The 56,027-nt window shown below is 64.0% G+C and carries 53 protein-coding genes, 1 tRNA gene and 3 pseudogenes (1 of these 57 only partly in view); 28 read left to right on the forward strand and 29 right to left on the reverse strand.

Annotation, left to right across the window (positions count from 1 at the left end):
- Positions 1–36: 36 nt before the first annotated feature.
- The 5 genes and pseudogenes from D6850_RS06340 to D6850_RS06360 all read right to left on the reverse strand — a co-directional run bounded on the left by D6850_RS06340 (position 37) and on the right by D6850_RS06360 (position 3,090).
- A complete protein-coding gene (locus D6850_RS06340; protein ID WP_121164828.1) occupies positions 37–435 on the reverse strand; it encodes a DUF2177 family protein in 399 nt (132 codons plus the stop codon).
- A 293-nt stretch (positions 436–728) separates the two neighbouring features.
- Positions 729–1,436 (reverse strand): annotated as a pseudogene (locus tag D6850_RS06345) (IS6 family transposase).
- Positions 1,433–1,600, reverse strand: coding sequence for a hypothetical protein (locus D6850_RS19920; protein ID WP_425452360.1), 168 nt, complete (start codon positions 1,598–1,600; stop codon positions 1,433–1,435). Before D6850_RS19920 ends, D6850_RS06345 begins: the two are co-directional and overlap by 4 nt.
- Before the next feature lie 146 nt (positions 1,601–1,746).
- Entirely contained in the window at positions 1,747–2,481 is a 735-nt protein-coding gene (locus D6850_RS06355; RefSeq protein ID WP_121164830.1) for an acetoacetate decarboxylase family protein, read from the reverse strand.
- A gap of 45 nt (positions 2,482–2,526) precedes the next feature.
- Positions 2,527–3,090 carry a MarR family winged helix-turn-helix transcriptional regulator gene (locus D6850_RS06360; RefSeq protein ID WP_121164832.1) on the reverse strand — a complete coding sequence of 188 codons (564 nt, stop codon included), beginning with the start codon at positions 3,088–3,090 and terminating at the stop codon, positions 2,527–2,529.
- 134 nt (positions 3,091–3,224) lie between these two features.
- On the opposite strand from D6850_RS06360, the gene D6850_RS06365 reads away from it, so the two are divergent.
- Positions 3,225–3,977, forward strand: a complete 753-nt coding sequence (locus tag D6850_RS06365) for an SDR family NAD(P)-dependent oxidoreductase (protein WP_121164834.1) — start codon at positions 3,225–3,227, stop codon at positions 3,975–3,977.
- 2 nt (positions 3,978–3,979) lie between these two features.
- Here the strand turns inward: D6850_RS06365 and D6850_RS06370 are convergent, their stop codons facing one another.
- From D6850_RS06370 to D6850_RS06385, 4 genes are all read right to left on the reverse strand, one after another.
- Complete coding sequence (locus tag D6850_RS06370) at positions 3,980–4,720, reverse strand: amino acid ABC transporter ATP-binding protein (protein WP_121164836.1); 741 nt, start codon at positions 4,718–4,720, stop codon at positions 3,980–3,982.
- Between the two features lie 14 nt (positions 4,721–4,734).
- Complete coding sequence (locus D6850_RS06375) at positions 4,735–5,823, reverse strand: amino acid ABC transporter permease (RefSeq protein WP_206019206.1); 1,089 nt, start codon at positions 5,821–5,823, stop codon at positions 4,735–4,737.
- Positions 5,824–5,827: 4 nt separating this feature from the next.
- Positions 5,828–6,994, reverse strand: coding sequence for an ABC transporter permease subunit (locus D6850_RS06380; protein ID WP_121164838.1), 1,167 nt, complete (start codon positions 6,992–6,994; stop codon positions 5,828–5,830).
- A 93-nt stretch (positions 6,995–7,087) separates the two neighbouring features.
- Positions 7,088–8,125 carry a transporter substrate-binding domain-containing protein gene (locus D6850_RS06385; RefSeq protein ID WP_121164840.1) on the reverse strand — a complete coding sequence of 346 codons (1,038 nt, stop codon included), beginning with the start codon at positions 8,123–8,125 and terminating at the stop codon, positions 7,088–7,090.
- A 454-nt stretch (positions 8,126–8,579) separates the two neighbouring features.
- Between D6850_RS06385 and D6850_RS06390 the strand changes: the two genes are divergently transcribed.
- On the forward strand, positions 8,580–9,266 hold the full coding sequence (locus D6850_RS06390; RefSeq protein WP_166434006.1) for an acetoacetate decarboxylase family protein: 687 nt from the start codon (positions 8,580–8,582) through the stop codon (positions 9,264–9,266).
- A gap of 41 nt (positions 9,267–9,307) precedes the next feature.
- Entirely contained in the window at positions 9,308–10,069 is a 762-nt protein-coding gene (locus D6850_RS06395) for an SDR family NAD(P)-dependent oxidoreductase (RefSeq protein ID WP_121164844.1), read from the forward strand.
- Positions 10,070–10,090: 21 nt separating this feature from the next.
- On the opposite strand, the gene D6850_RS06400 is transcribed toward D6850_RS06395, so the two are convergent.
- Both D6850_RS06400 and D6850_RS06405 read right to left on the reverse strand, forming a co-directional pair.
- Entirely contained in the window at positions 10,091–10,669 is a 579-nt protein-coding gene (locus D6850_RS06400) for a helix-turn-helix domain-containing protein (RefSeq protein ID WP_121164846.1), read from the reverse strand.
- A gap of 669 nt (positions 10,670–11,338) precedes the next feature.
- A pseudogene (locus tag D6850_RS06405) lies at positions 11,339–12,038 on the reverse strand (IS6 family transposase).
- 452 nt (positions 12,039–12,490) lie between these two features.
- Between D6850_RS06405 and D6850_RS19925 the strand changes: the two are divergent.
- Positions 12,491–12,667, forward strand: a pseudogene (locus D6850_RS19925) (tyrosine-type recombinase/integrase); the annotation flags it as partial.
- Positions 12,668–12,760: 93 nt separating this feature from the next.
- On the opposite strand, the gene D6850_RS06420 reads toward D6850_RS19925, so the two are convergent.
- From D6850_RS06420 to D6850_RS06430, 3 genes are all read right to left on the reverse strand, one after another.
- Positions 12,761–12,850 (reverse strand) — tRNA-Ser (locus D6850_RS06420).
- A 518-nt stretch (positions 12,851–13,368) separates the two neighbouring features.
- Complete coding sequence (locus D6850_RS06425) at positions 13,369–14,583, reverse strand: M24 family metallopeptidase (RefSeq protein WP_121164851.1); 1,215 nt, start codon at positions 14,581–14,583, stop codon at positions 13,369–13,371.
- A gap of 111 nt (positions 14,584–14,694) precedes the next feature.
- Positions 14,695–15,588 carry a LysR substrate-binding domain-containing protein gene (locus tag D6850_RS06430; protein WP_121165172.1) on the reverse strand — a complete coding sequence of 298 codons (894 nt, stop codon included), beginning with the start codon at positions 15,586–15,588 and terminating at the stop codon, positions 14,695–14,697.
- A 93-nt stretch (positions 15,589–15,681) separates the two neighbouring features.
- On the opposite strand from D6850_RS06430, the gene D6850_RS06435 reads away from it, so the two are divergent.
- The 10 genes from D6850_RS06435 to hflX all read left to right on the forward strand — a co-directional run bounded on the left by D6850_RS06435 (position 15,682) and on the right by hflX (position 26,521).
- On the forward strand, positions 15,682–16,485 hold the full coding sequence (locus tag D6850_RS06435; protein ID WP_121164853.1) for a creatininase: 804 nt from the start codon (positions 15,682–15,684) through the stop codon (positions 16,483–16,485).
- A 52-nt stretch (positions 16,486–16,537) separates the two neighbouring features.
- Positions 16,538–17,656: an ABC transporter substrate-binding protein gene (locus D6850_RS06440; protein WP_121164855.1), complete on the forward strand. Its 1,119-nt coding sequence runs from the start codon at positions 16,538–16,540 to the stop codon at positions 17,654–17,656.
- Between the two features lie 64 nt (positions 17,657–17,720).
- Positions 17,721–18,566: an ABC transporter permease gene (locus D6850_RS06445; RefSeq protein ID WP_121164857.1), complete on the forward strand. Its 846-nt coding sequence runs from the start codon at positions 17,721–17,723 to the stop codon at positions 18,564–18,566.
- Entirely contained in the window at positions 18,566–19,363 is a 798-nt protein-coding gene (locus tag D6850_RS06450; protein ID WP_121164859.1) for an ABC transporter permease, read from the forward strand. The genes D6850_RS06445 and D6850_RS06450 overlap by 1 nt, the downstream gene beginning before the upstream one ends.
- A gap of 14 nt (positions 19,364–19,377) precedes the next feature.
- Complete coding sequence (locus D6850_RS06455) at positions 19,378–20,466, forward strand: ABC transporter ATP-binding protein (RefSeq protein WP_121165174.1); 1,089 nt, start codon at positions 19,378–19,380, stop codon at positions 20,464–20,466.
- A gap of 442 nt (positions 20,467–20,908) precedes the next feature.
- On the forward strand, positions 20,909–21,850 hold the full coding sequence (locus D6850_RS06460; protein ID WP_121164861.1) for a ring-cleaving dioxygenase: 942 nt from the start codon (positions 20,909–20,911) through the stop codon (positions 21,848–21,850).
- A gap of 92 nt (positions 21,851–21,942) precedes the next feature.
- Positions 21,943–23,319, forward strand: coding sequence for a Trk system potassium transporter TrkA (trkA, locus tag D6850_RS06465; protein WP_121164863.1), 1,377 nt, complete (start codon positions 21,943–21,945; stop codon positions 23,317–23,319).
- Between the two features lie 61 nt (positions 23,320–23,380).
- The gene (locus tag D6850_RS06470; protein WP_206019224.1) at positions 23,381–24,844 is read left to right on the forward strand and encodes a TrkH family potassium uptake protein; all 1,464 of its coding nucleotides are present in this window, start codon (positions 23,381–23,383) and stop codon (positions 24,842–24,844) included.
- Positions 24,845–25,004: 160 nt separating this feature from the next.
- Positions 25,005–25,244 carry an RNA chaperone Hfq gene (gene hfq, locus D6850_RS06475; RefSeq protein WP_121164865.1) on the forward strand — a complete coding sequence of 80 codons (240 nt, stop codon included), beginning with the start codon at positions 25,005–25,007 and terminating at the stop codon, positions 25,242–25,244.
- Positions 25,244–26,521: a GTPase HflX gene (gene hflX, locus D6850_RS06480; RefSeq protein WP_121164867.1), complete on the forward strand. Its 1,278-nt coding sequence runs from the start codon at positions 25,244–25,246 to the stop codon at positions 26,519–26,521. The genes hfq and hflX overlap by 1 nt, the downstream gene beginning before the upstream one ends.
- An 18-nt stretch (positions 26,522–26,539) precedes the next feature.
- Here hflX and D6850_RS06485 read toward each other — a convergent pair whose 3' ends face one another.
- Entirely contained in the window at positions 26,540–29,011 is a 2,472-nt protein-coding gene (locus tag D6850_RS06485) for a penicillin acylase family protein (RefSeq protein WP_121165178.1), read from the reverse strand.
- Between the two features lie 94 nt (positions 29,012–29,105).
- On the opposite strand from D6850_RS06485, the gene D6850_RS06490 reads away from it, so the two are divergent.
- The gene (locus tag D6850_RS06490; protein ID WP_121164869.1) at positions 29,106–29,978 is read left to right on the forward strand and encodes an NAD(P)-dependent oxidoreductase; all 873 of its coding nucleotides are present in this window, start codon (positions 29,106–29,108) and stop codon (positions 29,976–29,978) included.
- A gap of 120 nt (positions 29,979–30,098) precedes the next feature.
- Here the strand turns inward: D6850_RS06490 and D6850_RS06495 are convergent, their stop codons facing one another.
- The 6 genes from D6850_RS06495 to D6850_RS06520 form a co-directional block, all read right to left on the reverse strand.
- Positions 30,099–30,950 (reverse strand): mechanosensitive ion channel family protein, encoded by an 852-nt coding sequence (locus D6850_RS06495; RefSeq protein ID WP_121165180.1) that lies wholly within the window; start codon positions 30,948–30,950, stop codon positions 30,099–30,101.
- 183 nt (positions 30,951–31,133) lie between these two features.
- On the reverse strand, positions 31,134–32,348 hold the full coding sequence (locus tag D6850_RS06500) for an NADP-dependent isocitrate dehydrogenase (protein ID WP_121164871.1): 1,215 nt from the start codon (positions 32,346–32,348) through the stop codon (positions 31,134–31,136).
- Positions 32,349–32,449: 101 nt separating this feature from the next.
- Positions 32,450–33,094 (reverse strand): DsbA family oxidoreductase, encoded by a 645-nt coding sequence (locus tag D6850_RS06505; RefSeq protein WP_121164873.1) that lies wholly within the window; start codon positions 33,092–33,094, stop codon positions 32,450–32,452.
- On the reverse strand, positions 33,081–34,607 hold the full coding sequence (locus tag D6850_RS06510) for a class I adenylate-forming enzyme family protein (protein WP_121164875.1): 1,527 nt from the start codon (positions 34,605–34,607) through the stop codon (positions 33,081–33,083). Before D6850_RS06510 ends, D6850_RS06505 begins: the two co-directional genes overlap by 14 nt.
- Positions 34,608–34,716: 109 nt before the next feature.
- Complete coding sequence (locus D6850_RS06515) at positions 34,717–34,830, reverse strand: entericidin EcnA/B family protein (RefSeq protein ID WP_121164877.1); 114 nt, start codon at positions 34,828–34,830, stop codon at positions 34,717–34,719.
- A gap of 51 nt (positions 34,831–34,881) precedes the next feature.
- Positions 34,882–36,714 carry an extracellular solute-binding protein gene (locus D6850_RS06520; protein WP_425452362.1) on the reverse strand — a complete coding sequence of 611 codons (1,833 nt, stop codon included), beginning with the start codon at positions 36,712–36,714 and terminating at the stop codon, positions 34,882–34,884.
- Positions 36,715–37,019: 305 nt separating this feature from the next.
- Between D6850_RS06520 and D6850_RS06525 the strand changes: the two genes are divergently transcribed.
- A complete protein-coding gene (locus tag D6850_RS06525) occupies positions 37,020–37,793 on the forward strand; it encodes a 3-hydroxybutyrate dehydrogenase (RefSeq protein ID WP_121164881.1) in 774 nt (257 codons plus the stop codon).
- Between the two features lie 84 nt (positions 37,794–37,877).
- On the forward strand, positions 37,878–38,891 hold the full coding sequence (locus D6850_RS06530) for a patatin-like phospholipase family protein (protein WP_121164883.1): 1,014 nt from the start codon (positions 37,878–37,880) through the stop codon (positions 38,889–38,891).
- A 16-nt stretch (positions 38,892–38,907) separates the two neighbouring features.
- On the opposite strand, the gene D6850_RS06535 is transcribed toward D6850_RS06530, so the two are convergent.
- Positions 38,908–39,597 (reverse strand): DUF502 domain-containing protein, encoded by a 690-nt coding sequence (locus D6850_RS06535; RefSeq protein ID WP_121164885.1) that lies wholly within the window; start codon positions 39,595–39,597, stop codon positions 38,908–38,910.
- Between the two features lie 232 nt (positions 39,598–39,829).
- On the opposite strand from D6850_RS06535, the gene rpsB reads away from it, so the two are divergent.
- Positions 39,830–40,738 carry a 30S ribosomal protein S2 gene (gene rpsB / locus D6850_RS06540; protein WP_121164887.1) on the forward strand — a complete coding sequence of 303 codons (909 nt, stop codon included), beginning with the start codon at positions 39,830–39,832 and terminating at the stop codon, positions 40,736–40,738.
- A gap of 77 nt (positions 40,739–40,815) precedes the next feature.
- Positions 40,816–41,688 carry a translation elongation factor Ts gene (gene tsf, locus D6850_RS06545; protein ID WP_121164890.1) on the forward strand — a complete coding sequence of 291 codons (873 nt, stop codon included), beginning with the start codon at positions 40,816–40,818 and terminating at the stop codon, positions 41,686–41,688.
- Positions 41,689–42,056: 368 nt separating this feature from the next.
- On the opposite strand, the gene D6850_RS06550 is transcribed toward tsf, so the two are convergent.
- Both D6850_RS06550 and aroQ read right to left on the reverse strand, forming a co-directional pair.
- On the reverse strand, positions 42,057–42,806 hold the full coding sequence (locus tag D6850_RS06550) for a LuxR family transcriptional regulator (protein WP_121164892.1): 750 nt from the start codon (positions 42,804–42,806) through the stop codon (positions 42,057–42,059).
- On the reverse strand, positions 42,803–43,246 hold the full coding sequence (aroQ, locus tag D6850_RS06555; RefSeq protein ID WP_121164894.1) for a type II 3-dehydroquinate dehydratase: 444 nt from the start codon (positions 43,244–43,246) through the stop codon (positions 42,803–42,805). Before aroQ ends, D6850_RS06550 begins: the two co-directional genes overlap by 4 nt.
- 135 nt (positions 43,247–43,381) lie before the next feature.
- Here aroQ and D6850_RS06560 point away from each other — a divergent pair, with 135 nt between their 5' ends.
- The 6 genes from D6850_RS06560 to D6850_RS06585 all read left to right on the forward strand — a co-directional run bounded on the left by D6850_RS06560 (position 43,382) and on the right by D6850_RS06585 (position 49,622).
- Positions 43,382–44,905, forward strand: a complete 1,524-nt coding sequence (locus D6850_RS06560) for a malonate--CoA ligase (protein WP_121164896.1) — start codon at positions 43,382–43,384, stop codon at positions 44,903–44,905.
- Positions 44,906–45,059: 154 nt separating this feature from the next.
- Positions 45,060–46,208 (forward strand): ABC transporter substrate-binding protein, encoded by a 1,149-nt coding sequence (locus D6850_RS06565; RefSeq protein ID WP_121164898.1) that lies wholly within the window; start codon positions 45,060–45,062, stop codon positions 46,206–46,208.
- An 88-nt stretch (positions 46,209–46,296) separates the two neighbouring features.
- Positions 46,297–47,217 (forward strand): branched-chain amino acid ABC transporter permease, encoded by a 921-nt coding sequence (locus D6850_RS06570; RefSeq protein ID WP_121164900.1) that lies wholly within the window; start codon positions 46,297–46,299, stop codon positions 47,215–47,217.
- Positions 47,214–48,197, forward strand: coding sequence for a branched-chain amino acid ABC transporter permease (locus tag D6850_RS06575; RefSeq protein ID WP_121164902.1), 984 nt, complete (start codon positions 47,214–47,216; stop codon positions 48,195–48,197). The genes D6850_RS06570 and D6850_RS06575 overlap by 4 nt, the downstream gene beginning before the upstream one ends.
- On the forward strand, positions 48,190–48,939 hold the full coding sequence (locus D6850_RS06580) for an ABC transporter ATP-binding protein (protein WP_121164904.1): 750 nt from the start codon (positions 48,190–48,192) through the stop codon (positions 48,937–48,939). Before D6850_RS06575 ends, D6850_RS06580 begins: the two co-directional genes overlap by 8 nt.
- Positions 48,936–49,622 (forward strand): ABC transporter ATP-binding protein, encoded by a 687-nt coding sequence (locus D6850_RS06585; RefSeq protein WP_121164906.1) that lies wholly within the window; start codon positions 48,936–48,938, stop codon positions 49,620–49,622. The genes D6850_RS06580 and D6850_RS06585 overlap by 4 nt, the downstream gene beginning before the upstream one ends.
- 189 nt (positions 49,623–49,811) lie before the next feature.
- Here D6850_RS06585 and D6850_RS06590 read toward each other — a convergent pair whose 3' ends face one another.
- Positions 49,812–50,603 (reverse strand): enoyl-ACP reductase FabI, encoded by a 792-nt coding sequence (locus D6850_RS06590; RefSeq protein ID WP_121164908.1) that lies wholly within the window; start codon positions 50,601–50,603, stop codon positions 49,812–49,814.
- 5 nt (positions 50,604–50,608) lie between these two features.
- Positions 50,609–51,838, reverse strand: coding sequence for a beta-ketoacyl synthase N-terminal-like domain-containing protein (locus D6850_RS06595; protein ID WP_121164910.1), 1,230 nt, complete (start codon positions 51,836–51,838; stop codon positions 50,609–50,611).
- Positions 51,839–52,037: 199 nt separating this feature from the next.
- On the opposite strand from D6850_RS06595, the gene D6850_RS06600 reads away from it, so the two are divergent.
- Positions 52,038–52,670: an MT-A70 family methyltransferase gene (locus tag D6850_RS06600; protein ID WP_121164912.1), complete on the forward strand. Its 633-nt coding sequence runs from the start codon at positions 52,038–52,040 to the stop codon at positions 52,668–52,670.
- Here the strand turns inward: D6850_RS06600 and D6850_RS06605 are convergent.
- Both D6850_RS06605 and fabA read right to left on the reverse strand, forming a co-directional pair.
- The gene (locus D6850_RS06605) at positions 52,643–53,383 is read right to left on the reverse strand and encodes a BglII/BstYI family type II restriction endonuclease (RefSeq protein WP_206019208.1); all 741 of its coding nucleotides are present in this window, start codon (positions 53,381–53,383) and stop codon (positions 52,643–52,645) included. The genes D6850_RS06600 and D6850_RS06605 overlap by 28 nt on opposite strands.
- A 9-nt stretch (positions 53,384–53,392) precedes the next feature.
- Positions 53,393–53,902 (reverse strand): bifunctional 3-hydroxydecanoyl-ACP dehydratase/trans-2-decenoyl-ACP isomerase, encoded by a 510-nt coding sequence (fabA, locus tag D6850_RS06610; RefSeq protein WP_121164914.1) that lies wholly within the window; start codon positions 53,900–53,902, stop codon positions 53,393–53,395.
- Positions 53,903–54,088: 186 nt separating this feature from the next.
- On the opposite strand from fabA, the gene irrA reads away from it, so the two are divergent.
- Complete coding sequence (gene irrA, locus D6850_RS06615) at positions 54,089–54,508, forward strand: iron response transcriptional regulator IrrA (RefSeq protein WP_121164916.1); 420 nt, start codon at positions 54,089–54,091, stop codon at positions 54,506–54,508.
- Between the two features lie 149 nt (positions 54,509–54,657).
- A complete protein-coding gene (locus D6850_RS06620; RefSeq protein ID WP_121164918.1) occupies positions 54,658–55,647 on the forward strand; it encodes an NADPH:quinone reductase in 990 nt (329 codons plus the stop codon).
- Positions 55,648–55,680: 33 nt separating this feature from the next.
- Here D6850_RS06620 and D6850_RS06625 read toward each other — a convergent pair whose 3' ends face one another.
- Positions 55,681–56,027 carry the 3' portion of an FKBP-type peptidyl-prolyl cis-trans isomerase gene (locus tag D6850_RS06625; protein WP_121164920.1) on the reverse strand. It continues 82 nt past the right edge of the window, so the window shows 347 of its 429 coding nt (coding positions 83–429); its start codon lies off the right edge, out of view — the gene reads right to left on this strand; the stop codon is at positions 55,681–55,683.

Below are 56,027 nucleotides of genomic sequence, written 5' to 3' on the forward strand. Positions count from 1 at the left end.
GTCAGGTTTGACGCAAGCCCGGAGCGAAGCGCTGGCTCAGGTGAAAGCTCGCGTCACTGCGACTCCGATCCACGCGGAAAAGCCTGTCAGGACAGCCCCCCATGTCAGATCGGCAGCGACCATTTCCAAAGACCATTCGCGCAATGTCGCGTAATTGGTGAATTCATATGTACCGTAGGCCATTGCCCCAATCATGGCCCCACCGATCAACGCATTCACGGGGCTCCCGGCCCGCAGTGCCGGCAGCGACACGAACCATAGCACCCCGCCCACGTAGAACAGGTAGAACACGATCGCTGGCAGCAGCCGGATTTCATCCAAGAGCCACTCGCCGATGTGCTGTTCAAACAGTGGTTTCATGACCGTTTTCAGCATGACCGCGTCAAGCACAAGGAACGCCGTGGCGGTGGTCAGGTATAGGATTACTATCTGCATCTGCTTAGGCTCCAATCGGTGCTGTATTTGGTACGGTTCAGGATTGAAGACAGATCAGTCTTGGCCAATGTATTATTACCCGGAAGGAGACATCACGTATCAGATTAAGGCCTGAGGCTCGGTCGCAATTATGTCTCCGAACCGACACCAGAAGCGAGATGACCAGAGCGAGGAAGACCTGTAGGCCCTGTCTTCAGATCAACCGAATGTTGCAGTTTTTTCGACCTGATCGCTACCAGCGGTGGTGTCAGACAGATTCGAACTCGTCTCAGCTCGGACAGTCTGGCTGACCCTTATGCCGTGCCGAGTTGGCGCCACTCGGCGAGAGCAGCGGCGCGGTTTCGCTTGAAATTTTGTCTGCTGTAGAGGCTGCGCTCCGCGTTAAACAGATTGTGGATTGAGGAGTGGACGGCGGCGAATTTCTGCAAACTTCGCATGCGCCGGAAGCGGGACATGGCGCGCTCTTTTCGTCGAAACGGCAGGTGTGAGTTTTCTATTGGGTTGTTCAGCCAGCGCCCTGTCTGCTGCCGATCCGCGTTCCCGATTTCTTTCATCGCCGCGCCGTAGGAGCGCAGGTTGTCGGTGACGATGCGGTCCGGCTTGCCGTAGCGCTTCATCAATTTCCTGAGGAATTTCAATGCGGCCTTGCGATCGCGACGTTTCGTGACAAAGGCATCAAGAACCTCGCCTTCGTGATCGACAGCGCGCCACATGTAGTGGGTCTCGCCGTTGATCTTCACGAAAACCTCGTCGAGGTGCCATTGCCAGCTCGAATAGGATCGCATCCGCTGGATCCTGGCTTTGCGGATCTCAGAGGCGAACAGCGGGCCAAACCGCATCCACCAAAAACGGACGGACCCATGGCTGACGTCAATGCCGCGCTCGTGCAGGAGGTCTTAAACATTCCGCAATGAAAGCGGGAAACGCACATACATCATCACCGCAAGGCGGATGATTGCACGGCTCGTTCGAAAATATCGGAAAGGGTTGGGCTTACTCATTCAGGCAGGGTAGGGGGCGGCAAGGTCGGCCGCAAGCTCATCCCTCTGACACTTCCATCCTCGACGTTGCGGAGCGATAAAGGGAACCTGACGTAGAGCATGACCGCCAATCTGATGATCTCCCGGCGGGTCTTGAAATACTTGAATGGATCGCTGTTGGCCATGGCGGTAGGGTAGGGCGCATAACAGCCCGCCTCAAGCCAAGGTTCCTTTGACAGGACCCTTCCTCAAAATCGGTGGCATGGGGTGACCGCCGAAGGTGGACCGGAGCGGCGCACCAACGGTTGCCGGTCCGTTTGCCGCGCGCGTGTCAGAGTGTTCTGACCAGCTTGCCCCAGCCATTCTGCTCGGTGGCGTAGAAATCGCCGATGACGAGCATCGCGCCGATCACCTCGTGATCGGCAAACTCGCCAAGCGGATCGGTCGGCAGGCTTGCAAGCTCTACCTTGGCGGTGCCGAGTTTCCGTGTCTTGAGCTGGAAATCGGCCGAGGTGTCGCGCCGGATGATACGGCGCGACAGAACCTCGCCGGCCGGCCCCGGCTGGGTGTGCACGTTGAAATGGGGGGCAAGCGGGGGCATGTCGAAACTGTTTTCCGTCGAGAAATCGGCCGAGATCGACAGAATGGTCGTGCCCTTGCGCAGGATGCTGGCCTCGACCCGGTCGCCATCCACGGTCATGGCGATCTCACCATATTTCTTCGGATAGCCCCACAGGTCCCGTCCGGCGGCGATGGCCGCGTCGTCATCCTCGTACTCGAACAGATAGGTGGCACCGGTTTCGCCGTCGCAGGTGACCGGGATCACGATGCCGGCATCCATGTATTTCGCCTTGTCGCAGTTGAGGAAATCCGAGGCATAGGCCACGAAAGTTTCGCCTGTCGGCTCGAACGGGGTCGGTTCGAGATAGCGGTGCAGCAGGTCCGGGTCCGTGCGGCAGAGCACCGCAACCGTCGCGTTGTCGGGGCATTCGTAAGGCACGAACGGGTCCGGGATCAGCGGCGCCTGCACGGGCATGTTGTTGCCGTTGGTGATGTGGTGGGTCATTGAGGTCTCCTTTTTCGGTTTGGGGTCAGGGCGCCGGAAGGTCGCTCAGTAGAGGTCGGACCACGACTCGTGCGCATTCATCAGCTTAGTCAGAAGCCGGTCGAGCGTGTCCTTCTCACGGTTGGTCAGGCTCGACAGCATTTGCGTTTCCCGGTCGACGAACATCCGGCGGGTCTCTTCGTAAAGGTCGTGACCGGCGGGTTTGAGAGAGAGAATATCTACGCGCGCATCGTTGGGGTCATCCCTGACTTCGATTAGGTCGCGTTCCTGAAGCCGCGATATCGCGCGGCTGACGCTGTTTTTCGGCCGCCCCATCACGAGGCAGATGTCACGCGGGGAGAGCTCTTCGAAATGGGCGAGACAGAACAACGTGTTCAGCTCGTCCCGAAGCAGCCGGAACCGTTTCTGAATAACAGCGTAGATCGGGCCGTTGAAGAAGTTGGCGAAGATACTCATTCGATAGGCATTCTTGGCCACGCCCGGTGAGGACATGAGAGGCACGAGAAGTTCGAGAAAGCGGTCTTCGTTTCCGGCATTGCCGGGCTGCCCGGTTGTCCCGGATTTGCTTTTTGAAGCGGTCTGACGTGATGATCGTTTCGTCGCGGCCATGGCGGGTCCCGTTTTTGAAGCTCCTGCCCCCGGAGTGAAGTTTTCTGGACGGCTTACGTTATTGGCGTAGGGGCAGATTGACAAATGGATTGCGAGGTTTCAAGTTCCAAATGGAACTAATAATGGAGCCTTGAATGAGCCAGTTCGACGCATCCGGCCCGGTGCTCGTTACCGGGGCCGCGTCGGACATCGGGCGGGCAGTGGCGGTGAAATTTGCAGCCTGCGGCCACTCGCTGATCCTGTTCGACCGCGATGCCGCTGGGCTGGAGCGGACCGCCGACACACTGTGCCGGGACGGCGGCGAGGTGCTGCCGGTTGCCGGGAATGTCACCAGCGAAACCGATGTCGGGGCGGCCATCCGGCAGAGTGTCGAAACATATGGGTTTCTGTCGTCCATCATCTGTTCGGCGGGCGTCGCGCAATCGGGCGATGTTAGGCAGATGAGCATGGTGGACTGGCACCGGATCATCGCGGTCAATCTGACCGGGGTCTTCGTCGCGGCGCGTCTTGGCCTGGACACGCTGGCGGTGCAAGGCGCGGGGAGTTTCGTGGCCATCGCGTTGCGCGGCTCGCGCGGGTATGCCGCCTATTGCGCATCGAAGCACGGGGTGGTCGGGTTCGTGCGGGCGCTGGCGCTCGACATGGCCGGGCAGGGGGTGCGCTGCAACGTGGTCTGCCCCTCCTTCGTGGAGACGCCGATGGCGGATGGGTTGCTGAGCGAGGGGGCGCTGGACCGAACCTTCTACGAACAGCGCAGCCCGATGGGTCGGTTCGCACGACCCGAGGAAATTGCCGAAACGGTTCATTTTCTCTCCTCCCCTTCTGCAAGTTACATCAATGGTGCCGTTCTCAGTATCGACGGAGGCACGACCTCCGGCACGTTTTAGGCCTAGCGGTCGAGGATCTTCTCGAGGAAGGCGCGGGTGCGGTCGTGTTTAGGCGCGTCGAAGAATTCGGCGGGAGGCGCCTGTTCGACGATCTCGCCGTCGCTCATGAACACGACCCGGTCAGCCACCTGGCGGGCGAAGCCCATTTCGTGGGTGGCACAGAGCATCGTCATGCCGCCCTCTGCCAGTTCGCGCATGACTTCCAGGACCTCGTTGATCATTTCCGGGTCGAGCGCCGAGGTCGGTTCGTCGAAGAGCATCACCTCGGGTTCCATGCAGAGGGCGCGGGCGATGGCCACGCGCTGTTGCTGACCGCCGGAGAGTTCGCCGGGATAGTCGCCGGCTTTTTCGGGGATACGGACCCGTTCGAGATAGGCCATCGCCTTTTCCTCGGCCTCAGCGCGCGGCGTCTTGCGCACAAGCATCGGTGCCAGCGTCAGGTTTTCGAGCACGGTAAGGTGCGGGAATAGGTTGAAATGCTGGAAGACCATGCCGACCTCGCGGCGTATCCTGTCGATATGGGACAGGTCGTCATCGAGCTGCGTGCCGAGCACGTTGATCGTGCCCCGCTGGTGTTCCTCCAGCCGGTTGATGCACCGGATGAGCGTGGACTTGCCCGAGCCCGAGGGGCCGCAAATGACGATCCGTTCGCCCTTGTCGACCTGCAGGCCGATGTTCTTGAGGACGTGAAAGTTGCCGAAATACTTGTCCATCGAGCTTATACGGATTGCTGCATCTGCCATGGAATGCCGCCTTTCTAATGTTGTCCGACCCGCATCCGGCGCTCGAGATAGGCGCCATAGAGCGAGAGAGAGAAGACAAAAACGAAGTAGATGAGGGCCACGAAGATATAGACCTCGACATACGCGAAGGACCATTCGCCGGTGCCGTAGGCGGCGTTGCCCGAGGCCAGCACGTCGAAGAAACCGATGATGACGATCAGCGAGGTTTCTTTGAAGGTGATGACGAACTGGTTGATCGTGGTGGGGAGCGCATTGCGGAAAGCCTGTGGCAGGGTGATGCGCGTGACCCTGTGGAAATAGCCCATACCGAGCGCCTTGGCGGCTTCGTCCTGGCCTGAGGGGATGGCCTGGATGCCGCTGCGGATCACCTCGGCCTGGTAGGCCGCGAAGAAGAGGGCAAAGCCGAAGACGACCCGCCAGATCTTGTCGCCTTGCAGCCAGCCGGGAAGCACGAAAGGCAGGATCAGGGCCGCGGTGAATAGGATCGTCACGAGCGGCAGGGAACGCACGCCGTCGATGATCACCGCCATTGTCCGGGAAATCACCGGCAGGGTGGAGCGGCGCATCATCGCGAAGCAGATCGCCATCGGCATGCCGATGAGGATGCCGGCGGCGAAGAAGAACACGGTCAGCGTGAGTCCACCCCATTCGCTGGGCTCGATCACGCTGAGGCCGAAGATGCCGCCGCGCATCAGCAGGTAGAAGGCCGCGAACCCGACGATCCAGAGAAGGGACAGGCGCAGAACGGTCCAGAAGGCGGGGACGCAGGAGAGGATGGCCGTCACCACGAGAACGACGAGCGCGATGCTTGAGCGCCACTGTTCCTCGTACGGGAAGAGGCCAAAGATGATGAGGCGCCAGCGGGCCTCGATCACCGCCCAGCAGGCCCCTTCGACCCCGTGGCAGACCGAGGCGTCGCCTTCGGGCGCCGACCATACCGCGCTGAAGATCGTCCAATCGAGAAGGGGGATGAGGACGTAGGCCGCCACGACAACGCTGGCCACGGTGATCACCACGTCGAGCGGTGTGCGGAAGAACCGTTTGCGCAGGCGTTTGCCTAGGGCGCGTTGCGGCGGGAGGCTGTCGGCTATGGTCGTCTGCAAGGCGTCAGCTCCGTGTTTGGTTGCCCTTCAGCTCGATCGCTTTGTTGATGCGGTTGAGCACGAAGGAGATCGCGTTGTTCATGATCAGGAACGCCATCATCAGGATGCCGATGAGTTCCAGCGTCTGGCCGCTTTGGGTGATCGAGATAGACACGGTGTAGAAGAGGTCGGAATAGCCCACCGCGATGCCCAGCGTTGTGGCCTTGAAGAGCCAGACATACTGGTTAGTCAGCGTCGGCAGGATCGCCCGGATCGCGAGCGGAAGGCGCACGCGGCGGAAGATTTGCCCTTGCGAGAGGCCGAGGGCGCGGCCCGCCTCTGTCTGGCCCTTGGGGACGGAGTTGAAGCCGGCGCGCAGGATTTCGGAGATGTAGGCGCCGCCATAGAGCGCGATGGCGATGGCCAGCGCCGACAGTTCCGGCGGGACGGTCAGGCCGCCGCGGAAGTTGAGGCCGCGGAGTTCGGGCAGGGAGAAGAGGCCGCCTTCGAGGCGCCCGGTCGCCATGAGGATCAGTGCACAGAGTACGGCGGCAGCGAGGACGGTGCGGCGGGCGTTGCGGGTCTTACGGCTGGGCACTGCCCGGACGTCGCGGCGCCGGATGATCATTGCGGCGACGAGCCCCGCCAGGATGACGCCTACGGCGCCGAGCGCATAGGCGACGCCGACATTCAGGACCGGCAGGAAGATCCCCCGGGATGTCAGGAAGACGTGGGGTACGGCCTCGAGCGCTTGGCGCGGGGGCGGCAGGTGGGTCATCACCGAGTACCAGAACAGGGCCTGCAGGATGAGTGGCACGTTCCGGAAGATCTCGACATATGTTCTTGAAATGGCGTTGAGCGAACCGTTCTCGGATAGTCGCATCATGGCGACCATAAGGCCGGTCAGGCTTGCCGCGACGATGCCGATCACTCCCAGAAGGATCGTATTGGCCGTGCCCACCAGAAGCAGGCGGCCGTAGGAGGCGTTCGGGTCGTAATCGATGATCGAGAAGCCGATGTTGAAGCCGGTGCTGCGCTCGAGAAAGCCGAAACCCGAACTCATGCCCTGCTGGGTGATGCTTTCATGGGCGATCATCAGGCCCGAGCCGATCATGCCGATGAGCGCGGCGAGAAAGGCAGCCTGAAGAAAGGCGCGGACGAACTTTCGGTTGCGTAAGAGGCGTAGGACCACTGGGGACGCTCCGGTTTAACGGGCGGAATGAGATGGCGAGGGCGTGCCGGGTCGGAGAGCCGTGCCGACCCGGCGCCTGTTCGCTTGGTTGTGTCAGTCGATGACGAGCGAGTAGTTGATGCCGCCGTCACGCATCAGCGCATTGGCGCCGCGATCGAGCTTGTAGACGGTATCCTCGCCGAGATTGGCATCCCAGATTTCGGCGTAGTTGCCGTGACGCTTGATCACGTTGTAGGCCCAGTCGTCCTCCAGCCCGAGAACCGTGCCGATGCCGGGCGTTTCGCCCAGAAGCTTGGCGATTTGTGGCGAGGGCGGATCGGCTTTCATGTCGTCGACGTTTTCGCTGGTGATACCGCGCTCCTCGGCGAAGATCAGGGTGTTGATGACCCAGTTCGCGATGTCGACCCAGTTGTCGTCACCCTGGCGCATGGCGACGCCGAGCGGTTCAGCCGTGACCGGGCCCGGCACGATGGCGTAGTCATCCGGGTTTTCGGCGGTCTGGGACCGGAACACGGCAAGCTGAAGATCCCAGTCGATGATCGCGTCGCAGCGGCCGCTCATGAAGGCGGCTTTCATCTCTTCCGTCTTTTCGAAGGGGACCATTTTGACTTCATAGCCCATTGAGGCAGCGTGGGCGACGGCATAGCGCTCGTAGGTCGTGCCGGCTTCGACGCAGAGCGTGCCGCCATCGAGTTCCGTCGGCGATTGCAGCCCAAGGTCGGCATGGGTCATGTAGTTGACCGAGCCCAGCATGTAGGGGCGGCTGAATTGCAGGCCGATCTCGGTGTCTCGGCCGAGGGTCCACCCGGTGGCCTTGATCACGAGATCGACATCGCCCGATTGCACGGCGGGCCAGCGTTGTGCCCAGCTCAGAGGCAGGATGTCGAGATGGCCTTCCTCGGTGCCGAAGATGGCGGTCGCGAATACCTTGCACAGAGTGACGTCGAAGCCCTTCCAGTTGCCCTGGTCGTCGAGTTCGGCCAGCCCGGGATAGGAACCGTTATGGCCGGTGCAGTTGAGCTTGCCGCGGTCTTTCACGGATTGCAGGGTGTCGCCATTCTGGGCTTGCGCCGCGGGGGCGCAAAGAGCCGCGGCCATGGCCGCACAGGTCATCAGGTTGAAGAATTTCATTTCACCTCTCCGGTTGGTTCAGTTGGGATTTAGGATTTTTATTGGACCGTCGCGATGCTTGCTTTGGCCTTGTGGTCTGGTCGCTTGTTGCGGCCTCGGCATCGGTCTCCTTGGTTTTCGAATCATGGCCATCGTTGTTGAGCATCACAAAGATGATTTCACAAATCAAGTTCCTAATGGAACTAATTTGTTATGAGTGATTTCCGGGAATGGGTAGGTTTTTCCTAGCCTAAATCTTGAGATGATCAGGCAAAAAGGCCCCGGAATTGGCATGAGTTCGTTAAAAATAAATAGGTTTATCAATATCGTGTATAAATGCACTGGCGATCAGGGGAATTCGGGTTCCGGGTGCGCTAAGGGCGGTTGACAGTCCTCGAAAGTATTGTTCATTTAAATGAACAGCTGCACGAAATTAAGAGGATGCGTGATGACTCGCCCGTTTTCTACGCCGCACGTGGCGCCACTCTACAAGGCACTGCCCTACCAGTATCTGGGCGTTCGCAAGATCAGCGCGTATTGCCGTTGCGACCCCGACGCATTGCGGGCATTTCTGCCCGATGAATTCGAGCTTCTTGGCGATGTCTGCGAGGTATTTCAACTGGAGGCACCGGATGCCGGGCCGTTGGGCCATTACAGCGAATCCGGGGTCGTGATTCCGATGACGTTCGACGGGACACCCGGCGCGCATGTGGCGCTGGAATATGTCTCGTCCGACGATTCGCTGGCGGCCGGGCGGGAGATCTGGGGCTATCCGAAGAAAATGGCGGAGGTTCCGTTTCGCAGCCTCGAGAACGGTGGCTTCGAATCCTCGACGATTCGGCGCGGGACCACGATCATCAGCATGAAATTCACCCCCGGCGGGGACGCATTCGAGAAACCGGTCATGCAACCGCGGTTCCAGATCAAGACATTCGCGACGGCTGATGGCACCGGATGGGATCTTTACCAGGTTATCCGGAACGATCTGGCGAATGTCGAGGTCAGGGACCACCAGTTCGGGACCGTGGAGTTGGAGCTCAAGGGCAGCGATGACGACCCGCTTGACCGATTGGGGGTTGAGTCGGTGATCGGTGCGGAGTCGACCCTGATCGACTTCCTGCTTCAGGGCGGACGGATATTGAAATCGCTCGATGCGGCGTGACCCGGCGGGCCTGAAACACGGCAGATGAAGGACGTTTTCCAATGCATATCGATCTGACCGGCCGTACCGCCCTGGTCACCGGAGCCGCCGGGGGGCTGGGGGTGCAGCAGGTTCTTGCACTGGCCGGGGCGCGCGCGCATGTAGTGGCCACCGACCGAAACGAGGCGCAGATTGTCGCCGCGCTTGGCAAGGCGGGCAAGGTGGCCGACATTACGGCGCGGGTGCTTGACGTGACTGACGCCGATGAGAACGAGGCGCTGGTGCAGGAGCTGGCGACCGCCGGGCGTGGGATCGATATCCTGGTCAACAATGCCGGGATTTCGATTCCCGGATCGGTTTTGGACTACCCCGAGGACAGTTTCGACCGAACCTTGTCGGTCAATCTGCGCGGGCTTTACCTGTTGAGCCAGACCGTGGCCCGTTCGATGGTGGCGCGGGGTACGGGCGGGGCGATCGTGAACCTTGCGTCGATCGGCGGGATGATCGTCGACGGGCCGGTGTCATCGGCCTATGACGCCACGAAGGCCGCCGTAATCCAGCTTACAAAGAACTTCGCGGTCGAACTGGCCCATACGGGTATTCGGGTCAACGCGGTGGCGCCGGGGTATATCGCCACCGAAATGACGCGCCGCTATCTGGAGAACCCGGATTACTTGGCGGATCTTCTGAAGCACAAGATTCCGATGGGCCGCGTCGGCCTGCCGGAAGAGGTGGCGCAGGCGATCGTTTTCCTTGCCTCACCCGCGGCGGCCTACATTACCGGGCATACGCTCAACGTCGATGGCGGGTGGGTTGCAATCTGATTTCGGCGCAGAGCGGACGGGTCACTGCGCGGAATATTGCATCGTCAGCAGGGCCCGCGCTGCGCCGCCCCGGCACCAGTAGCTATGGGGTTCGCCCCCGGGAATCGAGATGGTTTGCCCCAGCTCCAGATCCGTCGGCGCGTCGGTCGGGCCGGCGGTCAGCCGCCCTTCCAGCAATTGCAGGTATTCGATGCCGTCGTGCAGCGCAGAAACGATCGGGTCGGACGTGCTGGGGATGGTGACCTCGTAGAACTCCCACACGCAGGGGGCGGGGGGGCCTTCGCTTCGCGTGCTGCGCAGGAAGCGCATGCTCATTTGCGGGCCCGACAGTCGTTTGAGGGCGTCGTAGCCGAGGCGGCTTTCGGGGTCGATGAGCGCGCTCGGGGTGGTCGAGAGCGGACCCGACAACGCCGCAAGCGTCATGATTGTGGGATTGCCGCCCCCCGCTTCGAGGATCGAGATCGTCCCCTTGGCTACGCCGGAAAGTTCCGACAGGCGCGCGAGGGATAAGTTGGCATGCTGACGCAGGCGCCGTAGCCTTTGGCCGACCTCGGCCGGGAAATCGTTTTCGGGTTTGTTCGGGCCGCCGGTGTACACCATGGGTCGGCTCTCCTGCTGACCGTGTTTGCCGAGGTTCTTAATTCTTTCGCGGGGGCTTGGAAACCGGGGCGGCGGGCCTGATCGGCTGCCGTCCTGCAGATTATCCGCTGCCAGTCGATTCACGGGGTATGGATCGAGAACAAACCCCTAGCCTCAATTAGTTTATCGTCAGTTTCCAGATTTTTTTACTACATTTCCATCAGACCCGGTTGTGTGTCCCATGTTCTTGCAGATAGGACGGAGCTGTCATGTGTGACGTATATGGACCCTGCTTGATTGCAACGGTCTGGTTAGGTCTGGCTTGGCGAACACGATTGCTGACGTATATCCGTTTTCAGAGCGTCCCGATACTTCGTCGCCGCGAGCCCCGATGGATTTCCGCGCGCTTCTCCCTCATCGGCTCCAAGGCATAGGCATTGGCCTTGCCGGTCCACACATCAGGTTCAAGAAGCAACGGGTCGTATCCCTTCACCATCTCCTGGCAGGTTGCTGCAATATTCTGGGGAAAGTCCTCGTCGTCCTGGTTGTTTCGCTGCTGGCGTCAGCTGGGCGGCCGAGCGATATGACTCGCCTCGTGACATCGCCATAAGGGTCATATCATGGCAACCGATTGCCGGGTGCTTCCAGACGAATTCGAACCAGTCTCAGCAAGGGCGGGGTAGCTGTCCCTTATGCCATGCAAAGACCGCGCCACTCGGCGAGCGCGGCGGCGCGGTTCAGCTTGAAATTTGATCTTGAGTAGAGGCTGCGCCCCGAGTCGAACAGATTGTAGACCGAGGCGTGGACGGCGGCGAATTTCTGCAAACTTCGCAATCGCCGGAAGCGCAACATCGCCCGCTCACGCCTTCGGAACAACAGATGCGAATTCTCGGCGCGATTGTTCAGCCAGCGCCCGGTTTCCTGTCGATCGGCATTGCCGATCTCCTTCAACGCGGCGCCGTACGAACGCAGTCGGTCTGTGACAATCACTTCCGGGCGCCCGTGCTTGCGCATTGCTTTCTTTAAGAATTTCAGTGCCGCCTTCTTGTCGCGGGTTTTAGTCACGAAGCTCTCTAGGATTTCACCTTCGTGATCCACTGCTCGCCAGAGGTAGTGTCTCTCGCCGTTCGTCTTCACGAACATCTGGTCCAAGTGCCAGCGCCAGCGGCTGGATTTCATTCCGGAAACTCGGCGCTTTTTGATCTCCGCCGCGAAGAGGGGTCCGAACCGATGCCACCAATACCGCACCGCTTCGTGGCTGACATCGATGCCTTATTCATAAAGCAGGTCCTCGACGTTTCGCAATGACAGCGGAAACCGCACATACAACGGCCAGGCGGACGATTTCACGGCTGGTTTTGAAATACTTGAATGGATCGCGTTTTGTCATCCGGGCAGGGTAGGGCGGCGTCGAATGCGCCTCAACCCGGTTTCCTCTGACAATGCCCCCGGTGGTCATCGTGAAGCCGCTCAAGGTGCGGTCCAAGGGCTTTCATACATGGTCAGAGGAGGAAATCCAGATGTTCTACGCGAAGCACAAGTTCGGCACAGTGGCGCATACGGCGATGACGCTGATGCTTTACACGGGGGCGGCAAGGGCTGATGTGGTCAAGCTTGGACGAGGTAATGTCGATGGAGATCGGATCAGATACAGACGCCAAAAAAACGGCGGACAATGGGGGTGTTCTCATCGACATCCCCATACATCCGCAGCTGCGACTCGTCTTGGACGCCCTCCCGAAAGACACGTTCACGTTCCTCGAGACCCGACATGGAAAAAGCCGCTCACCGAATGGACTCGGGAACATGATGCGCAAATAGTGCGACCAAGCAGGGCTACCAGAAAGCACCTCGCACGGCCTAAGGAAAGCGATTGCCAGGCGCTTGGCCGAAGCGGGTGCACCACCCCAAGAGATCATGGCCGTGACCGCTCACGCGACGCCTGCGGAAGTGACCCGCTACACACGCGATGCAAATCGTCCTAACATGGCAGACGGAGCCATGACGCGTTTGAAGTAGAACGCCGCACGAACAAAACCTTGGCGAACCTATGGAAAAGGTTAGCCAGAAAAACCACCAAACCCCTGTAACAAAAGGAGAAAAAAATGTGGGTGGCGGAGACGATGGGATTCGAACCCACGAGACCCTTCCGGGCCTACTCCCTTAGCAGGGGAGCGCCTTCGACCACTCGGCCACGTCTCCGCTGACGCGTATAGCCAAGCAAACACAGGGATTACAAGGCGAAATTGGCTTTGTGCGAAAAAACCCTCCTGCGCGCAAAAGCGGGCTCAGATGGCGCCGACAGGCATGGAAGGGCGTCCGGTTTTGGCGCCAAATTCGGGCGATCTTCTGTCCAGCGAAAGCGCCCGCGCACGCAAGCGGGTTTTGAGACGGCATAGAACTAACGCTTTATTGAGCCCGCGACCGTCATTGCCGGCCAGGCTCGCACGATCCGATCTCCTTCCCGCTCGGCTCGAAACCGCTTCCGTATCCGTTGAAACGGGGAGGCCGATTCAGTTGGTTCGCGCGGCGATTGGTAGAGAGGAGCGGGAAGGGGACTTTCGCTGCAGGCGCTTGAGAACGGACATCCAGAGCATGTTTGGCCCGATCGGCGCAGTTTGCACCGGCGGCAGCAGTGCGCAGATGGGGTGTTTGAAGAGCGAGAAAGACCAGCACCGCGATGCTGGCCTTTCGACGGTCAGGCTGACGAGGAGGGGGCGTCAGTTCTTGATGACGTTGTGTTCGGGGCCGAAGGGAAAACCCGTGATGTTCTTCGCGTTGTCCTCACCGATGACGAGAATGTCATGCTCTCGATAGCCGCCGGCGCCGGGGTTGCCTTCGGGGATCATGACCATCGGCTCCATCGAGACCACCATGCCCGGCTCCAGCACCGTGTCGATATCCTCGCGCAGCTCCACGCCGGCCTCGCGGCCGTAATAATGGCTCAGAACGCCAAAGCTGTGACCGTAACCGAATGAGCGATACTTGAGCAGATCCCATTCGCGATACATCTCGTTCAGCTCGATCGCGACGTCCATGCACCGCGCGCCGGGCTTGAGCAACTCCAGCCCGCGCTCGTGGACCTTGACGTTCTTTTCCCAGATATCGAGGCTGGCATCATCCACGTGATCGCAGAACATCGTCCGCTCGAGAGCGGTGTAATAGCCGAAGATCATCGGAAAGGTATTGAGGCTCAGGATATCGCCCGACTGCACGATCCGGTTCGTCACCGGGTTATGCGCGCCATCGGTGTTTATGCCCGACTGAAACCACGTCCAAGTGTCCATCAGTTCAACGAACGGGAATGATTTCGCGATCTCGCGGATCATCGCGTTGGTGCCGGCGATGGCGACCTCATGTTCGGGCGCCCCGGCCTTGACCGCGCCGGCCACGGCCCAGCCGCCGACGTCGCAGATACGCGCGCCTTCCGTGATCAGCTCGATCTCTTCGGCGGACTTGATGGTGCGCATCCACATGGACGGCTTGCCGACGTCGACAAATTCGACATCCGGCAAGGCGTCCTGCAACAGCTGACGATATTCGAGCGACACGTGATCGAATTCGATCCCGATGCGTTTGGCCCCCGGGGTCAGCTGCTGGACGGCGCGATAGAAATTGTCGCGGCGCCAGTCCGTATAGGTGACATTGTTGCCAAAGCTCCGGCGCCACGGCTGACCGCCATCAATGCCTGCAGAGATCGTGGTCGCGTTCTTCTGGTCGATGACCATGCCGTATTTGCGGCCGAAATAGCAGTAGAGCCAGCCACTGTAATAGTTGATGCAATGATATGAGGTGAACAGCGACGCATCGACATCGTTCTTACCCATCCATTCTCGCAACTCATTCTGCCGACGGGCCATTTCGCTATCGGAGAACGGCGAGTATTCCTTGTCGCCGTTGTGCCATTCCATGACGTGAAGCATGTCGTCCAGCATTGGAAATCCTCTCTGCAGGTGCTTGTCTGCACAGGGTTACCAGCAAGGTGTGAGTAAGAGAAATTAATTGGAATGATTTATGCATTAACAACGCAAATTATGATGTTTCGGCTATTTGCGATGGGTGAGGGTCGTGGACCGGAAGGATTCTACGCCGTGGGTGATCTGCTCGATAAGTTTCAGTGCGGCATCCGACATCTTGATATGCTTGTAGAACAGGCCGACATGAACGTTGGCCAGTCGCGCGAACCCTTCCTTTGGCGACAGGATGCGCATGCCTGGCAGCAAGGTTTTCTTGGTCAGCGCCGTCACGCCCATCCCCGCCACGACAGCGTGCTGAAGGGCCGAAATTCCCGGGGTCTCGAAGGAGACGTGCCAGTCGCGCCCATCGGCATTCAGCGCGTCGATCATTCTCTTGCGGTAAAAACATCCGTCGGGATGGGCGATGAGCTTGATCGGGCTGTCGGGATCGATCCGGTAGTTGCGTCCGCAGACCCAGACAGGATGCTCGGACCAATAGAGCGAGACATAGGGCGCCGGCATCACATCGGTGATCGCGATGACCATGTCGAGATCGTCAACGTGGAGAGAGGCCAGCAGATCACTGCTTCGATTGCAGCGAATATCCAGCAGAACCTGCGGGTTGGCGTGGGCGAACTCGACAATGATGCTTTGGAAATATTCGATGGAATAGTCGATCGGCAAACCGATACGCAGGGTGCCGAGCAGTTTCGCGCGCTGAAGGTTGGCGATGGCGCGGTCATTCAGGCGCAGGATTTCGCGCGCATATCCCAGCAGGGTCTGCCCATCTGCGGTCAGTTCGATCTTCTTGCCGCGGTGCGACAAGAGCTGAACGCCCGTCAGTTCTTCGAGCCGCTTCACCTGCAGGGAAATCGCCGGTTGCGTCCGTCCTAGGGCGACGCCCGTCTCGGTGAAGTTGCGCAGATCGACCACCGTCACGAATGTCCGCAACAGATCGGTCTGCAGATTGGTGAAGCGTTTCATCATTAGGATCCCTTATGTCGTCATTGCTACTATGAATTATGCGTATGCTGCAAGGCGGCTTAGGCTTCATCAAAAGGGGATGGAGTGGACCGAATGCTGGGTAGTACTGTTTTTGCCGCAGAGATGGCTTGGCCTGACTATCAACGCCGGGTGAAAGATGGGGATGTTCCAGTTCTCATCCCGTTGGGTTCGATGGAGCAGCATGGCCACCACATGCCGATGCATGTCGATGTCCTGCTTCCGACCGAGTTCGCGCGGCGTGCGGCGGAACAGACCGGCGCCTTGGTCGCACCTCCGTTTACCTACGGCTACAAGTCGCACCAGAAATCGGGCGGCGGGAACTTCTTTCCCGGAACGACAAGCCTAGACGGGGCCAGCCTCGTCAACGCGCTCAAGGATGTGGTCAAGGAATTCGTGCGTCACGGTGTGCGCAACCTGTGCATCGTCAATGGCCATTTCGAGAACTCGTGGTTCATCACCGAGGGCATCGACCTGGCGCTGCGTGAATTGAACTGGGCAGGGATCGATGACGTCAAGGTCATGGTCCTTTCCTATTGGGATTTCGTGGACCAGGCGTCGATCGAGAAACTCTACCCCAAAGGTTTTCTGGGCTGGGATATCGAACATGGCGGGGTGCTCGAGACATCCCTGATGTTGCGTCTGCACCCCGATCTCGTCTCGCTGAAAGACGCGGTGGAGCATGCGCCCGCGACCTTCCCGCCCTACGATATCTACCCGGCCAAGCCCGAATGGACCCCCGCGAGCGGATCGTTGTCTTCTCCGAGGGAAGCCACGGCCGAGAAGGGGGACATCTTGCTCGATGTCTGCACCAAGGGCATTGTGACCGCGATCAATGCCGAATTTGCGCGGCCCCGCGCGCTGTCTGCGGCGCGGTAGATTGTCCCCGGACAAAAACAATAATGCTGTCAACCAACAAGGAGAGAAGACAATGACTGACACCCGGATCAATCCCAGCCGGCGCAGGCTGCTGACCATGACCGCGGGCGCAGCGCTGGCGACGCCATTCCTGTCAATCCGTGCGGCGGCGCAGACGACGAACCTGTCGATGCTGGCGTGGTATGGCCATGCGGAGCCCGATATCGTCGGCGAGTTCGAAGAGGAGAACAACGTCAAGTTCACGCCGAAATACTATACCGGCGGCGACAACATGCTGGGCCTTATCGCACAATCCCCGCCGGGCACCTATGACGTGATCCTGTCGGACGGCGAATATGTGCAGCAGCTGAACGCCGCCGGTTACATCCAGGAGCTGGACCCGGCGGATTACCCGTTCGACGACTTCTTCCCCGAGTTCCAGAAATTCCCGGGCCACTGGAAGGACGGCAAGCTCTACTCGGTCATCACGCGCTTCGGCTTTCTCGGCGTCGCCTATAATACCGACGAGTTCAGCGAAAAGGAGGCGTCGACCTATGGCGTCTATGCAGACAAGAAAGCCACGGGAAAATTGGGACATTTCGACTGGCACCTGCCCAACCTCGGACAGATGAGCCTGTGGGAGGGCAACCCGTCGCCCTACGACATCGACGAGGCGGCATGGCAGGCGGTGCAGGACCGCACGATGAGCCTGCGCCCCCAGGTTGGCGGGTTCTTCGATTACGGCGGCACGTTCTCGTCGCTCAAGAGCGGCCAGATGACCCTTTTCGCCGGTATCGGGGACTGGATTACCGGCACGCTGGAGAGAAGCGGCGCCCCGGTGCGCAGCGTCATCCCCGAGGAGGGCGGGCTGCAATTCACCGAATCCTTCTCGATCGGCAAAGGCACGAAGAAATACGACATGGCCAAGAAGTGGATCCAGTACATTACCTCACCCAAAGGTCAGGCGAAATCGGCCACAATGGCGGCTTATCCCTGTCTGATCCCCAGCAAGCCGGGCTGGGAGGTGCTGAACGAAACCGACCCCGCAGAGGCCAAGCGCCAGAAAATGGTCCTGGGTGAGAGGAACGTGATGGACATGATCCGCGAAGGGTTGATCCAGTATCGCCAGTTGCCGGTCCAACAAGACCTGAGCACGTGGAACGACTTCTGGTCGGATTACAAGGCGGCCTGAAACCGACGCGCGCCGGGGCCAGGGGTTGGCCCCGGCGCGTTTCTGCCCATTTGACGGATGTGAAATGACCAAACGCCCGAGCCTTTTCTCGCTTGTCCTGGCCTTGCCGCTACTGGTCTGGCAGCTCGCGTTTTTTCTGTTCCCGCTGATTTTCCTCGTCGCCATCAGCTTCTGGACGGTCAAGATGTTCCAGATGCAGCCCGACCTGAATTTCGGCAACTGGCAGCGGATATTGACCCGCGGCATCTTCTGGGACGCCTATCTGCACACGATGATATTGGCGGCTTCCGCCTCCGCGCTGACCAGCGCAATCGCATTTCCGGCGTCCTACGCCATTTCCTTCAAGCTGAGCGAGACCGCAAAACGTTGGCTGATCTTCGTGCTGATCATTCCCTTCTTCACGAGCTACCTGGTGCGGGTTTATTCATGGCAGGTGTTCCTGACTGACGCGGGCATCATCAATACGGCGCTCGGCTATATCGGGTTGGGGCCTTTTGCGATGCTGAACAACAACTTCGGGACGTTGGTCGGGATGATCACGCTCTGTCTGCCGCTGGTCATCCTGTTGCAGACGTTCAGCCTGAATTTCGTCAATCGCGACCTGATCGAGGCCGCGCATAACCTGCGCTGCGGGCGGTTGCGCACAGTCTTCGCGGTCATCGTGCCATCGGCCAGGGTGGGGCTGGTGATCGCGGCGCTCTTCGCCTTTATCCTGTCGTTCGGCGATTTTGTCAGCCCGCTCTACCTGGGCGGGGGCAACCCGCCGACGCTCTCTATCATGATCACCGACATCACCAAATCCGGCCAGCAATGGCCACGCGCCGCCGTGGTGGCGATCATGATGATCGCCACGCTGATGACCGTCGCGTTGGGCGCGATCACCTACGCCTACAAGGAGCGGGGGAAATAATGGGCAACGAGAACCGGATTATCAACGGCTGGCTGATGGTCCACATCGCGCTGTGCCTCATCTTCATCTTCGCGCCGATCGCAGGCAGCTTTGTCTTTTCGCTGAATTCGGACCGCTTCCCGTCGCTGCCCCTGGGCGAATTCTCGTTCAAGTGGTACCGCTTGATCTACGAGGATCCTCTCGTCTGGGCCGGCCTGTTCAACACCGTGGTCGTGGGCCTGACGGTGGCCGTAATCGCGACGGTGCTGGGCTTCGGCGGCGCCTATACGGATTTTCGATACAACTTCTTCGGCAAGTCGATCTACCTTGCGCTGGCGCTGCTGCCGCCGACGATTCCGGTGGTCATCATGGGCCTTGCGATGTTGGCGTTCCTGTCGCGCATTCACCTGTCGGGCAGCACGATATCCGTCATCATCGCGCATGGCGTAATGTGCAGCCCGTTCGCCATGGCCATTATCCGACTGCGCCTGTCACAGATGGATCCCGACCTGGAAGCCGCGGCATGGAACCTTGGCGGAAACGAATGGGCGACGCTGCGCCATGTCATCATTCCCTTCACCAAGCCCGCGATCTTTGCCGCGCTTTTCATTACGATGGCCGTCTCCTTCGACGAGTTCGCCGTCGCATGGTTCGTTTCCGGCCTGAACGAGACGCTGCCCGTCAAGATCCTCGGGTTCCTGCAAGGACAGGTGAGCCCGCGCATCAACGCCATCGGCTCACTGTCGTTCCTTCTGTCGATCACGCTGATCGTGCTGGCCCAACTGTTGCTGCGCAACCCCGAAGCAGAAAAGAAATAGGAATGGACGGCTCCATGACATCATCCCCCATCGTCAAGTTTGACAATGTGGTCAAGAAATTCGGCGATTTTACCGCCGTCGAGAAGGCGGACTTCGAAATCGGCCGGGGCGAATTCCTCGCGATCATGGGTTCGTCCGGTTGCGGCAAGACGACCACCCTGCGGATGCTCGCCGGTCTCGAAGATCCGACCAGCGGCAACATCTACCTGGACGGCGAACGCGTGAACGGACGCGCCACCTGGGATCGCGATACGCCGATGGTGTGGCAAAGCCTTGCGCTGTTCCCGTTCCTGACGGTGCAGGAGAATGTCGAATTCTCGTTGAAGATGCGTGGTGTGGCCAAGGCCGAACGCGCCGAGCGGGCGCGCAAGTGGCTGGACAAGATGCAGATCACCGAATTCGCCAATCGTAACATCGCCCAACTCTCGGGCGGGCAGCGGCAGCGCGTCGCGCTGGCCCGAGCCCTGGTGACAGAGCCCAAGATCCTGCTGCTGGACGAGCCGCTGTCGGCGCTTGACGCGCATCTCAAGGTGCGCATGCAGGCCGTGCTGTCGAACCTGCAAAAGGATCTCGGCATCACCTTCGTCTACGTCACCCACTCCATGTCCGAAGCCTTCTCCATGGCTGACCGGGTCGTCATCATGAGCCGCGGCCGGATCGAGCAGATCGGCACGCCGGTGGAAATCTACCGCGAACCGAGAAACCGTTTCGTCGCCGAGTTTCTCGGCTCGGCCAATATTTTCGAGGCCACCGTCGAGGAGGAGATCGCGGAGGGTTGGAAAGTCATCCACGAGGAGGGCCGCGCCATCATCCCGGCGAGCGAATTGCCGGACGCCAAGACGGGCGACAAGATCACCTTTATCGTCAGCGCGGAGAACATGCAGCTGAGCGCGCCCGACAGCGAGCAGGATGGAATCGAGGCGACCGTCGCTGGCGACGAATTCGTCGGCGGCACGGCCATGATCTTTCTTGAAACCGCGAGCGGCAAGGAACTCAAGGTACAGAAATCCCATGAGGAGTTGAGCACCTTGAAACGTAAGGCCGGATCGAAGTTGATCGTCAGTTGGAGCGCGGAGCACTGCCATGTTCTGCCGGATGAATGAACCTGAATTCACGCGCAAGGCGTTGCCGAACCGTCCCGTCAGCTGGAACTGCTTTGGGTAATAGAGGGCTGAACCGCCCCTGGTTTACCAAAGAGTTTCTGGTTCAATGATCAGACTGCGCCGGATATCGGGGCTGCCGCGTTACCATTGCATTTCGGAAAATTTCGCGACTGGTTGGGTTTGCTCATGTCGGCTTGCTTCCGAAGACGTTTCAAAAACCTTCAAAAACAACCTGGCTTGCCCTTACCTTGGGATGTTTCGGTCGCATTGTCAGTGCATCGTGGTCTAGACTTCACCTCATTTATCGGCTTGGCCTCACGCGGCATTGCTGGTGACGTCGGATCGCCATGCCGTTCGCAGGAAACGAACGCCGGTTTCGCGTCCGCTACGCTGGCGCGGAACGGTCGTCCGCTCCATATGAAGGGCATGGAAGGAGATCATCATGGACCTGACTGGCATTCACCACCTGACCGCGATCACCGCAGATGCGCGCGCAAACAAGCGGTTCTATACCGATACGCTGGGTTTGCGACTGGTCAAGAAGACCGTGAACCAGGACGACACCTCGGCCTATCACCTGTTCTATGCCGACGGGGTGGCCGCGCCCGGCACGGACCTGACGTTCTTCGACTGGCCCGCGGCGCCCGAGAAGCGCGGGACGCGCTCGATCAGCCGCACGGGGCTGCGGGTGAGCGAGGCCAGCCTCGATTTCTGGGCCGGACGCCTGGCCGACGCGGACCTGCCGCGCGGCGAGATTGCCGTGCTCGACGGGCGCGCGACACTCGATTTCGAAGACCCGGAGGGGCAGCGGTTCCGGCTGACGGCGGACGCCGCCGGCGCGGCGCATCCGTGGGAGAAAAGCCCCGTGCCGGCCGAGCATCAGATCCGCGGCCTCGGGCCGATCACCATCTCGGTTCCCGATTTCCCCCCGACCAAAGAGGTGCTGACCGACGTGCTGAACATGCGCGAGACGCGCGATTACGCCAGCCCGGATGGCGCCGGAACCGTGCATGTGTTCGAGATGGGGCCGGGCGGGGCCGCGGCGGAACTTCATGTCGCGGTGCAACCCGACCTTCCCGTCGCGCGGCAGGGGCGCGGCGGCGTGCATCACGTCGCCTTCCGCACGCCCGATGCAGAGACGAGCCGCGGCTGGCTGCGCCGCCTGAACGAGCATCGCATCCCGAACTCGGGCGAGGTTGAGCGCTATTATTTCCAGAGCCTCTATTTCCGCGAACCGGGCGGAAACCTGTTCGAGATCGCGACCGACGGGCCGGGTTTCGCGGTGGACGAACCGATGGAGCGCCTGGGCGAAACGCTGTCTCTGCCGCCGTTCCTCGAAGATCGGCGCACGCAGATCGAGAAGGGGCTGAAACCGCTTGACTGAAGGGACGGCCGCGCGGCGGCGACAATTGAATTGACCCGCCAGCGGCCCTCTGCCATGCCTATGATCCGGTCGAGAAGACAGGACGGGAACCCATGAAGGTCATCATCTGCGGCGCGGGCCAGGTCGGCTGGCAGATCGCCCGGCACCTGTCCGGAGAGCGCAACGACGTCACCGTCGTGGACAGCAATCCCGATCTCGTGCGCCGCGCGACCGACACGCTCGACGTGCAGGGACTCGCCGGGTTCGCGAGCTACCCGGACGTGCTCGACCGGGCGGGGGCGCGGGATGCGGACATGATCATCGCCGCGACGCATTCGGACGAGGTCAACATGGTGACCTGCCAGGTGGCGCATTCGGTGTTCTCCATCAGCCGCAAGATCGCGCGGCTGCGCAGCCAGTCCTACCTAGACGCGATCTACGCCGATCTCTACCGGCGCGACCACATGCCCATCGACGTGGTGATCAGCCCCGAGAAGGAAGTCGCCGAGGCGGCGTTGCAGCGGCTGGACGCGCCCGCGGCCTTCGACACCGAGAAGTTCTTTGACGGCAAGGCGCAGCTCATGGGGCTGCGGCTGGACGATGACTGCCCGGTGGTGAACACGCCCCTGCGCCAGTTGAGCGACCTGTTCTCGACGCTGCGCGTCGTGGTGCTTGCGGTGCGCCGCGACGGAAGGCTGTTCGCGCCCGAGGCGGGCGACCAGCTTTTCGTCGGGGATGAGTGCTATGTCTTCGCCCCGAACGAGGACATCCCCCGCACGCTCGAGGTGTTCGGCAAGACCGCGCACAAGCAGGAGCGCGTCGTCATCCTCGGCGGGGGCAATGTCGGCCTGGCGGTGGCGCATGCGCTTGAGCGCAGCGGGCGGCGGATGCGGGTCAAGATGATCGAACGCAGCCGCAGCAGCGCCGAGCGCGCCGCCGACGCGCTCGAGCGGACCATCGTTCTGAACGGCGACGCCCTCGACAGCGCGTTGCTGAACGAGGCGGGCGTTCCGAAGGCCGACGCGGTGCTCGCGGTGACCGATGACGACAAGACCAACCTGCTGGCCGCCGTGCGCGCCAAGTCCGAGGGCTGCCCATTTGCGATCAGCCTGATCAACGATCCCACACTGGTGCCGCTGCTGGAGCCGATCGGCGTGGACGCCTATATCAACCCGCGCTCCACGACCGTGAGTTCGATCCTGCGCCATATCCGCCACGGGCGGGTGCGCGGCGTCTATTCCATCGGCGACGCCGAGGCCGAGGTGATCGAGGCGCAGGTGATGTCGACCTCCTCGATCGCCGGCGCGGCGATCCGCGACATCGATTTCCCCGAGGGCGTGCTGATCGGCGCGGTCAGGAAGGGGAACGAAATCAAGAAGCCCACCGGCGCGATGCGCATCGAGGAGGGCGACGTGATCGTGATCTTCGCGATGGCGTCGGACGTGGCGCGGGTCGAGCAGCTTCTCCAGGTCTCGATTGACTTCTTCTAGCGCGATATCCCGGCGAATCCTCGCCTTTCCGCTGCTCCTGCTGCTTGCGGGGATCGCGGCGATGGCGATGTTCCTGCCCGCGCTGCACGCGCTGGTGCATGATGAGCACACCGTTTCGCGCAGCTTTGCCTATTCGGGGCTCCTCGGGCTGGCGCTGGTCGGGTTGATCGGGCTTGCTCTGGGCGGCAACCCCCGGCGCGAGGCCAGCGATCTGAACAACCTTCTTTCGCTCTGCCTCGCCTTCGCGGCGCTGCCCCTGTTCCTCGCCATTCCGTTCTATGAAGGATTGCGCACGACGACGTTCCTCAACGCCTATTTCGAAATGGTGTCCTCGCTCACCACCACCGGCGCCACGCTGTTCGATACGCCAGAGCGGCTGGTGGACAGCCTGCACCTTTGGCGCGGGATGGTGGGCTGGCTGGGCGGGCTGTTGATGTGGATCGCGGCGTCGGCGGTGCTCGCGCCGCTCAACCTCGGCGGATTCGAGGTCACGGCGAGCGCGGAGCCGGGGCAGGGGGACATGCGCCTCGACCGGTTCGAGCGCGCCAACACCGGCAGGCGGGTGGCGCAGACGGCCTTTGCGCTGGCTCCGATCTACGCGGCGCTGACCGGGGCGCTCTGGCTTTTCCTCGTGGTTGGCGGCGACCGGCCGCTGGTGGCCTTCGTGCACGCCATGTCGACGATGGCGACCAGCGGGATTTCGCCGGTCGGCGGCGTGCAGAACGCGGGGTCGGGCATTGGCGGGGAAATCGTCATCTTCTTCTTCATGACCTTCGCGCTGTCGCGGCTGACGTTTTCCTCCGACACGATCACCACGGCGCGTCCGGGACTGCATAACGACCCCGAATTCCGGCTCGGGATGCTGCTGGTGCTGGGGGTCCCGCTGCTGCTGTTCCTGCGCCATTGGGTCGGGGCCTACGACGTCGAGCAACTCGAGGAAATTCCCTCGGCGTTCGCGGCGCTCTGGGGCGGCGTGTTCAGCGTGCTGTCCTTCCTCAGCACGACCGGGTTCGAAAGCGCCTACTGGGACGCGGCGCAGGGATGGTCCGGGCTCGGCACGCCGGGAATGATCCTGATGGGGCTGTCGCTGGTCGGCGGGGGCGTCGCCACCACCGCGGGCGGGGTCAAGCTGTTGCGGGTCTATGCGCTTTACCTCAACGGCCAGCGCGAGATGGAGCGCCTGGTGCATCCTTCCTCGGTCGGGCGGGCCAGCGCGGGCAGCCGCCGGATGCGGCGGCAGGGCGCGTTCGTGGCGTGGATCTTCTTCATGCTCTTCGCGCTGTCGCTGGCGCTGATCACCGTGATCCTGACCGCGCTGGGGATCAAGTTCGAGCCGGCGATCATCCTGTCCATCGCCACGCTGTCCACCACCGGGCCGCTGACCCAGGTTGCGGGCGAGGCGCCGATCGTGCTGAACCAGATCGGCGCCTGGGCCAAGCTCGTGTTGTGCGCCGCGATGGTGCTGGGGCGGCTCGAGACGCTGGCGATCATCGCGCTTTTCAACCCCGCGCTCTGGCGCGATTGAGCGCAACACGCCCCGACGCATCCCGGCCGTGCAGGGCGCGCCGCCGGGCGCGCCGATTTTTTGGCTGGAAACTCCGCGCCGGGCGCGACATACTTGATCGGATAACGGCACACACGGCGCGGGATCGCCGCGTACGAAAGAACAAAGGCTTTGGAAATAAATGGCTTCTGACCGTCAAAACCTACAGGATGCGTTCCTCAACCAGGTCCGCAAGACCAAGACGCCGGTGACGGTGTTCCTGATCAATGGGGTGAAGCTGCAAGGCGTCATCACGTGGTTCGACAATTTCTGCATCCTGCTGCGCCGCGACGGGCAGTCGCAGCTTGTCTACAAGCACGCCGTCAGCACGATCATGCCGTCGCAGCCGATCAACCTCTACGACGGTGACGATTCCGAGTGATGGATCACGCCCCCGTGGACACCCGCGCCTGGGTTCTGCATCCTGACATCCGCTCGCGCGACGCGGAGGCGCGCGATCCTGACCGCGCGCTGGAAGAGGCGGTGGGCCTTGCCCATGCGCTTCCGGGGCTGGACACGCGCGGGGCAGGCGTGGTCAGGCTGCCCAAGGCGCATCCCGGGGCGCTGTTCGGCAAGGGCAAGATTGAGGAGTTGCGCGCGCTGTTCGAGCGCGAAAAAATCGAGCTGGTCCTGATCGACGGCCCGGTCACGCCGGTGCAGCAGCGCAACCTCGAAAACGCGTGGAAGCTCAAGGTTCTCGACCGCACCGGGCTCATCCTCGAGATTTTCAGCGACCGCGCCGCAACGCGCGAGGGCGTGTTGCAGGTCGAGATGGCCGCGCTGTCCTACCAGCGCACGCGCCTCGTGCGGGCCTGGACCCACCTTGAGCGGCAGCGCGGCGGCGTCGGCTTTGTCGGCGGTCCCGGCGAAACCCAGATCGAGGCGGACCGTCGGGCCATCGACGACCAGCTCGTGCGCCTGCGCCGCCAGCTTGAAAAGGTGGTGAGGACGCGCAGCCTGCACCGCGCCGCCCGCGCCAAGGCGCCGTTCCCCATCGTCGCGCTCGTGGGGTACACGAACGCCGGGAAATCGACGCTGTTCAACCATCTGACCGGGGCCGAGGTGATGGCGAAGGACATGCTGTTCGCGACGCTCGACCCGACGATGCGGCGCGTGGAGCTTCCCGGCGGCGGCCCCGAGGTGATCCTGAGCGACACGGTGGGCTTTATCTCGGACCTGCCGACCGAACTGGTCGCCGCCTTCCGCGCCACGCTCGAGGAGGTGCTGAGCGCCGATCTCATTTGCCACGTGCGCGACATCTCCCACCCCGAGACCGAAGAGCAGAAGGCCGACGTGGAGGCGATCCTCGAGAACCTGAAGGTGCCCGAATCGACCCCGCGCATCGAGATCTGGAACAAGATCGACCTGGTGGACGCGGACGCGCGCGCGGCGCTCCTGACGCGCGCCGCGCGCAAGGACGAGGTGCAGGCGCTGTCTGCGGTCACCGGCGAGGGCATGGACGCGCTTGTGGAGCGGATTTCCGCCGCGCTGACGGCCGGCACGCGGGCCGCGCATCTGCATCTGCGCTTTGACGAGGGGCGCAAGCGCGCATGGCTGTTCGAACGCGGCCTGGTCGAGCATGAGGAACAGACCGAAACGGGTTTCGCGCTCGACGTGCGCTGGTCGGCGCGCGACGCCGCGCAGTTCGCGGAGATCTGACGCAGGCGCGCCGGGCGCTCACTCCGCTGGGAGGAGCTCTGTCACCCCGACCGCCGCGGCCCGTGCGAGTTCGGGATCAAGCGACATCGGGATATATTCGCCCCGCCGCCAGAGTTGGGCCATGTCATCGTAGTGGCGGCTTAGGAAATGCCCGGACTGGCCGGTCGAGATGATGAACACGCTGCTGTCGGGATCGGAGAAGTCGTAGACCCCGCGATACCCCGCGCCATGCACGTTCTCGAACGGGTTGGGCCCCGTGCCGCTCGTGCGGCCCCGCATCAATGTGTGATCGCCGCCCGAAGTGGACTGGCGGATATTCACGAAATACCGCAGCAGACGCACGTCGCCCAGCACCGGGTGATCCTGCGTCGCCTGGTGCACATCTCCCCAGCGCAGCGACTCCAGCGCCGTGCCGTAGCGTTCGGTGATCCAGACCAGCGCATCGTCAAGCGCCATCCGCGCGATGTCGGTGCAGGTCTCCTTGGGGCCCGACTGCACCACGTCGCACCAGGCGGCGGCGCCGTCCACGTCGCGGTAGACCCGTTCGATGAAGACCGGGTCAGCATGGGTGAACTCGGCGTTGAGAGGCCCGAGTTCATCGCGCGCCAGCCGGTCCTGGAGCGCGCGCAGCCAGGCGGCGTAGATCAGCGGTTCGGGGCGGTGTTCGTTCATCTCGCCGTTCCAGTCGGCGAGCAGCGCCAGCGCGCGCTGGCGCAGGCGCTCGGGCGTGCCTTCGGGCGCGCTTTCGCCGGTGAACCACAGGTCGGCGCCGATCAGCGGCAGCAGGGAGCGCGCGGTGAAGCTCACGGTGTCGAGCTGCGCCTCGATAAAGCTGTCGCGGGTATGCACCTCGCGGTTCTGCATCAGGCGCTGCCAGCGGTGGATGCGCTGCGTGTCGCCCCAGAGGTAGCTGACATGCGCGGGGAACGGGCGGTCCACCGTCTTGTTGTTGGTGTTGCCGAGTATACCGCCCGGAGGGTTGATGAATTCCGGGTTGGCCGAGTAGGGGTAGGTTCCCTGCCAGCGGTTCGCCTCGATCCAGCCGCGGGTCGGCATCCGGCCCTTGCTTTCGTGCTCCGCGTCGCGCCGCGGCATGGCGCCCACCAGTTTCATCGCGATATGTTCGCGATCCGCGACGACGAGGTTCTGCGCCGGCGCCACGAACAGCGCGCCGGCCTCGATCGCCGCCTCGACCGTGTCCGCGCGCATCAGCGCCATCGCGGCGCTCACCGTGGTGTCGCGCGGGCTGAGCGCGGTCCAGGCCACCGTCGCCACGTGGCCGGCGGGCGTCACCGCGCCGAGGTTGTAACGCGATCCGGGCAGGACCGGGCCGTTGTCGGTGGCGCGCAGCGTCATGGTGACCGGGTCCTCGTCCGCGATGCGGATGATGCTGCGGCGGGTTTCGAACGGCTTGTAGCCGTCCGGGGTCAGGTATTCCTCGGGGTTGTCGGGGTTCAGACGTTCGATATGCACGTCCTGGTCGTCCAGATAGGCCGAGGTGATCCCCCAGCCAAGCCGGTCGCTGCGCCCGGTCAGCACCACCGGCACGCCGGGGATGGTCGCGCCGATCACGCCGCCGGCGGCGAGGTCGAGCCGCGCGAGATACCAGACCGCCGGGGCGGTGAACCCAAGATGCGGATCGTTGGCGAGCAACGTGCCCCCCGCCGCCGAGCGGGACGGCGCGGCGGCCCAGGCGTTTGACGCGCCGGCCAGTTCTGGCGGATGGAACGGCGACAACGGGTGCTGCGGCGGCGGCGCGACGGCGGCGTGACGCGGCAGTTCGGTTCCCGGCATGAGCGCCGCGTAATCCGGGAGCGCGGCGATCCCGCTGCCCGGCGCGTCGGGCATGATGTCCTTCAGCCGCGCGTCGTCATCAAGCGCAAGAGACACCCGCGCGCGGCGCACCTCATTGGGCAGTTGGGCGGATAATTGCACCGCCATCAGCTTGATCAGGGCGATGCTGTCAGCCGCCGCCCAGGGCGAGATGGGCGCGTTGAAGATGAACATCTCGGGCGCGCCGCGCCCCAGCGCGGCGCTGTTGATCTCGGCCACGCGCGCATTGACGCCCGCCGCGTAGGCGTCGAGCGCCGCGCGCGCCTCCGGCGTCTGCGCGGCGACCGAGTCGCGCGCGGCGCCGTAGATGTCGTAGCGGCGCATCAGCCTGTCGATGGGGAGGGTGCGTTTGCCGAACACCTCCGACAGCCGCCCCTGCGCGGTCCGGCGCAGGATCGTCATCTGCCACAGACGATCCTGCGCATGGGCGTAGCCGAGGCCGAAGAACACGTCCGTATCCTGCGTGCCGAAGATATGCGGCACGTTGGCGTTGTCCCGTACGATCTGCACCGGCGCCGCCAGTCCCTTCACGTGCAGCGTCTTGTCGTAATCGGGCAAGGAGCGTGACAGCAGAAAATAGAGCGCGATCACGGCGACGAGGCCAAGCACGACCAGCGCGCCGGCAATCCGCATCAGCCATTTGAATAGCATCGCCATGCCGCTCTGCGCCTGCCCCGCCTTTTGCGCTTGCATCCCAAGGCGGGGATAGTCAGAAATCCGGACCAAGACAATGGCAAGCGGAGGAAAGAACATGAGCGATTTGGCATTCCTGGGGCTGGGGGTCATGGGCTTTCCGATGGCCGGGCATTTGCAGGCCGCGGGCCATTCCGTGCGCGTCTACAACCGCACCGGCGCGAAGGCCGAGGCCTGGGTCAGCGAACACGGCGGCGCCAGCGCGCCGACCCCGCGCGAGGCCGCCGAGGGCGCCGATTTCGTGATGGCCTGCGTCGGCAACGACGACGATCTGCGCGCGGTCTGCCTTGGCGAAGATGGCGCGTTTGCAGGCATGAAGCCGGGCGCGATCTTCGTTGATCACACCACGGTCTCCGCCAAGGTCACAGCCGAGCTCTACGACGCGGCGCGCGAGGCGGGGCTGAATTTCGTCGACGCGCCCATCTCTGGCGGGCAGGCGGGCGCCGAGAACGGGCAGCTCTCGATCATGTGCGGCGGCGATACGGACGCCTATGCCGCCGCCGAGCCGGTGATGGAGATCTACGCCAAGCTGTGCCGCCGCATCGGCGACAGCGGCGCGGGCCAGGTCACGAAGATGTGTAACCAGATCGCCATCGCCGGGCTGGTGCAGGGGCTGAGCGAGGCGCTGCATTTCGCCGAGAAGGCCGGGCTTGACGGGCGCGCCGTCACCGAGGTGATCAGCCAGGGCGCGGCGGGCAGCTGGCAGATGGTCAACCGCTACGAGACGATGCTCGATGATGAGTTCGAGCATGGGTTCGCGGTGGACTGGATGCGCAAGGATCTGGGAATCTGTCTCGACACGGCGAACGAGAACGGCGCGTCGCTGCCGGTCACCGCGCTGGTCGACCAGTTCTACAAGGACGTGCAGAAGATGGGCGGCGGGCGCTGGGACACGTCGAGCCTGATCAAGCGGTTGCGCGCGATGGGGTGAGGGGGGCCAAGACTTTTCGAGAAAAGTCTTGGCAATGTTCTTCGAAGAACATTGCGCGCCGCCGGAGCGCGGCGTCCGCCGGACGCGGTGGGGGTGTTCCACCCGAAGAAGTCCGAAAGTTCACTTTTCGCTGTCGTCAGCGCGGGTGGTCAGCGGTTCCTTGAATGTGAGCGTGCGGTAGGGGAAGGGGATCTCGATCCCCGCGTCGTCGAGCGCGCGCTTGACCGCCGCGACCACCTTGTCACGGGACTCGCGGATGTCGAGCGGGCGTGAACCGGTCCACCATGTCACCTCGAAGGTGATCGCGCTGGCGGCGAACTCATTGGCGAAAATCTGCACGTCCTTGACGTCGTTGCGCACCGAATCGACGCCGCGCACCGCATCGGCGATCACCTCGCGCGACTGGTCCACATCCTCACCATAGGCGACGCCGCACATGATCGTCGTGCGGCGCAAATCGCCCGAGGTGCGCACGGTGACCGGGTTCTTGAACAGGAAGCCGTTGGGGGTCACCACGAGTTGCCCGTCGGTGCGGCGCAGCCGGGTGTCGCGAACGGTGATCTTCTCGACCTGGCCCTCGATGCCTTCGCATTCGATGAAGTCGCCCTTCGCGAATGGTTCGCGCAGGAGCACGAGGATGCCGGCGAAAAAGTTCTCGAACGTGTCCTTGAAGGCGAGGCCGATGGCGATGCCGCCGACCCCGAGCGCGGTGAGCGCCTTGCCCGGCGTAACCGTCGGGAAGATGATCGTCGCCGCGATCAGGAGGCCGGCGAACCACATCAGCACGGTCAGCAGCATCACCGAAACATCGACCAGTGCAGCGCGCATCCGGGCCCGGCGCAACGCCTTGGGCAAGAGCCAGCGCATCAGGGTGATGGCGATCCAGACGACGACCAGGAAGACGATCGCCGCGACCAGTTGCGGCAGCACCGCCCAGAACCCCGCGACATGTGTCGCGACCGTTTCGCGCATCGGCCCGGGCATGATCTGCCAGAGCCCACCCATCAGGTCGCTCGCCGTCGCGGTGGTCTTGTCCATGTGGTCTCATCCCTGCTGTGCGCATGTGCGAACGCGCCGGCGGGAAGGACGGTTCCCGAACGAAAAGACGGGGGCCCGCGAGGGCCCCCGTTTATCATCCAAAAGGCAGGGCGTATCTCAGCCCTGAAGCGCCTTGTTCAGGTTCTCGTCCACCTTCTCGAGGAAGCCCATCGTGGTGAGCCAGCCCTGGTCGGGCCCGACGAGAAGCGCGAGGTCCTTGGTCATGTGGCCCGCCTCGACGGTTTCGACGACGACCCGCTCCAGCGTTTCCGCGAAATTCTTGAGCTCCGCGTTCTCGTCCAGCTTCGCCCGGTGCTTCAGCCCGCCGGTCCAGGCGTAGATCGACGCGATCGAGTTGGTCGACGTCTCCTCGCCCTTCTGGTGCTGGCGGTAGTGACGAGTCACGGTGCCGTGCGCCGCCTCGGCCTCGACCGTCTTGCCATCCGGCGTCATCAGCACGGATGTCATCAGCCCGAGCGAGCCGAAGCCCTGCGCCACGGTGTCGGACTGCACGTCGCCGTCGTAGTTCTTGCAGGCCCAGACATAGCCGCCGGACCATTTCATCGCCGCCGCGACCATGTCGTCGATCAGGCGGTGTTCGTAGGTGATGCCGGCCGCTTCGAACTTGTCCTTGAATTCCTCGTCAAAGACCTTCTGGAACAGGATCATGAACTGGCCGTCGTAGTTCTTGAGGATCGTGTTCTTGGTCGAGAGATACACCGGCCAGCCGCGTTGCAGGCCGTAGTTCATCGAGGCGCGGGCGAAATCCTTGATCGACTCATCGAGGTTGTACATGCCCATGTAGACGCCCGAGGAGGGGGCCTTGAACACTTCCTCTTCGATCACCGTGCCGTCCTCGCCGACGAACTTCATGCTGAGCGTGCCGGGGCCGGGGAATTTCATGTCCGTCGCGCGATACTGGTCGCCATAAGCGTGGCGCCCGATCACGATGGGTTTCGTCCAGCCGGGGACAAGGCGCGGGACGTTGTCGCAGATGATCGGTTCGCGGAAGACGACGCCGCCCAGGATGTTGCGGATGGTGCCGTTGGGGCTGCGCCACATCTTTTTCAGGCCGAATTCCTCGACCCGGCCCTCGTCCGGCGTGATGGTCGCGCATTTGACGCCGACGCCGTGTTCCTGGATCGCGTGCGCCGCGTCGACGGTGATCTGGTCGTCAGTCTCGTCGCGCGACTGGATGCCGAGATCGTAATATTTCAGATCGATGTCGAGATAGGGCAGGATCAGCTTCTTCTTGATGAAATCCCAGATGATCCGGGTCATTTCGTCGCCGTCGAGTTCGACGACGGGGTTTTCCACCTTGATCTTGGTCATTGGCCAGCCTTTCGCGTGACGTGAATCGGAATTGAGGTGTCTCTACCGGATAACCCCGGTAATGGAAAGTCGGCATGCAAAGGTATACAAACGTCGGCCCATCACTCGGCGGCGGCGATCTGGGCGTTGATATCCTCGATCACCTGGACCCAGAGCGCGGTGTCCTGGCAGCCGGGCACGGCATGTTTGCCGTTGACGATGAATGTCGGGACCGAGGTTATGCCCATTTCGCGGAACTGCGCCTCGCGCGCGAGGATGGCGTCGCGATCCGCGTCGCTGGCCAGCAGTTTCTGCACGATCGCGGCGTCCATGCCGACATGATCGGCGATGTCGGCCAGCACCTCGGCGTCGCCGATGTCGCGGCCCTGCTCGAAATAGGCGGCGAAGAGCGCCATCGCGACTGGGTCTTGCGCGCCTTCGATCCCGGCCCAGTGCAGCAGGCGATGCGCGTCGAGCGTGTTGGGCGTGCGTTCCATCGCCTCGAAATCGAGGTTGAGACCCGCGTCCGTGGCGCGCGCAAGCACCGGCGCATAGGCGCGCACCGCGCCCTCGCGACCGCCGAACTTCGCCTCGAGATAGGCGCGCCGGTCCATGCCCTCAACCGGCATGTCGGGGTTGAGCTGGAAGGGGTGCCATTCGATCGTGAAGGGATGATCCGGGCGCTGTTCCAGCGCCGCGTCAAGGAGCGTCTTGCCGATATAGCACCACGGGCAGATCGGATCGGAAATGATATCAAGTTTCACCATTCGGGGCCTCGTAGAGTTGCGCCAGCGCGCGGCGTTGCAGTTTGCCGTTGGCCCCGGTCGGCAGGGCGTCGACATGGACGTAGCCGCGCGGGCGTTTGTAGGCGGCGAGCGCCCCATTCATGTGGCGGTCGAGCGTTCCCGCGTCAACCGGTGCGGGGGCGGTGTAGAAAGCCATGATGACCCGCACGTCGGCGCGCACCTCGATATCGGTCACGGCGCAGGCGGTGATTCCGGGGCAGGTGGCGAGCACCGCTTCGACCTCGAGCGGGGAGACGCGCAGCCCTCCGGCGTTCATCATGTCGTCGTCGCGCCCGAGATAGGTGATCGCCCCGTCCGCCTCCATCTGCCCGAGATCGCCGGTGCAGAACCAATCGCCCTGCATCCGCCGCGCCGTCGCCTCGGGCGCGTCGTGATAGCCGAGCATCAGGCCGGGATCGCCGCGGTGCACCGCGATCACGCCGGGCTGGCCGCGCGGAACGGGGCCCTCGGGGCCGAGCAGCGCCACCCGCCGACCCGGCTGCGGATAGCCCAGCGTGCCGGGCGGGGCGGTGCGCGCGGGGCTTGACGACAGGAAGGTCGAGCATTCGCTGAGCCCGTAGGCCTCGTGCACCGGCGTGCCGGTCGCGCCCTCCCATGCCGCGCGGATGCTGTCCGGCATCTTTTCTCCGGCCGAGAGGCCGTGGCGCATCCTGGGGAGGTCGAGCGCGCGGCCGGACTTCAGGAGTTTGCGGTAAACCCCCGGCGCGGCGGCGAATATCGTCGCCTCGTGCCGTCGCAACAGATCGGGAAGCTGCGCCGGTTCCGTGCCCGGCGCAGGGATCAGCGCGGTCGCGCCCACGCTCCACGGGTCCATAAGGCCGGTGCCGAGCGTGAAGGTCCAGTTGAACGCGCCGGCGTGCAAGAGCCGGTCATCTTCGCGCAGGCCGGTCCAGCCTTTGACCATCATCCGCCGCGCCCAGATCGCGCGATGCGCATGCACCACCGCGCGCGGCGCGCCCGAGGTGCCGGAGGTATAGACGATATAGGCCGGCCGCGCCGGATCGCCCATCTCCCATTCGGCGGGCGGACCGGACCACATTTCGCGCAGGGCGTCGGCGCCGATCACCGGCGTCCGCGTTTTGGGGCAGGCGACGTCGGCGTTGCGCAGGATGAGCGCGGGTTCAAGATGGGCGATGATCTTGTCGACCTCGGGCTCGGTCAACTGCGTCGAGGTCGGGACCGGCGTCAGCCCCACGGCGATCGCGCCGAGATAGGCGATCGGAAACTGCGCCGTGTTGCCCAGCCGCAGCAGCACACGGTCGCCGGGCCGCGCCCCATGCTCCAGCAGACCTGCGCCGGTCCCAAGGACAGCCGCGCGGAGCGCGCCATAGCTCCAGTCCTCGGTCCCCTCGGGTCCGATCACCGACAGCGCCAGTTTCTCCGGCACGCGCTCGGCGGCGGTCAGCACGTGGGCGGCAAGGTTGAAAGGTGCGGGGCAGGGCGGGCTGGCGCCCGTATCGTGGATCGAGAGCATCCATTCCGGGTAGGGCGCTCAAGCGCGCAATGCAAGACCCCACCGACCGGCGCGCGGTCGGGGCGTGCGCCGGATCATGCCCGAGACGGATGTTGCGACGTCGCTTGCGTCAGAACCAGCTTTGCACTCCGCGCGCCGCGCCGGAAATGTCCTGGCCGACGCCGTCGACCGTGGCGCAGCCCGCGACGACGGCCAGCATCGCGATTACGATCAGGTGTTTCATTCGGTTGCCTTGCCTGCTCTCTCAATTCCGCTCTGGCACCTGCTGATTTGCTCAGTCTTGGGCGCCCGCATCTTCGTCGGCATACCACCAGACTTCGGGCAGGAATCCCACCCCGTCGCCATAGAGCGGCAGCCGGTCGGCAGGATAGTGCAACTGCCGCTTGTGGGCAATCCGCCCGACTGCATAACTGTGAATCGGGATCACGTAGCGACCCGAAATCAACACCCGGTCGAGCGCGCGGGTCGCGGTGACGAATTCCTCGTGCGTCCGCGCCGATAGCATCGCGGCGATCATCGCATCCGCGGCGGCGCTTTTCATGCCCATGAGGTTGCGCCCGCCCGGCGTGTCCGCGCCCTCGGCCCCCCAGTAGAGATACTGCTCGTTGCCGGGGCTGAGCGACAGGTCGCGGCGCATGAAGGTAAGGTCGAAATCGAAGCTGCGTTCGCGCTCGGCGTATTGCGCCTTGTCGATGCTCTCGATCCTGAGCGTGATCCCCAGGCGTTCGAGCGCGCGGGCGTATAGCTCCATGATCGACGTGGCCTGCTGGATCAGCCCGTCCTGTTGCAGCACGACCGTGAGCTCCAGCGGCGCGCCGGCGGCGTTTCTCATCACCCCGTCCTGCACGGTCCAGCCGGCCTCTTCCAGCATGCGCAGGGCGTGGCGCAGGTTGGCGCGATTGCGTGCGCTCCCGTCGCCCTCGGGCAGCGCGTAGCCCTCGAGCGCGCCGGGCGGCAGGCTATCGGCGAAGGGTTCGAGCAGCGCCCGCACCTTTGGCGACGCCGGGCCGGGCCGCATGCCCAGCTCCGAGCCCGAGAAATATGAGGTGATGCGCGGCTGCCGCCCGCCGGTCAGCACGTCGTTGACGTATTCGAAGTTGAACGCATGGATCAGCGCGTCGCGCACCCGCCAGTCGTCGAGCGGCGCGCGCCGCGTGTTCATCACGAAACCGGTGATGCCCGATGGCTTGCCGTTCGGGATCTCGGATTTCACGATCTCGCCGCGCTGCACGGCGGGGAAATTATACTGGCTTTCCCATTTCTCGGCGTTGAACTCGCGCACGTAAGATATCTCACCGGCCTTGAAGGCCTCCTTCATCACGGCGTTGTCGCCGTAGAACTCGATGCGGATCTCATCGAAATTGTTGGTGCCGCGGCGCAGTGGCAGATCCCTGCCCCAGTAATCCGGGTTGCGGCGCAGCACCACGTTGCGGTTCACTTCGTAGCTTTCGACCACGTAGGGCGCGCTGCCGATGGGAATGTCGGCAAGGCCGCCATCGGCGAAATCCTTCTCCGCCCACTGCGCCTTCTTGATGATCGGACGCAGGCCCACCAACAGCGCGAGGTCGCGTTCGGGCGCGTTGAAGGTGATGCGCAGGCTGCGCGGCCCGGTCTGCTCGGCCTTCGCGACCTTGGACCAGAGGTCGCGGTAGCGCAGGTTCCCGACCGTGCCGAGGGTTTCCAGCGACCAGAGCACGTCCTCGACCGTCACCGGGCTGTCGTCCGAGAACCGCGCCTCGGGGCGCAGCGTGAATTCGACCCATTCGCGATTCGGTCCGACCTCGACCGATTCGGCCAGGAGGCCGTAGATCGTGAAGGGTTCGTCCCAGGATCGCCCCATCAGCGACTCGTAGGCAAAGAAGCGAAGCTGCCAGGGCGGGCTGCCCGTCAACTGAAACGGGTTGAGCGAATCGAACCCCCCGATATTGCCGGTCACTACCGCTCCGCCCTTGGGCGCATCGGGGTTTACGTAAGGCAGCGACACAAAATCCGGTGGCAGGGCGGGGGCGCCGTACATAGCCATGCCATGCTGCTGCTCGGCGAGGGCTGCTTGCGTCGCCATGAGACCCGGCAAAGCCCAGCACAGAAAGGCGCTGACGCGGCCCATGAGGGGGAAAAAAACTGATCTCATTTCGGCGACAATCCCCTTCGGCCCTTGTATGACTGGGGCTGAACCTAGAGACGGTTTTGCGTCTTTTCAAACTTTTAGCTTGGATACGGGCGCGAGATTGCTTATAAGGAAGTTACTGCTCGATAGGTTTCTTGCCTGTATGAAACCTGCCTCAATAACTGAACGCCAGCCTAGTGCTGGCGTTTTTTTTGTCCTGCCGCAGCGCGCCGCCCTTCCTGCGCCCCTGACATTCGTCCTTGCAGCATGATATGCAGCGCCTGCAACCAGACGGAGCGCAGAACATGAGCGTCACGGACAAGACCGCCATCATCACGGGATCGACTTCGGGAATCGGGCTGGGCGTCGCGCGCGAACTGGCCCGCGCGGGCGCCGATGTCGTGCTCAACTCTTTCACCGATTCGGAAGAGGATCACGCGCTGGCCAGCGACATGGCCAGCGAGTTCGGCGTAAAGGCGCGCTACATACAGGCGGACATGTCCGACCCCGACCAGTGCCGCGCCCTGGTCGAGACCGCCGGCGCCTGCGACATCCTGGTAAACAACGCCGGCATACAGCACGTCGCCCCGATCGAGGAGTTCCCGACGGCGAAATGGGACGCGATCATCGCGATCAACCTCAGCTCTTCCTTCCACACCACCGCCGCCGCGCTGCCGATGATGCGCAAGGCCGGCTGGGGCAGGGTGGTCAACATCGCCTCGGCCCACGGCCTGACCGCCTCGCCCTACAAGGCGGCCTACGTCGCGGCCAAGCACGGCATCGTCGGGCTCACGAAGGTCACGGCGCTTGAAACCGCGCGCGAGCCAATCACCGCCAACGCGATCTGCCCCGGCTACGTGCTCACCCCGCTGGTCGAGGCCCAGATCCCCGACACGATGGAGAAATACGACATGGACCGCGACGAGGTGATCGAGAAGGTCATGCTCGAACGCCAACCGTCCAAGGAATTCGCCACCGTCGAGCAGTTGGGCGGCACCACGCTCTACCTCTGCTCCGACGCCGCCGCGCAGGTGACCGGCACGACGATCAGCGTCGATGGCGGCTGGACTGCGCTCTGAGGTGAGGCCCGCCCGCATCTTCTTCTTGCCCCGAATATCCGCACCGGAGGCGCCTTCTCCGCGCCGCGCGCGCCTGCGCCCGAGATGACGGTGAAACGCATCAACCTGGCCCTTCAGGGCGGTGGCGCTCACGGCGCCTTCACCTGGGGCGTGCTCGACCGGTTGCTCGAGGACGAAGAGGTAGAGGTCGCGGCGATTTCCGGCACATCGGCGGGGGCGCTGAACGGCGCCGCCTACAAGGCGGGCTGGATCGCCGGCGGGCGCGAGGGCGCGCGCGAGAACCTCGACTGGTTCTGGGGCCGGATGGGCGCGGTGCAGGACATGCGGATGCCCGCATGGATGAACGGCTCGCTCGCCGGCGCGCTCAGCGCGGCGATGGAACAGACCGTGCCGCTGAACGGGCTCGACGCCGTTTCGCGGCTGGTGTCGCCCTATGCATACGGCCCGTTCTACTCGAACCCGCTGCGCCCCGTGGTCGAGACGTTCTCCTACGACAAGGTCTGCGCCGATCAGGCGCCGCTTCTCTGCGTCGGGGCGACCAACGTGCATGACGGCAAGATCCGCGTGTTCACCGGCGCGCAGATCAGCACCGAATCGCTACTGGCCTCGGCCTGCCTGCCGACGCTGTTCCAGGCGATCGAGATCGACGGCGCGCATTACTGGGACGGCGGCTATACCGGCAACCCGGCGCTGTTTCCGCTGTTCGGCGCCGATCTTCCCCCCGATATCCTGGTGGTGAACATCAATCCGCTCGAGCGCCCCGAGGTGCCGCGCAGCCCGCAGCAGATCCAGGACCGGATCAACGAGATCAGCTTCAACTCGTCGCTGCTGCGCGAGTTGCGCGCGATTTCCTTCGCGCAGCGGCTGCTCGACCAGGGGCGTCTGCCCGAGGGCGCGCTCAAGCGGCTTTACGTGCACATGATCGCCGACGACGACCTCATGCGCGAACTGTCTGTCGCGACCAAGCTGGTGGCGACGCCCTATCTCCTCGGGAGGCTCAAGGCCGCGGGGCGCGCGGCCGCGGAGCGGTTCCTCGCCGCGCACAAGGACGATATCGGGAAACGCGGCACGACCGACCTCGCGGAGATGTTCAGTTGATGCGAAAGCCGCCCGTTCAGGCGGCTTTGTCTTGCGGTTTCTGCTTTTTCTCCGGATAGACCAGCCCGGCCGAGATCACGAGCTTGGCCGCGTCCTCGACCGTCATGTCGAGTTCGATCACGTCCTCGCGAGGGAGGAACAACAGGAATCCCGAGGTCGGGTTCGGCGTGGTGGGAAGGAAGATGCTCATCAACTGGCCGCCGGTTTCGGCCTTCTGGGAAATCTCGCCCTTGGCGGAGGTCGAGATGAAACCGATCGCCCATATCCCCTTGCGCGGATACTGGATCAGGCAGGCCTTCTCGAACGAGCGCTCGGTCTGGGCGAAGATCGTCTCGGCGATCTGCTTTACCCCGGAATAGATCGAACGCACGACCGGCATCCGCTCGACCAATGATTCGGCGAAGCGGATGAAGGAACGCCCGATCAGCCCCTTGGCGACCCAGCCGACGATGACGGTGAACACGAGGAACACGATCACGCCGAGGCCGCGCAGGTTGATCCCGATATAGCGTTCCGGGCGAAGCTGATGCGGAATGAACGGCAGTACGACGCTGTCCACCCAGCCCGCCAGCGCCCAGACCAGCCAGATGGTGAGCGCCACCGGCGCGATCACCACCAGCCCGGTCAGAAAGCTCGCCCGCAGCCGCGCCAGCAGGCCGGGGCGCGTGCGCGGCGGGATCGGGTCTTCGTCGAAGGGTGTGTTCATGCGTCCGTTCGTCCTGCATCGGCCCGAGCTATGTAAGCGGCTTTCCGCCTTCCGGCAATGGCGCAGATCCGGTAACAGCCCCCTTGCGTCCGCCGGCGCGCCCGTCTATATGCGCGGCACTGAAATCCGCAGGCGCGGGCGGGTCCATGGGGGAGACATCCCTATAGGTCCACCGGTTGAAGCATTCGCTTCTCACCCCGCGCCGAGGCGAAAACCGGAAAAGGAACAAGACATGGCTCTTCCCGAGTTCTCCATGCGCCAGCTGCTCGAGGCAGGCGTTCACTTCGGCCACCAGACGCAGCGCTGGAACCCCCGCATGGGCGAGTTCATCTACGGCGCGCGCAACGGCATCCACATCATGGACCTCACGCAGACGGTGCCGATGCTCGACGCCGCGCTGAACGTGGTGCGCGAAACCGTGGCCAAGAACGGCCGCATCCTCTTTGTCGGCACCAAGCGGCAGGCGAGCGCGCCCATCGCCGAGGCGGCCGAGAAATGCGCGCAATACTACATGAACCACCGCTGGCTGGGCGGCACGCTCACCAACTGGCAGACGGTGTCCAAATCGATCCACCGCCTGAAGGAGATCGACGAAACGCTGGAAGGCGGCGCTGAGGGTCTCACCAAGAAAGAGCGTCTCGGGCTCGAGCGCGACCAGGCGAAGCTGGAAGCCTCGCTGGGCGGCATCCGCGAAATGGGCGGCGTGCCCGACCTGCTCTTCGTGATCGACGTGCGCAAGGAGCAACTGGCCGTCGCCGAGGCGAAGAAGCTGGGCATTCCGATCGTCGCGGTGGTGGACACCAACTGCTCGCCCGACGGGATCGACTACATCATCCCCGGCAACGACGACGCGGCGCGCGCCATCGCGCTTTACTGCGACCTGGTCAGCCGCGCCGCGCTTGACGGCATGTCCGCGCAGCTCGACGCCGCCGGCGTCGATATCGGCGCAATGGAAGAAGCGCCTGTCGAGGAAGCCGCCGCACCTGAGGCCGGCGTCGAAGTGGGCGCCGTCAGCGAAGAGACCGCGCATGACGACGTCATGAGCAAGGACGCGCCGCTCGACATCGAGTCGAGCGAAGAGGTCTCGGAAATGGCGCAGCAGGCCGGCGAGGCCGGCAAGGAAGAGAAAGCCGACAGCTGAGCGCCGTCGCTTCATTCTGACACAAGGGCCCGGCGCGTCCCGCGCCGGACCGCCACGAACATTCGAGGAGAGCCGAGATGGCGATTACCGCTGCAATGGTAAAGGAACTGCGCGACACCACGGGCGCGGGCATGATGGACGCCAAGAAGGCGTTGACGGAGAACGACGGCGACATGGAGGCGGCGGTCGACTGGCTGCGCACCAAGGGGCTCGCCAAGGCCGCCAAGAAATCCGGGCGCACCGCCGCCGAGGGGCTCGTCGCGGTCAAGGTCGAGGGCGGCCGCGGCGTCGCGGTCGAAATCAACTCGGAAACCGATTTCGTCGCCAAGAACGCCGATTTCCAGGCGATGGTCGCCTCGGTCGCCGACGCGGCTGTCAAGGCCGATGATCTCGAGGCGCTGAAGGCGTCCGACCTGGGCGGCAAGACGGTGGAAGAGACGATCACCGACAAGATCGCCACCATCGGCGAAAACATGAGCCTGCGCCGCATGGTCTCGGTCAGCGGAGCCAGCGTTGCGTCCTACATCCACAACGCCGCCGCCGAAGGCATGGGCAAGATCGGCGTTCTCGTCGCGTTCAACGGCGACGAGGCGTTCGGCCGCCAGGTCGCGATGCACATCGCCGCGACCAAGCCCGCCGCGCTCAACGAGGCGGAACTCGACCCGGCCATTGTCGACAAGGAACGCCAGGTCCAGATCGACATCGCCCGCGAGAGCGGCAAGCCCGAGCAGGTGATCGAGAAGATGATCGAAGGCCGGATGAAGAAATTCATCGCCGAGGCGACCCTGATGGGTCAGGCCTTCGTCATGAATCCGGACCTCACCGTCGAGGCGGCCGCCAAGGAAGCGGGAACCGAGATCACCGGGTTCGCGCGGCTCGAGGTCGGCGAAGGCATCGAGGTCGAGAAAGAGGACTTCGCCGCCGAGGTGGCCAAGGCCGCCAAGGGCTGAGGCCCTTCGAACCGGATCGAAAGAAACGGGGCGCTCTTTCGGGCGCCCCGTCTGCTTTTCGGCTCCGGCATGGCATGTCGGGTCCGCTCCAATTCATCCGAAATCTTCCGGATTTGCCTGACGCGACACGGCCCGTGCATCACAGGGAGAATGAACCGCCGACAGCCGAGCCGAAAATTGGCCGGCTGCCGACGACCGGCATTGCCGTATGGGTCGCAAGAGCCCCGTAATCCCGGGGATCGCGATCCAATGTTCCCGGGCCAGAAGGGCCACCACTCACGGAACAGAAACATGATGCGCCCTTACGTTAAGTAAGGGAAGTCCGGGATTCCTTACCCTGCGGTAAAAAACGCCGCGCGGGGACGGTTTCAGGAGCTGTGAATCTGGTGCTGGAACGACGCCTTGAGCACCGCCTGCGCTGTGGTCTCCACGTTGAGCGCTTCGCGCGCCAGGCGTAGGTGTTTTTCGATCGTGGCCGGGGTCAGATTGAGGATCTGGGCGATGTCCTGCACCGTCTTGCCGTCGCCGACCCAGCCCAGCACCTCGCGCTGGCGCGGGGTCAGCGTGCGGGCCGGGGCGGTGTAGGGCAGCGACAGGATGCGCAGATGGGCGACGGTGGCGATCGCCTGGATATCCGCGCCATGCTCGCGCCAAACGGCGTCCACCTCGTCCTGCGTCTTCCCGACACGGGCCGTCAGGGCCATCGCCGCCTTGAGCCGTGGCGAGGTCGAGCGGAAACTGATCGAATACCCCGCCGTCACGCCGCGACGGGCGTTGAACTCCATCACCTTGCGCTCATCCGCCGTCAGCGTGCCGGTTTCGGCCATCTCGTGCAGCACCGACCACGAGCACGCCCCGTCATTGTCGAGCGCCCAGCGTACCATCGGCGCATGAAAGTAAAGCGCATCGCCGACGAAACGGTCGGTGTAGGCGCGGTCATGGGTGCTGAGCAGGATGAAATCGTCCGGATCGCCCAGCGAGGTTCCTGTGCGGTAGCGAGTCGCGCCGTAGATCAGCCGGTCGAATCCGTGCCGCGCGAACCGGCGGGCGAGCATGTCCCACAGGTTCTCGATGCTGGGCGCGTTCAGGAACGCCTGCAGGTCGTCGGTCGGGATCATCCGCCAGCATCCAGATGCCCCGCCAGCGCGTCCATCGCCAGCGCATATCCCGCCGCGCCGAAACCGCAGATAACGCCAAGCGCAACCGGGGCGATATAGCTGCGATGGCGAAATTCCTCGCGTGAATGGACGTTTGAGAGGTGAAGTTCAACCACCGGAAGAGCGACGGAGCTGATCGCGTCCCGCAGCGCCACCGAGGTGTGCGTATAGGCGCCGGCGTTCAGGACGATGCCGTCATGCGCGCCGCGCGCAGCGTGGATGTGATCGACGAGCGCGCCTTCAAAGTTGCTCTGCTCGAACGCCATGCCGATCCCCATCGCCTCGGCCTTGCGCGCGCATTGCGCCTCGATATCTGCCAGCGTGGTGTGGCCGTAGATTTCGGGCTGGCGCGCGCCAAGCAGGTTCAGGTTGGGGCCGTTGAGGATCAGTATAGATGTCATATGTCTGCCTTTCGGCGGAAAATTAACCCGCGACGCGGGCCCTGTCGAGAACGCTTTGCGCAACGCGTCAATTGCCTGTCGTCGCACCGCGTGCGAAACCACCGGCAGGATCGACTGAAGACGAAAGGCGCGACGATGTCCAACCCTCTTTACGACCGGTTCTTCGGCTGTCACGCGGGCCGCGACGCGCCCTTTCTGATCCTGCCGGGGGGCGGCGCGATCAGCTACGCGGAGTTCCTGGCCCACGCGGCGCGGATCGCGCATGTGCTGGTCGGGGCCGGGCTGGCGCCCGGCGACCGCCTTGCCGCGCAGGTGGAGAAATCGCCCGACGCGCTCGCGCTCTACGCCGCCTGCGTGCAGGCCGGCGTCGTGTTTCTGCCGCTCAACACCGCCTACACGGCGCCCGAGGCGCGTTACTTCATCGAGGACAGCGGCGCGCGATTGCTGGTCTGCGATCCGCGCGCCGAGGCGGAGTTGCGCGAGGTGGCCGAAGGGCAGGGCGCGACGCTGATGACTCTCGGCTCGGACGGCTCGGGAAGCCTGGCGGATGCGGCGGCGCAGGCGCCCAACGTGTTCGTCACCGCGCCGCGGGACGAGGACGATCTTGCCGCGCTGCTCTATACCTCGGGGACGACCGGGCGCTCCAAGGGCGCGATGCTGAGCCAGCGCAACCTGATGTCGAACGCGGAAACGCTGACCGGTCTCTGGCGCTTCACCGCCCGCGACGTGCTGCTGCACGCGCTGCCGATCTTTCACACGCACGGGCTTTTCGTGGCGACCAACGTGATGCTGCGCGCGGGCGGCGCGATGATCTTCCTGCCGAAGTTCGACGCGGGCGAACTGATCCGCCTGATGCCGGGGGCGACCGCGTTGATGGGTGTGCCGACCTTCTACACCCGCCTTCTGGATGAGGTGAAGTTCACCCGCGATATTGCCGAAAACATGCGGCTTTTCATCTCCGGCTCCGCGCCGCTGCTGGCCGAAACGCATCAACGGTTCGAGGAGCGCACCGGACACCGCATCCTCGAACGCTACGGCATGACCGAAACCAACATGAACACATCGAACCCTTACGGGGGCGAGCGGCGCGCGGGCACCGTGGGTTTCCCGCTGCCGGACGTTGAGCTGAAGATCACGGACCCCGAGACCGGCGCCGAGATAGCGAAGGGCGACACCGGCATCATCGAGGTGCGCGGGCCCAACGTCTTCCAAGGCTACTGGCAGATGCCCGAGAAGACGGCGGATGAACTGCGCGAGGACGGGTTCTTCATCACCGGCGACCTCGGGCGCATCGACGGCGACGGCTACGTTCATATCGTAGGGCGGGCGAAAGACCTCATCATATCGGGTGGTTACAACATATACCCGAAGGAGATCGAACAGCTGCTCGACGATCAGCCCGGCGTGCTGGAAAGCGCCGTAATCGGCGTGCCGCATCCCGATTTCGGGGAAACTGTCCTCGCGATCATCGTCCCGCAGGCGGACGGGGCGCCGGACGAGGCGGCGCTGATGCAGGCGGTCGCGGCGCGGCTCGCGCGTTTCAAGCATCCCCGCCGGATCATCCCGCTCACCGCGCTGCCGCGCAACACGATGGGCAAGGTGCAGAAAAACGTGCTGCGCGAGCGCTACAAGGATGTTTTCGCCCGCAGTGCGGAATGATGCGCCCGTGGCGGACGCGTTTCGCGGATAATTTGCGCCTGCACTCTTCCCTTGGCGCGGAAATTCATCTTTGTTGTGTTGAGCGCGGGCCGCACGCGGCCCGCAGGCGTCCGCGAGAGACGCGCGAGGATTGTTCAAACGGGGAGACGGAAGAATGAAATCCACACTGACCGCAGCCGCGCTGGCGGCGGCGCTGGCAATGGGCGCCACGCAGGCCAGCGCCGAGATGAGCGACATCAAGGTCGGCATGATCACCACGCTTTCGGGCGGCGGCGCGAGCCTCGGGATCGACATCCGCGACGGCTTCATGCTTGCCGTGAAGCAGGCCGGAGCGGGCCATGTCGACGTGGTCATCGAAGACGACCAGCGCAAGCCCGAAATCGCCGTGCAACTGGCCGACAAGATGGTGCAATCCGACAAGGTAGACCTGCTGACCGGCATCATCTGGTCCAACCTGGCGATGGCCGTGGTCCCAAGCGTGACCGCGCAGGGCAAATTCTACCTGTCGCCCAATGCCGGGCCTTCGGCGCTGGCGGGCAAGGGCTGCAACAAGAACTACTTCAACGTCGCCTGGCAAAACGACAACATGCACGAGGCGGCGGGCGCCTACGCCAATGAGCAGGGCTACAAGAACGTGTTCATCTTCGCGCCCAACTACCCCGCCGGACAGGACGCGCTGACCGGGTTCAAACGCTTCTACGAGGGCGAACTGGCCGCCGAGATCTACACCACGCTCGGCCAGCAGGACTATGCCAGCGAGATCGCCCAGATCCGCGCCAGCGACGCGGATGGCGTGTTCTTCCTGCTGCCCGGCGGCATGGGGATTTCATTCCTCAAGCAATACGCCGACAGCGGGCTAGACCTGCCGCTGATGGGCGCGGCGTTCAGCTTTGACCAGGGCATCCTGCAAGCGGTTGGCGACGCGGCGATGGGCGTGCGCAATACGAGCCAGTGGAACAAGGACATCGACAACCCCGCCAACAAGAAATTCGTCGAGACCTTCCAGGCCGAATACGATCGCCTGCCGTCGCTCTTCGCCAGCCAGGGCTATGACACGGCGATGCTGATGATCTCGGCCATGAAGAAGGCCGACGTGAAGGATGCCGACGCCTTCCGCGCCGCACTCGAAGAGGCTGACTTCGAGAGCACGCGCGGCAAGTTCTCTTTCGATACCAACCACCACCCGATCCAGGACATCTATGTCCGCGAGGTCATCAAGGAGGGCGACGTCTACACCAACAAGCTGATCGGCACGGTGCTGACGGATCACTCCAACGCCTATGTCGACGAGTGCAAGATGTAAGCTTTGCGCGGCCGGGGCTTCCGTTCCGGCCTTCCAACCTTCCGGGCGGTCCGCATGACGGGCCGCCCGTCGTTCAACAAGGCGTCGCATGTCTTTGATGTTGCTGATCGAACAGGTGCTGAACGGGCTTCAACTCGGGGTGATGCTGTTCCTGATGGCGTCGGGGCTCACCCTGGTCTTCGGGGTGATGGGGCTGATCAACCTCGCGCATGGCTCGCTTTACATGGTGGGGGCGTTTGCGGCCGCCTGGGTGGCGGCGGCGACGGGGTCTTTCCTGCTCGCGCTGGCGGCGGCGCTCGCCGCGGCGGCGGCGGCGGGCGCCATCGTCGAGGTGGTGGTGATCCGCAGGCTCTATGCGCGCGATCACCTGGACCAGGTGCTAGCGACCTTCGCACTGATCCTGGTCTTCTCGGAGGGAACGCGCTGGATCTTCGGCTCCTTCCCGCTCTACCTCAACGTGCCGGACTACCTGGCCGGGCCGGTGACCCTGCCGGGGGGGATCGAATACCCGCTCTACCGGCTGTCGCTGATCGGGGTCGGCGGGCTCATCGCCTGCGCGCTCTACCTGCTGATCGCGCGCACCCGGCTGGGCGTTCAGATCCGCGCAGGCGAAGCGGACCGCGAGATGATCGCGGCGCTTGGCGTAGATATATCAAAGCTTTACACGGTGGTCTTCGCGCTTGGCGCGGCGCTTGCCGGGCTGGCCGGGGCGCTGGTGGGCACCATCCAGTCGGTGCAGGTCGGCATGGGTGAGCCGGTCCTGATCCTCGCCTTCGTGGTGATCGTGATCGGCGGCATCGGTTCGATCAAGGGCGCCTTCGTGGGCGCGCTGCTGGTCGGGTTGACCGATACGCTCGGCGCCTTCCTGCTGCCGCAGCTCTTCGGCGCGTTCATGGATGTCTCTAGCGCGGCGGCGGTCGGCTCGGCGCTGGCGTCGATGCTGATCTACCTGCTGATGGCCGCGGTCCTCTTCCTGCGGCCCCGCGGGCTTTTCGGAGATACGGCATGATGCGCGAGCGATACATCAACGCGGCGCTGCTTGGCGGGCTCCTGCTGGTCGTCTTCTGGGCCTATACCGGGGATGAGCCGTTCACCATCACGCTGGCCACCCGCGTGGCGATCCTGGCGCTGGCGGGCGTCGGCCTCAACATCGCGCTGGGGCAGGGGGGGCTGGTCAGTCTAGGGCATGCGGTATTCTTTGGCATCGGCGGCTACGCGATGGGCATCCTCGCCAGCCACGCGCAGAGCTACCAGCCCCTGACGCTCGGGCCGCTGGTGATCGAGGGGACAAAATCCATGCCGCTGATCTGGCTCACGGCGATGGTGGCCTCCGGAATCGCCGCGCTGCTGATCGGGCTGGTGTCACTCCGCACGGGCGGGGTCTATTTCATCATGATCACGCTCGCCTTCGGGCAGATGTTTTACTACTTCGCGATCTCCTGGCCCGCCTATGGCGGCGAGGACGGGCTGAGCATCTATGTGCGCAACGGCTTTCCGGGTCTGAACACGCTCGATCCGATCCAGTTCTTCGGCCTGTGTTTCGCGCTGCTGCTCGCCGCGCTGGCCTTCCACGCTGCGTTCAAGCACGCGCCCTTCGGCCTTGCGCTTAACGCCGCGCGCCAGTCGCCGGACCGGGCGCAAGCGGTGGGACTCGATCCGACGCGGCTGCGGCTGATCGCTTTCGTCATTTCGGGCGTCATCACCGGGCTGGCCGGCGCGCTCTTTGCCGATCTCAACCGTTTCGTCAGCCCGACGATGTTCAGCTGGCAGCTTTCGGGCGAGCTTTTGATCTTCATCATCCTCGGCGGCACCGGGCGGCTTTGCGGCCCGGTCGCGGGCGCGGCGATGTTCATCGCGCTCGAGCACTGGCTGGGCGGGCTCAGCGAGTATTGGCATATCTATCTTGGCGCGCTGCTTCTGGGGGTCGTCCTCTTCGCGCCCGGCGGACTGATCGGGATCGCGACCCGGCGCGAGGCGGCGCATGACTGAGCCGGTGATCGAGACCCGCGCGCTTTGCAAGCGCTTCGGCGCGCTCGAGGCGAGCCGGGATATCTCGCTTGACCTGCGGGTCGGGGAAATTCATGCGGTAATCGGGCCGAATGGTGCGGGAAAATCGACACTTATCAGCCAGATATGCGGCGGTCTTCAACCCGATAGCGGCGAAGTTCGGCTGATGGGCCGCGACGTCACCGGCTGGGACGTCGCTGCGCGGGCGCGCGCCGGCATCGGTCGGACCTTCCAGGTTTCCGCGCTGGCGATGGAGGACACCGTGCTACAGAACGCGCTGCTCGGCGCGTTCGGGGCGTCGGGCAGGCGGCTCGGGCTGTTTCGCCCGGCGCTCAGGTATCGCGATCTGAGAAGCCGTGCGCTGGCCGCGCTCGACCGGGTCGGGCTGGCCGGGCAGGCGGCGGCCCCGGCCGCCGAGCTTTCGCATGGCGAACGCCGTCGGCTTGAGATCGCCATCGCGCTCACGCTTGCCCCGCGCGCCTTTGTCCTGGATGAACCGATGGCCGGGCTGGGAAGCGAGGGAACGAAGGAAATCACCAACCTTCTGAACGAGTTACGCAGCGAAGCTCCGATCCTCCTGGTCGAACACGACATGGACGCGGTCTTTGCGCTCGCGGACCGGATCAGCGTTCTGGTCTACGGCCAGGTGATCGCGACCGGCGCGGTCGAGGAAATCCGCGCCAATGCCGAGGTCCGCGCCGCATATCTGGGGGACAGCGCATGAGCCTGCTGGAATTGCGCAACGTGAGCGCGTCTTACGGGCCGGCGCAGGCGTTGTTCGATGTCTCGCTCGATATCGCCGAAGGCGAGGTTCTCGCGCTCATGGGACGCAACGGGATGGGGAAATCCACCACGGTCAAGGCGATCTGCCGGATGCTGCCGACGGGCGGCGTTCTGCGCTTTGCCGGGCATGACCTCGCACCGCTGCCAAGCCATCGCGCCGCGCGGCTGGGGATCGGCCTCGTTCCCGAGGGCCGCCGCTGCTTTGCGCCGCTGACGGTCGCCGAGAACCTCACCGCCGCCGCGCGCTCGGGGGATTGGACCATGGCGCGGGTTTGCGAGCTTTTCCCGCGACTTGCAGAGCGAAGCGGTCAGGTTGCATCGACCTTGTCCGGCGGCGAACAGCAGATGCTCGCCATCGGGCGGGCGCTGATGACGAACCCGCGCTTGCTGATCCTCGACGAGGCGACCGAGGGCCTCGCGCCACTGATCCGCGCCGAGATCTGGTCCGCGCTCACGCGGCTGCGGGATGGCTCGGACATGGCGATCCTCGTGATCGACAAATCCCTCGCGGAGCTGCGCCGCGTCGCCGACCGCGCGGTGATCCTGGAGCGCGGGCGCACGGTCTGGACCGGAACCTTCGAGACGCTCGATGCGGCGACGACCGACCGGTTTCTTGGCGTCTGAGCAGGGTCTGGCGCGGCGCCATGCGGAGCAAGACCGGTATTCGCGGGTAGCAGCGTTATTTACATAATATAGATTATGCGAAATAGAGACTCATTGCCAAAGCCCCCCGGATACCAGCCCAGATTGATCGTTTACAACCGCTGCCACGTCCCGCTTCCGCGCGTTCACCCATGGCCGAGCCGCGAACCGTCAGAGGTTCCCGGCCTGTGGCATGCCAAGCACGTGGTAGCCGCCATCGACGCGGATCACCTCGCCCGTGGTGAAGACGCCGGCGTCGGAGCAGAGATAGACCGCCGTGCCGCCCACCGCCTCGAGCGTGGCGTTGGCGCGCAGCGGTGCGTTCTCGGCCGTGTGCTTGTAGGTCTTGCGCGCGCCTCCGATGGCCGCGCCGGCCAGCGTCTTCATCGGCCCCGGTGAGAGCGCGTTGACGCGGATGCCTTCGGGACCCAGATCGTTCGCGAGATAGCGCGTGGTCGACTCCAGCGCCGCCTTGGCGACGCCCATCACGTTGTAGTTCGGCACAACCCGGTTGCTGCCCTGATAGGTCAGCGTGAGCAGCGTGCCGCCGTGCTCTTGCATGAGCGGATGCGCGCGGCGCGCGACATCGATGAAGGAATAGCACGAGATTTCCAGCGAGTGCTTGAAATTGGCGCGGCTGGTGTTGAGAAACCGCCCCGTCAGTTCCGACTTGTCCGAATAGGCGATCGCGTGGACGAGAAAATCGATCGTCGGCCAGCGCTGTCCCAAAGCGCCGAAGCCCGCGTCAAGCGACGCGTCGTCGGTCACGTCCATATCCACGAGGAAGTCCGAGCCGACCGACTCCGCCAGCGGCGCCACGCGTCTGCCAAAGGCGTCGCCCTGGTAGCTGAACGCCAGCTCCGCGCCCGCCTCATGCATCGCCCGCGCGATCCCCCAGGCGATGGAGCGGTCGTTGGCGACCCCCATGATCAGCCCGCGCCGCCCCTGCATCGGTTTGCTCATCGCGTTCACCCCCGGAACCTGCTCAGCAACATCGATCCGTTGGTGCCGCCGAAGCCGAATGAATTGGTCATCACCGTGTCGAGCCCGGCGTCGTCTACCCGTTCGGTCGCGATCTCGGCCGGGGCGAGCGCCGGGTCGAGGGTCTCGACGTTGATCGAAGGGATGATGAAATCGTCGCGAAGCGCCAGCAGGCAGTAGATCGCCTCCTGCGCGCCGGTGGCGCCCTGGCTGTGGCCCGTCATCGACTTGGTCGAACTGATCGGCGGCGTGGAGCCTTCGCCGAAGACGCGGCGCACCGCCTCCACCTCGCCGACGTCGCCGACGGGAGTCGAGGTGCCATGCGCGTTGATGTAGCTCACCCGGCGATCCTCGGGCAGCGTGCGCAGCGCGCCGCGCATCGCCCGCTCGCCCCCCTCGCCCGACGGCGCGACCATGTCCGCGCCGTCGGAAGTGGCAGCGAAACCGGTGACTTCGGCGTAGATCTTCGCGCCGCGCGCCTGCGCGCGCTCGAGGCTTTCAAGCACGACCATCGCGCCGCCGCCCGAAATGACGAACCCGTCGCGATCCGCGTCAAAGGCGCGGCTGGCCTTCTCGGGCGCGTCGTTGAACCGCGACGACATCGCGCCCATCGCGTCGAACAGGCAACTGAGCGTCCAGTCGAGTTCCTCGCCGCCGCCGGCGAACATCACGTCCTGCGCGCCGAGCGCGATCTGCTGCGCGGCCATGCCGATGCAGTGCAGCGACGTGGAGCAGGCCGAGGTGATCGAGAAGTTCATGCCCTTTATCTGATAGGCCGTGGCGAGGTTCGCGCTCACCGTGGAGGACATGGTCTTGGGCACGGCGAAGGGCCCAATCCGCTTGGTCCCGCCGGATTTCAGCACGGTCTGGTGCGCGCGCAGCATCGCCGATGTGCTGGGGCCGCCCGACCCGGCGATGAGCCCCGTCATCGGATTCACCACCTCGCCCTCGCCCAGTCCGGCGTCCGCGATCGCCTGCCCCATCGCGATATACGCATAGGCCGCCCCCGGCCCCATGAAGCGCAGCGCGCGCTTGTCGACATGCTCGGTCACGTCGAGGTCGATGCCGCCGGCCACCTGGCTGCGAAAGCCGTGTTCGGCCATCTCCTCGTTGGCGCTGATCCCTGACCGGCCCGCCTTGAGCGAGGCCAGCACCTCGTCAGCGCTGTTCCCGATTGACGAGACGATGCCCATCCCTGTGACGACCACGCGGCGCATGGCAAACTCCCTTGGCGTTTCGTCGTCTTGTGTAAGACAGGCCGGCCTTTGGGGGCAAGCAGTTAGCGCAGGCGCGCCGAAACCATTTCCTCTTGAGCGGCCCGCGATCTGTGTTAACGTTTTGTTCTCATTCGGCCGCACAAGGTGTTGCGGCACGCAAGGCGACGCGGCATATATGTGAGGGAAACGGGAGAACAGAATGACCCACGCAGCATCGGGCGACTTGCGCAACTTCCTTGGCGGGCAGACGTTTTCGACCGTCATGGCGGATCCGCCCTGGCGGTTCACGAACCGCACCGGCAAGGTCGCGCCCGAGCACAAGCGCCTTGCACGCTACCCGACGATGCGGCTCGAGGACATCTGCGGTCTGCCGGTGGCCGAGCATCTCAACGACACCGCGCATTGCTACCTCTGGGTTCCCAACGCGCTCTTGCCCGACGGGCTGAGCGTTCTCAAGGCATGGGGATTCGAATACAAGTCGAACATCGTCTGGCACAAAATCCGCAAGGATGGCGGATCGGACGGGCGCGGCGTCGGCTTCTACTTCCGCAACGTGACGGAACTGCTCCTGTTCGGCGTCCGGGGGAAGAACGCGCGCACCCTGCCGCCGGGGCGACGTCAGGTGAACCTCTTCTCGACGCGAAAGCGCGAACATTCCCGCAAACCGGATGAACAGTACGACATCATCGAAGCGTGCAGCCCAGGGCCGCACCTGGAACTGTTTGGCAGGGGAATACGCAAGAACTGGACGGTATGGGGCAACCAGGCCGATCTCGACTACAAGCCAACCTGGGCCACCTATTCCTACAACTCCTCCGTCGCGGCGGAGTAAGGACCGGGCGGCTCCCGGAACGGCTGCCCGTTCCATGTCGCGCGGTTGGCGCCAATGATCAGGATCGGGCATGTGCCCATCACGCCGCGCTTGACGCGCAACGCCGCCTTGTCGAAGGTCGTCGTGGTGGAGGTCGTCAGATCGACCGGCAGCTTGCCGGAACGCTCTGACATCGGAAGCCCTTTTTGATAGGCGCCCCAAAGCTCCCTCGCCAATTGCAATAGTTCCAACCGGTTGCGCGTGATGACGACCGCAGCCGAGATCAGCCCCGCCTCGTGCCACGCGCGATAGGCCGCGAGATCCCTGTCGAGATTGCCGTCCTTGGCCGCCCATTCCACGTCCAGCACGACGCGCCCCTTGAAATTGTCGACGAGGTAGCCCTCTTGCAGCACCGGCGCCAGTTCCCGGCGTCGGCGGCCGTCCCGGTCGAGGATCAGGCCGCGCGTCTCGAGGTCAAGCCGCGCCTCGATCCATCCCCGGTCATGGAATCGCCTGTCGATCTCCTCGGGAATGGCCCCCCTGTTCCCGCCTTTCCTGAGCCATGTCGACGGGTCGAGCCGGTAATGCGTCAGAACGTCGACGATATCCGCCCACTCGACAGGACATACGGATTTCAGGATCGCCGAGGCGGAGTTCGTCTCCATGAACTCCCAGGCGTTGCGGGCGCCGCGCGGCAGGATTGTCGGATCGTCGTAGGTTCGCGTGAGTATCACCCCGGATCCTCAACTTTCGCTCAGCGCCACCTTCATGTCCTTGACCTGGTAGATCACGTCGCCATCGGCCTCGACGATGCCGTCCGCCACGCCCATGGTCAGCCGCCGCGTCTGCACCGCCTTGGTGAAATCCACCTTGTAGGTCAGCATCTTGCGGTCGGGGCGCACCATGCCGGTCAGCTTCACCTCGCCCACGCCGAGCGCATAGCCCCTGCCCTGCCAGCCGCGCCAGCCGAGGTTGAATCCGGTGAGCTGCCACAGCCCGTCAAGCCCGAGACAGCCCGGCATGATCGGGTTGCCCGGGAAGTGACATTCGAAGAACCACAGGTCCGGCGTGATGTCGAATTCCGCCACCACGTGCCCCTTGCCATGCAGCCCGCCATCGCCCGAGATGTCGGTGATGCGGTCCATCATCAGCATCGGAGGTTCGGGCAACTGGGCGTTGCCGGGGCCGAAAAGTTCGCCCCGCGCGCATTTCAGCAGGTCGTCTTTTCCGAAACTGCTCGGATAATCGGCCATGTAAGGGGTTTCCTTGTCCTGTCGTCGCGTGTTTCCCGCTTTCCTCTAGCACCCGCGCGCGCGCCGGCGCAAGCCTGCAACACAAGGGCGCAGCACACCGCCACTGCGCCGACATGCCGTGAATTTCATTTGAAATCCCGCCTCGGCGTCCTTTATATTGCACATGAGAACAGCTTGCAGGTTGCGATGAACTCAAAGGCGATCACGCGCGGAACGGAATGGCTCGCGGAGGGCGGATTGCGCCCCACCCGCCAGCGCGTCGCGTTGGCGGCGCTGCTGATCGGCGACGGCCATCACCGGCACGTCACCGCCGAGAGCCTCTTCGCAGACGTCTGCAAGGGCGGCGAGCGGGTGTCGCTCGCGACCGTCTACAACACGCTGCGCGCCTTTTGCGACGCCGGGCTGATGCAGGAGGTCATGGTCGACGGCGCGCGCAGCTATTTCGACACCAACACCCACGACCACCCGCATTTCTTCTGGGAGGACGAGGAACGCATTAGCGACGCGCCCGCCGACCAGCTCGAGATCCGGCGCATCCCCGACGCCCCTCCGGGCGCCGAGATCGCCTCGGTCGACGTGGTGATCCGCCTGCGCAGCCGCCGCTGACGGGCCTGCCCGGCGGGCGGAACAATTTTCTTCCGTGAAGAAAATTGCGAAGGCTTTTGGAACAAAAGCCTTGTCCGCGGTCGCGCCCTTGAACCTTGCCTGGGCAAGCGTTTCAACGGACCTCAGATATCAGCAAAGGAGCCCCGACAATGCGCGCCATCAGCTATGACAGGTTCGGCCCCGCCGCCGACGTCCTGGAACTGGTCGATCTCGACACGCCCGAGCCCGGCCCAGGCGAGGTGCGCGTGCGGCTCGCCTTCTCGGGGGTGAACCCGTCCGACGCCAAGGCGCGCGCGGGATCGCGCCCCGGCGTGACCAAGCCCGCCTTCCCCCGCGTCGTGCCGCATTCAGACGGCTCGGGGCGCATCGACGCGGTCGGCGACGGCGTCGACGCCGCCCGCCTCGATGAGCGGGTCTGGATCTGGAACGGGCAATGGCAGCGCCCCTTCGGCACGGCCGCCGAATTCATCTGCCTGCCCGCCGACCAGGCCGTCCCCCTGCCCGACGGCGTCTCGCTCGAGGTCGGCGCGACGCTGGGCATCCCCGGTCTCACGGCGGCGCATACGGTGTTCGGCGGCGGCGACGTCGCCGGGCGCACGCTGCTGATCAGCGGCGGCGCGGGCGCGGTCGGGCATATCGCGGTGCAGCTTGCCAAATGGGGCGGCGCACAGGTGATCGCGACGGCGCGCGGCACGGGCATGCGCCGCGCCGCCGAGGCGGGCGCGCATCATGTGCTGGATTACACGCATCCCCACCTTGCCGCGCAGGTGATGGCGGCGACGGACGGCGCCGGCGTCGATCGCGCGGTCGAGGTGGAATTCGGGCCGAACGCCGCCATGCTGGCCGAGGTGATGCGCCCCGGCTGCACGATCTGCGCCTATGGATCGGGCGGGGACATGACGCCCACCCTGCCCTTCGGCCCCTATCTGTTCAAGGCGCTGACGCTCGATATCGTGTTGATCTACATTCTGGGCGAGGCAGAGCGCAGGGTGGCCATCGGGCGGCTGCACGACGCGCTTGCTGCGGGTGCGCTGGACCCGGCGATCGCGGAGATATATCCGCTGTCGCAGGCCGCCGAAGCGCAGGACGCGGTGATGACGCCCGGCCGCGCGGGGGCGGTCCTGCTCGACCTGCGGTAGGGTGGGTTTGAAACCCACCCTGCAGGTTGCGGCTCAGTTGACCGCGACCACTTCGATGTCGAAGGTCAGGTCTTCGCCCGCCAGCGCGTGGTTCGCGTCCAGCGTCACGTGGCTGTCGGTCACTTCCTTCACCGTGACCGGCATCGCCTGCCCGTCAGGCGTCTGCACCTGAAGCTGCGTGCCCGGGTCGAGCGGGATGTCGTCGGGGATTCCTTCGCGCGGGACCTGTTGCAGCGCGTTCGGGTCCGGCTGGCCATAGGCCTCGTCCGCGGGGACCTCGACAACCTTCTTGTCGCCGACGCTCATGCCCGGCAGCGCGTTGTCGAGGCCGGGGATGATCTGGCCCGACCCGACGGTGAACTTCAGCGGCTCGCGGCCCT

Source organism: Roseovarius spongiae (assembly GCF_003651245.1).
Taxonomy (GTDB): domain Bacteria; phylum Pseudomonadota; class Alphaproteobacteria; order Rhodobacterales; family Rhodobacteraceae; genus Roseovarius; species Roseovarius spongiae.

Bases quoted from the DNA above. Each gene is read 5' to 3' on its own strand.
- D6850_RS06340 (WP_121164828.1), bottom strand. From the start codon at position 435: ATGCAGATAGTAATCCTATACCTGACCACCGCCACGGCGTTCCTTGTG.
- D6850_RS19920 (WP_425452360.1), bottom strand. From the start codon at position 1,600: ATGGCCAACAGCGATCCATTCAAGTATTTCAAGACCCGCCGGGAGATC.
- D6850_RS06355 (WP_121164830.1), bottom strand. From the start codon at position 2,481: ATGACCCACCACATCACCAACGGCAACAACATGCCCGTGCAGGCGCCG.
- D6850_RS06360 (WP_121164832.1), bottom strand. From the start codon at position 3,090: ATGGCCGCGACGAAACGATCATCACGTCAGACCGCTTCAAAAAGCAAA.
- D6850_RS06365 (WP_121164834.1), top strand. From the start codon at position 3,225: ATGAGCCAGTTCGACGCATCCGGCCCGGTGCTCGTTACCGGGGCCGCG.
- D6850_RS06370 (WP_121164836.1), bottom strand. From the start codon at position 4,720: ATGGCAGATGCAGCAATCCGTATAAGCTCGATGGACAAGTATTTCGGC.
- D6850_RS06385 (WP_121164840.1), bottom strand. From the start codon at position 8,125: ATGAAATTCTTCAACCTGATGACCTGTGCGGCCATGGCCGCGGCTCTT.
- D6850_RS06395 (WP_121164844.1), top strand. From the start codon at position 9,308: ATGCATATCGATCTGACCGGCCGTACCGCCCTGGTCACCGGAGCCGCC.
- D6850_RS06400 (WP_121164846.1), bottom strand. From the start codon at position 10,669: ATGGTGTACACCGGCGGCCCGAACAAACCCGAAAACGATTTCCCGGCC.
- D6850_RS06425 (WP_121164851.1), bottom strand. From the start codon at position 14,583: ATGCTGGACGACATGCTTCACGTCATGGAATGGCACAACGGCGACAAG.
- D6850_RS06430 (WP_121165172.1), bottom strand. From the start codon at position 15,588: ATGAAACGCTTCACCAATCTGCAGACCGATCTGTTGCGGACATTCGTG.
- D6850_RS06435 (WP_121164853.1), top strand. From the start codon at position 15,682: ATGCTGGGTAGTACTGTTTTTGCCGCAGAGATGGCTTGGCCTGACTAT.
- D6850_RS06440 (WP_121164855.1), top strand. From the start codon at position 16,538: ATGACTGACACCCGGATCAATCCCAGCCGGCGCAGGCTGCTGACCATG.
- D6850_RS06445 (WP_121164857.1), top strand. From the start codon at position 17,721: ATGACCAAACGCCCGAGCCTTTTCTCGCTTGTCCTGGCCTTGCCGCTA.
- D6850_RS06450 (WP_121164859.1), top strand. From the start codon at position 18,566: ATGGGCAACGAGAACCGGATTATCAACGGCTGGCTGATGGTCCACATC.
- D6850_RS06455 (WP_121165174.1), top strand. From the start codon at position 19,378: ATGACATCATCCCCCATCGTCAAGTTTGACAATGTGGTCAAGAAATTC.
- D6850_RS06460 (WP_121164861.1), top strand. From the start codon at position 20,909: ATGGACCTGACTGGCATTCACCACCTGACCGCGATCACCGCAGATGCG.
- trkA (WP_121164863.1), top strand. From the start codon at position 21,943: ATGAAGGTCATCATCTGCGGCGCGGGCCAGGTCGGCTGGCAGATCGCC.
- D6850_RS06470 (WP_206019224.1), top strand. From the start codon at position 23,381: ATGGCGATGTTCCTGCCCGCGCTGCACGCGCTGGTGCATGATGAGCAC.
- hfq (WP_121164865.1), top strand. From the start codon at position 25,005: ATGGCTTCTGACCGTCAAAACCTACAGGATGCGTTCCTCAACCAGGTC.
- hflX (WP_121164867.1), top strand. From the start codon at position 25,244: ATGGATCACGCCCCCGTGGACACCCGCGCCTGGGTTCTGCATCCTGAC.
- D6850_RS06485 (WP_121165178.1), bottom strand. From the start codon at position 29,011: ATGGCGATGCTATTCAAATGGCTGATGCGGATTGCCGGCGCGCTGGTC.
- D6850_RS06490 (WP_121164869.1), top strand. From the start codon at position 29,106: ATGAGCGATTTGGCATTCCTGGGGCTGGGGGTCATGGGCTTTCCGATG.
- D6850_RS06495 (WP_121165180.1), bottom strand. From the start codon at position 30,950: ATGCGCGAAACGGTCGCGACACATGTCGCGGGGTTCTGGGCGGTGCTG.
- D6850_RS06500 (WP_121164871.1), bottom strand. From the start codon at position 32,348: ATGACCAAGATCAAGGTGGAAAACCCCGTCGTCGAACTCGACGGCGAC.
- D6850_RS06505 (WP_121164873.1), bottom strand. From the start codon at position 33,094: ATGGTGAAACTTGATATCATTTCCGATCCGATCTGCCCGTGGTGCTAT.
- D6850_RS06510 (WP_121164875.1), bottom strand. From the start codon at position 34,607: ATGCTCTCGATCCACGATACGGGCGCCAGCCCGCCCTGCCCCGCACCT.
- D6850_RS06515 (WP_121164877.1), bottom strand. From the start codon at position 34,830: ATGAAACACCTGATCGTAATCGCGATGCTGGCCGTCGTCGCGGGCTGC.
- D6850_RS06520 (WP_425452362.1), bottom strand. From the start codon at position 36,714: ATGGGCCGCGTCAGCGCCTTTCTGTGCTGGGCTTTGCCGGGTCTCATG.
- D6850_RS06525 (WP_121164881.1), top strand. From the start codon at position 37,020: ATGAGCGTCACGGACAAGACCGCCATCATCACGGGATCGACTTCGGGA.
- D6850_RS06530 (WP_121164883.1), top strand. From the start codon at position 37,878: ATGACGGTGAAACGCATCAACCTGGCCCTTCAGGGCGGTGGCGCTCAC.
- D6850_RS06535 (WP_121164885.1), bottom strand. From the start codon at position 39,597: ATGAACACACCCTTCGACGAAGACCCGATCCCGCCGCGCACGCGCCCC.
- rpsB (WP_121164887.1), top strand. From the start codon at position 39,830: ATGGCTCTTCCCGAGTTCTCCATGCGCCAGCTGCTCGAGGCAGGCGTT.
- tsf (WP_121164890.1), top strand. From the start codon at position 40,816: ATGGCGATTACCGCTGCAATGGTAAAGGAACTGCGCGACACCACGGGC.
- D6850_RS06550 (WP_121164892.1), bottom strand. From the start codon at position 42,806: ATGATCCCGACCGACGACCTGCAGGCGTTCCTGAACGCGCCCAGCATC.
- aroQ (WP_121164894.1), bottom strand. From the start codon at position 43,246: ATGACATCTATACTGATCCTCAACGGCCCCAACCTGAACCTGCTTGGC.
- D6850_RS06560 (WP_121164896.1), top strand. From the start codon at position 43,382: ATGTCCAACCCTCTTTACGACCGGTTCTTCGGCTGTCACGCGGGCCGC.
- D6850_RS06565 (WP_121164898.1), top strand. From the start codon at position 45,060: ATGAAATCCACACTGACCGCAGCCGCGCTGGCGGCGGCGCTGGCAATG.
- D6850_RS06570 (WP_121164900.1), top strand. From the start codon at position 46,297: ATGTCTTTGATGTTGCTGATCGAACAGGTGCTGAACGGGCTTCAACTC.
- D6850_RS06575 (WP_121164902.1), top strand. From the start codon at position 47,214: ATGATGCGCGAGCGATACATCAACGCGGCGCTGCTTGGCGGGCTCCTG.
- D6850_RS06580 (WP_121164904.1), top strand. From the start codon at position 48,190: ATGACTGAGCCGGTGATCGAGACCCGCGCGCTTTGCAAGCGCTTCGGC.
- D6850_RS06585 (WP_121164906.1), top strand. From the start codon at position 48,936: ATGAGCCTGCTGGAATTGCGCAACGTGAGCGCGTCTTACGGGCCGGCG.
- D6850_RS06590 (WP_121164908.1), bottom strand. From the start codon at position 50,603: ATGAGCAAACCGATGCAGGGGCGGCGCGGGCTGATCATGGGGGTCGCC.
- D6850_RS06595 (WP_121164910.1), bottom strand. From the start codon at position 51,838: ATGCGCCGCGTGGTCGTCACAGGGATGGGCATCGTCTCGTCAATCGGG.
- D6850_RS06600 (WP_121164912.1), top strand. From the start codon at position 52,038: ATGACCCACGCAGCATCGGGCGACTTGCGCAACTTCCTTGGCGGGCAG.
- fabA (WP_121164914.1), bottom strand. From the start codon at position 53,902: ATGGCCGATTATCCGAGCAGTTTCGGAAAAGACGACCTGCTGAAATGC.
- irrA (WP_121164916.1), top strand. From the start codon at position 54,089: ATGAACTCAAAGGCGATCACGCGCGGAACGGAATGGCTCGCGGAGGGC.
- D6850_RS06620 (WP_121164918.1), top strand. From the start codon at position 54,658: ATGCGCGCCATCAGCTATGACAGGTTCGGCCCCGCCGCCGACGTCCTG.